Here is a 55,481-nt window from a genome sequence, read left to right on the forward strand (position 1 = left end):
CCCGCCTCGGCGGCGTCGGTATCGGCGAACTGGTCCCGTCGCGCTACGCGGTGGACATCGGTGACATTGAAGTGCTGGTGATCAGCGACGGCGTCCTCCCGATTACCGCGTCGACGCTGGCCACGAATGTGGAATCGAACGAACTGGCGGGTTGGCTCGACGACAACTTCCTGCCGCCCGAGGTGGTCGATTGGCCGCTCAATGTGGTCGTGGTCCGCAGCGGCGACCGGACGATCCTCGTCGACGCCGGACTGGGTCTGGAATTCCCTGATTTCCCGCGGGCCGGGCAGACTGTCCAGCGACTGGAAGCCGCAGGGGTCGACCTCAGCTCCGTGACCGACGTGGTGCTGACCCACCTGCACATGGATCATGTCGGCGGACTGCTCACCGAAGGACTGAAGCAGCGGCTACGCCCGGACCTGCGGGTGCACGCGGCGACGGCCGAGGCCGAGTTCTGGGCCGCCCCCGACTTCACCCAGACCGTCATGCCGCAACCGATTCCGGACGTGCTCCGACGCGTCGCCACCCAGTTCCTGGACGAATACCACGGCCAGTTGCGCACCTTCGAGAATGAGTACGAGGTTGCCCCGGGTGTGCTGATCAGCCGCACCGGTGGGCACACCCCCGGGCACAGCGTGGTCCGCCTCGAATCTCGCGGGGAGAAGCTGACTTTCGCCGGCGATGCGGTGTTCGCGCCCGGTTTCGACAACCCGGAGTGGCAGAACGGCTTTGAGCACGATCCCGCGGAGGCGGCGCGCGTCCGGATCCAGTTGCTGCGGGAATTGGCCGCAACCGGGGAGTCGCTGGTGGCAACCCACCTGCCGTTCCCATCCGTGTGTCACGTGGCTGTCGCCGGCGACGCCTTCCGGTGCGTGCCGGCCGCCTGGGATTACTGAGCGGTCATCCGGCCCGCGGCGGCTGGCTTTTCGACCCGCCGCCGCGCGGGTATTCGGGACCTCTATGAGTGGAACCACCCAGCGCGAACTCGGCGAGCACGACAGTCCCATCGAGGACGCGCTGGAGCAGGCCTTCAACCGGATGGTCGACGAGGGCACCCAGCGCCTGCACCGCACCTGGCGTGAGGTCCTGGTGACGGGGTTCTTCGGGGGCACCGAGGTGGCGATGGGAGTGCTCGCCTACCTTTCGGTCCTGCACGCCACCCACGACCATCTGCTCGCGGGCCTGGCGTTCTCCATCGGCTTCCTCGCCTTACTGCTGGGGCGCAGCGAATTGTTCACCGAGGGCTTCCTGGTGCCGGTCACCACCGTCGCGGCCAAGCGCGCCAGCGTGCGTCAGCTGCTGAAACTCTGGAGCGGCACGTTGACCGCCAATCTGGCGGGCGGATGGGTGCTGATGTGGCTGATCATGACGGGCTTTCCCAAACTGCATGACCAAGCCATGGAGTCAGCCGCGCATTACGCGTTGGCACCACTGTCGGTGGAGACGGTGACGTTGTCGTTGCTCGGCGGGATGGCGATCACTTTGATGACGCGCATGCAGCACGGCACCGATTCGATGTTCGGCAAGATCGCCGCCGCCGTCGCCGGCGCGTTCCTGCTCGCCGGTCTGCAGATGTTCCACTCGATCCTGGATTCGCTCTTGATCTTCGGCGCCCTGAGCACCGGCGAGGCACCCTTCGGCTACCTCGATTGGCTGTCGTGGTTCGGGTACACCATCGTGGGAAATGTCGTGGGTGGCCTGCTTCTGGTGACGCTGCTGCGGCTGCTGCGCAGCAAGGACCGCCTGCAGCAGGAACGAGCCGATGCGGACGCCGAGGCCGACTAGGTCCGGCGCGCCTCGAAATGGTTGCCCGCGACCTCGACGGCGAACCCGCGGCCCAAGAGCAATCGACTGAAGAACTCGGCACTGATCGAACTCTCCAGCCGCCCACCGTATTCACGGGAGAACACCCGACACTGCGGTAACCGGACCGGTGGCGGTCCGCCTGGTGAAGATGCGAACGAGATCGTCGTGCCGTCGGCGCACACCGTGGCGTACTGATACTCCAGCAGTGGCTCCCAACTGTCGCCCCTACGCACGCTCACTGAACCCTCCGGTTCGACACCGAACTCCGATCCGCGGCTGACAAAGGGAATGAGGTTGAACCACAACAGGAAGATGCCGGGAATGAGCAGGAACATCAGGGCATAGGCGTGGGTGTTCTCCAGTTCGGCGTCATACACCCGGAAGATCAGTTGGCCGAACTCCAGATCGCGGCGGTCAGGAACGCCAGCCAGGACGTCCAGCGCAGCGACCGCTGCCACCAGGTGAGCCGGCGCTCGGCGGTGCGTTCCGGTCGCGTGCGCGGCTGGTAACCCACACCTGCGGCACGCGGCTCGCCCGTACTCGCGCGAAGATCGTAGCTTGGAAGATCCTGTGAGATCGATACTCAGCAAAGTAATCAGGGAATGAGCGGTAGAAACCCGGGTCGCCGGAACACCTCCGCGGAATCACAGGATCTGGAAACCTGGACGCGCCAACGCACAGACCCGCAGTCCAGAACATCGGAGGACGATGTTGTCCGAGCCCGACAACCGGTCGAACCGTCAGATCGTGCTTCGCCGACGCCCCAAGGGGCTGGTCTCGACCGATGACACCGAACTGGTACGCGCTCCGGCACCCGAACTCGCCGACGGCGAGGCGCTGCTGCGAACCACCTACATCGGCATCGACGCCGCCGTGCGGACATGGCTCGACGGCCAGAAGGGGTATCTTCCCCCGGTCGAACTCGGCGACGTGATCCGTGCCGCGGGAATCGGCGAGGTCGTCGAAACACGTTGCGATGCTTACGCTGTGGGTGATCTGGTGACGACGCTGACCGGATTTCAGGACTACGTGGTGATCCGGGACGACCTGTTCAGCACACCCGTCGTCGGCTTCACCGACCACCTCGCCGTCATGTCGGTCTATGGCCCCACCGGCGCGACCGCCTACTTCGGCATGACCGGGGTCGGCAAGCCTCGCCCGGGAGAGACGGTGGTGGTGTCGGCCGCCGCGGGGGCCACCGGATCGGTTGCGGGTCAGATCGCCAAGATCGCGGGCGCCAGGGTGGTGGGGATCGCCGGCGGCGCGGAGAAATGCCGAGCGGTGGTGCAGGACTTCGGGTTCGACGCCTGCATCGACTACAAAGCCGACGATGTCCCCGCCGCACTGAAGGAGCACTGCCCCAGGGGCGTAGACGTCTACTTCGACAACGTCGGCGGTGAGGTCCTCAACGCCGTTCTCGGCAGGCTCGCCCCCAAGGCGCGGGTGGTGCTGTGCGGAGTGATCTCCAGTTACCTCACCGGCGAGCACCCGGGTCCGTCCAATTACGTCAATCTGCTCGCGAAGACGGCCACCATGCAGGGCTTCAACGCACTCGATGAATGGGCCCATTTCGACGAGGCCTTCGATGCGCTGCGGAGCTGGGAGCAGCAGGGATTGCTGACCCATCGCCAGACCGTCTATGACGGTCTGGAAGCGAGCGTCGACGCGCTCAACGGATTGTTCACCGGCTCCAACGTCGGCAAGATGCTCGTCAAGGTCAGCGAACCCAGCGCGAACTGACCCTCGGTCACGGCCACCATTCAACCAATTGCCAGACTTCGCAAGGATAATCGTCAGAAAGGCCCGGCGGTTCGGTCGTGCCGTACTGACGGGAGATGTATGTGGCGGCCATAGCGCGTCGTGTGACGCCGGTGTGGGCAATCGTGGTGGCGGTGCTCGCGCTGGCCCTCGCGCCGGTCGCCGTCTCACACGCGGACAACCTCCCCGGGGTGCCCGGATTCTCGCTGACCGGCACGTCCGGTGCGCCCATCCAGAACGGCGGCACGTATGGAATCGGGATGGTTGTCGTCGCGCATTTCGCGGCACCCGTCGCCGATCGTGGGGCGGCGGAACAACAATTGGCGGTGACCACCGATCCCCCTACCCCCGGCGCCTGGCACTGGATCAACGACACGACAGCGCACTGGCGACCGCCGCAGTACTACGCGCCGGGCACCATCGTCACCGTCGGGCAGGACGCGCCGACGACGTTCACCATCGGTGCGTCGCACGTGGCGATCGCCGATGACAGCACCAAACAGGTCAGCGTGTTCGACGGTGGCACCTTGGTCCGCACCATGCCGACATCCATGGGCCGCGGCGGCACCGAGACCGTCGGCAACACGAACTTGAGTTTCTGGACACAACCCGGCGTCTATACCGTCATGGACAAGAGCAACCCTGTCATCATGGATTCGTCCACGTACGGCCTGCCGATCAACTCGCACCTGGGCTACAAGGAGTCCATCCCCTATGCGGTGCGGATCAGCACCGACGGCGTGTACCTGCACGAACTGGACGCCACGGTGTGGGCGCAAGGGAAGACAGACACCAGTCACGGCTGCCTGAACCTCAACCACGACAACGCCCAGTGGTACTACAACTTCTCCGTACCGGGTGATGTCGTCGAAGTTCGCAACTCCGGCGGTAAACCGTTGCAGCTGTGGCAGAACGGCGATTGGAGCGTGCCGTGGGAGCAGTGGGCGTGAGCCCTAACGCAGGTCTGCGAGGTTCTGCACGGACCGGCGCACATCGGCCTTCAGCACCGCGGCCACCAGCGCGCCGACCGGTCCGCTGAGCAGGCCGCCGGACAGGTCGGCCACCAGGTGGAAGGTCGAGCCGGGCTGATCGTCGGCCACCGTCATCGCCAGCGCGATCTGGACCCCGCCGCGTCCCCGGCCCCGAAGCTGGATCCGGTGCGGCTCTTCATAATCGGTGACCTCCCAGTGAATGGTGTTGCGAAACCCCTTGACCTTGATCAACGACGACACCTTCGTGCCGGCTTCCACGACCTCCGGCGGCCGGCTCTGCCAACCGGCGAAGATGGTCAGCCACTCATCGAAACGTTGTAGGTCGGAGGCCAACTTCCAGGCCTGGTCCGGGTTGAGGTCCGAGGCGACCGATACGTCGACTTTTGCCATGGTGTTTCTGCACTTTCGTTGGGAAAGCCGCGGTGCCCCGCGGTATTCGCCACGGGGCACCTACGGTTGGTCCGATCAGTTGATTCCGACGACCTCTTGAGCAATCGCGGCCAGACGGGTCTGGGCCGCCGAGACGACGCGCTGACGATTCTTGTGCGCCTCTTCCCACGCCACGATGGTGCGGATGTCACTGGGCTCGACCAAGTCCTTGACGGCCGAAACGGCTTCCTGCACAGCCAGTTCGTCGTAGTCGGCGATGGGCAGCTCCGACGGATCGAGCGCACCACTGGCCGTACGCAGGGCGTGCAGCGCATCGGCGGTCTGGTCTGCCCCGTCGCCGCGGGTGATGTCTTCGGCCGCGGCCAGGGCCGCATCGCGGGATCCGGTCAGCACCCGGCCGGCCAACTCGCCGGCATGCGCACCCTTGTCGAGCAGTTCGTCGACGTTGGGCCGGATGTTGCGCAGGATCTCCAGCGCGCGGTCAAGGCTGCGGGTGGTCCAGATGCCCGGCAGGTTGGCCAGTTTCACGGCCACCCCGGCGGCCGCCTGAATCGGGGTACGCCGCAGCGCGGCCGGGCCGCCGAGCGCGTCCTCGGCCAGCACCGTCGTCAGCCACTCGACGGTGGCCGCGTGCGCGGTGATCAACCGATCTGCCAGGGCCACGATCTCCGGCTTCTTCGCCGCTACGGCCAGAGCCTTGATGTAGCGCGACCGGTCCAGCAGCTGATCCTCCAGCGCCAGGTCACCGAGCAGCGCCTCGTCGAACGGCTCGGCCTGTTCGGTCAAAGCCTTGACTGCCGCGGCGGCGCGGCCCAGGAACGGGCCGATGACGTCGGGGAAGCCCCCGAGGTCGCGGATTGCCTGCTCGATGGCGGTGGCCCGCTCGCGGGCATTGGCTGCATTCTGCGTGAGCTCGCGCTTCACGGCCTCGGTACGCGCCTGTGCGACCCGGGTTTCGGCGATCTGAATCTCGGTGTTGGTCAGGTCCAGGACTGTTCGCAACTGTGCGAGCAGTGTGGTGGTCTCAGCTGTAGCCATGATTTTTCGCCCCTTTGCGTTGACGGAGGTGTCGGCGCAAGTGCACCTTGCATGTCGGTTACCCGGGATCGTCGCCGCGGTATGCGCACAACGAGGATCTACGGCCATGACTTGCGTCACACGTGGCCGAGCCCGCACACGATTAGCAAGCCCGAGTCATGGGTACCGACAGCAGCATGACCACACCAGAGGACAAGGCCACCTCCCTGCCGGACGCACCCGAAGACGAGGTGCTGACCGTGGCCACCCCGGGCGCGCAGGCGCTGCCCCTTCCCGACGACCAGGTGGACAAACCCTCTGAGCAGTGATCGGGCCGGTTTCTACTGGACATCACCCTTACGCACCTCCACCTGGAAGTGCTTGTCACCCCAGGCGTCGGCGACCACGAACTGCACCCGTTTGGGCCGTCCGAACACATTCGTCGATACGACCGTCCCGGTCGAACCCGCCGGCACCAGCGGCACATCCATGCCCTCGATCTGCCTGTGGGCAGTCACCTCATCACCTTTTCGGCACGCCACAACAATCCCCCCTCGGTTTCCCCGGACCGATACCTGTCCATAGTGACCGAAGGCTGATCGGGTTCGCAATCGATTTCTGCGGCGGATGGGCCGAGCTCACGGCGAGAAACGTTCCACCAGAAGTTCTTTGAGTTCGCGACGATGTGCCGCCACCAGCGGAAGCGCCGCGCGTACCGCGAGGTCGCCGACGACACCGACCGGGGAATCGGCCCGCGCCGACGGTCGGGTGCTGAGCCCGGCTGTAGCGTGGCTCACGTGAATGCTTCCCGTCTGCCCGCCACCGTCGCACTTCTGACCGGTGCCACGTCCCTCATCTTGACGCTCGCCGCCTGCGGCTCGGACGCCGACACGTCCTCGAAGCCCTCCTCGAGCTCGCCGTCGATCGCCCAGGTCGGGTCCTCGATTCCGGAGGCGCCCCCGGCCACCGTCGGCTGCCCCACCACCGCACCCGCGAACGCCGGCATCCCCGAGTGGACCTACTCGGGTACCACCGGCAATGTCGCGGTCAGCGGATCCACGGACACGACCGCGCCGTATGTGAAGGTCGGCGGGCCGTTCAGCGTGACCGAGACGCAGGTGCACACCCTCAAAGCCGGCGATGGCCCCGTCGTGTCCCCGACTGCCACCGTGCTGGTCTGCTACATGGGGGTCAACGGGCGCGACGGCTCCGTGTTCGACAGCAGCTATGAACGCGGCACTCCTGCCGATTTCCCGCTCGACGGCGTGGTGCCCGGATTCCAGAAAGCCATCGCCGGCCAGAAGGTCGGATCCACCGTGGCCGTCGCGATGGCGTCGGCCGACGGCTACCCCAACGGCCAGCCTGCCGCCGGCATCCAGGCCGGGGACAGCCTCGTCTTCGCGATCAAGATCCTCGACGCCACCGCCTGATCACAGATCGATGACCACGCCGTCCCGGGGCACGGACACGCACAACAGCACGTTCCCCGGGGCCGGCGGGTCCAGCGGCTCGATCTCGTAGTCGACGTCGCCGGACAGCAGCGCCGTTTCGCAGTTGTGGCACACCCCCGTCCGGCAGGACCAGCGGGCCGGCACATCGCATGCCTCGGCGAATTCGAGCAGGCTCCCGTATTCGCCGCCCCACGGCGCCGAGACCGCACTGCGCGCGAACTGCACCATGGGGCCCGTGCCGACGGGCCCGGTCGGCACGTGCGGCGCCACCGTTCCGGTCGGCAGTATCCCGGGCGTGAGAGCGGCGTGCGCCCCGAAGATCTCGGAACTGACATGTGCCCGGGCGACGCCGCAGTCGACCAGCGCCTCGGTGACATCCTGCATGAACGCCGCGGGCCCGCACAGAAATGCCCGCGCGTCGACCGGTAGATCGAGCCGACGCAGCGCCTTCGCGGATAGACGGCCACCCTCGTCGTAGTCGACGCCGATTCGGTCAGATGGTGCCGGGGCGCTGAAGTACACCCGGGATGTGCTGTGCGGCAACGCTTCCAACAGCTGCCGCGCCTCGGCCGCGAAGGCCTGCTCGGCGCCACTGCGGGCACCGTGCAACCACCACACGGAACGCTCTGCGTTCCCACCGGCGATCGCATGCAGCATGGACAGCATCGGGGTGACGCCCACCCCGGCGGAGATCAGGACCACCGGGCCGCTGCCACCCTCATCGAGGACGAAAGTGCCCCGGGGTGCCGCGATCTCGAGTTCGTCGCCGACGGTGACGTGTTGGTGCACCCACCGGCTCACCGCGCCATGCGCTTCGCGTTTGACGCCGATGCGATAGACCCCCGAGGCGGGATCGTTGGACAGTGAGTAGTTCCGGATCGATGTACCGGTGCCGTCGGGTACCCGCAGGGCAATCGACTGTCCCGCTTGCCATCTGGGTAGTGGTACGGCGTCGGCCAGTGTGAACGACGTGACGTTGCGGTCTTGGCGATCGACCTCGACCACGCGAAGCGTGCGCCATCCCGACCACGCAGGCGGCCCGACCGCCTCACCGGTCAACCCGCGATTCCCCGACGCGGTGCCGTCGTCGTCGAGCAGCGCCTGAAGCGAGGATTTCCACCCAGGGCTCAACGCGTCGACGCGCAGCGCCCGCCGCAGCGCATCCGGTGCGTGGCCGGGCAGATAGAGCAGGGCGTCGACCTCCGCCACCGTCACACGTTCAGGGCCATCGGCGACCTTGACGATGTCGTCGCCGGCCTGGACCTGTCCTTCACGCAACACCCGGCAATAGAAGCCCGGCCGTCGGTGCGACACCAGGAGGGCGGCCATCCGCGGCTCGTCGAGGCGCAGCCCCAGCCGGTAGCACGTGACCCGCGGCTGGGTGACTTCGAAGAGCACGTCGCCTATTTCATAGCGGTCGCCGATGCACACCTCGTCGTCGGACAACCCGTCGACGGTGAGGTTCTCACCGAAGTCGCCGGGCTGCAGGTCACGACCCAACTCGTTGCTCCAGTGCCGGTACGAGTCGAGTTGATAGACCAGAACGGCACGGTTCTCGCCGCCATGCCCGCCCAGATCGCCCTGGCCGTCGCCATCGATGTTGAGCCGGCGAACCATCCGCGGGCCATCGACCGGAGCCTTCCACGCACCGGTGAAGACGATGCGGCCCTTCCAGGGCACCTGCGCCGGCATCCCGACGTTCACCGATACGAGTTTCGCCATCGCCGATCAGCGTAATTCCACCGAGTGGCTCCCGGCGTCGATCGTGTACCTTGGCGGGCATCGCGAAAAGCGATCGCGCAGCCGATCGTCGACACGGTGCCGAGTCCTTCATTCTCGTCCGCCCAGCGCCCCTTGATCAAGGAGTGCGCAATGTCGTTGTCGATCACCATCATCGGGGCCGGGCTCGGAGGTCTGGTGCTGGCCCGCACCCTGCACCGCCATGGCATCCATGCCACCATTCACGACGCCGAGGCCTCCGCTGCGGCACGCACCCAGGGCGGCCTGCTCGACATCCATCCGTCCACCGGGCAGGCGGCCCTGCGCGACGCCGGTCTGTCCGAGGCATTTCGGACCCTGATCCGCCCCGGGCACGATGCCAAACGCATCACCGACCGCGACGGCGCCGTCCTGTTCGACTGGCCGGGCAGCAGCCTCGGAACGCGGCCCGAGGTGGATCGTGGCGAACTGCGCGCTCTGCTGATCGCCTCCCTTCCGACCGGAACGGTCCACTGGGGACACAAGGCCACCGCCGTGCTCACCACCCCGGGTCGACGCCCTGAAGTGCGCTTCGCCGACGGGTCATCGCACGCCGCGGACATCGTGGTGGGCGCGGACGGCGCCTGGTCGAGAGTACGCCGGAGCATCTCCGGCGCCGAGCCGGTCTATGCGGGCACCTGCTTCATCGAGATCGGTTCTGCCGGTGGGCAAGTGCTGTCCTCTCAGGTCGCCGAGATCATCGGGCGCGGCACGCTCATGGCGGTGGCGCCCGGGCAGGGCATCTTGGCCCACCACAACGCCGACGGCACGCTCAGCGGCTACGTCGCCATCAACGCGCCGCTGGAGTCGATCACGTCCGTCGCCACCGGCGACCCGGCGGCCATGCGGGCGTTCCTGACCCGGCGCTTCGAACAGTGGGCCCCTGCGCTGAGGACGATGGTCACCGACAACATCAGCGATCCCCTGCTACGCCCGATCTACACGTTGCCCACTGCGCATCGCTGGAACCGGGTGCCCGGCGTGACGTTGATCGGCGATGCCGCCCATCTGATGTCGCCCTTCGCCGGCGAGGGCGCCAACCTCGCCATGTTCGACGGGGCGGCACTGGCCCGACAGATCGCCGCGCACCCCGACGACATCGACGGTGCGTTGGCTGCCTGCGAAACGGCGCTCTTCCCGCGTAGTGCGGAGGTCGCCGAGCGCAGTGCGGCGAACCTGCAGAGGTTCTTCGGTCCCGATGCGCCCCGAAGTACCGTCGACCTGTTCACCACCCTGCTCACGTGACCGTTCGCGCAGTGCTCGACGAGCCTCCGGCCAATCCTGTAGCATATTGCTACAAACTGCTTCACTCTGCTACAGGAGCCTACTGTGACTGACGTCGCCGACAAGCCGACCCGCGTCGCAGCCGATCTGTTCGACAGCGCTGCTGCGGAAGGCCGCCGCCAGAGCCGCTCCGCCAAGCAGCAACTCGACCACTGGGCCCGGGTGGGGCGCGCGGTGTCGGCACAGCAGACCGCACCACGGCGCCGCGTCGAAGCCGCCCTGGCGGGCACCCTGCCCCTGGCCGACCTGTCACAGGAAGAAGGCGTGGTGTTCAACGCCGAGATCACCGCGACCATCGAGGAGAAGCTGGCGCAGGCCGACTACGGCGTCACCCTGGCCGCACGCGGGGTCACGACGGTCGCCGTCGACGATGCGGGGCAACTCGTCGAGTACCGGCCCGACGGCACCGCCCTGGTGCTCGGGCCGGCCACCTGACCTGAGCAGCGGTGAAACGTCTCGACCTTGTGGTCGGTCCCAATGGCGCGGGTAAATCCACCTTCATCGAACTGACGCTCGCTCCCCTGCTTCCGGGCAGTGCCTTCGTCAATGCCGATGAGATCGCCAAACGGCGATGGCCGGCGGATCCGGCGGCGCACTCCTACACCGCCGCCCGCATCGCCGCGGACACCAGGGCTTCGCTGATCGCTCGGGGCGACTCGTTCATCGCCGAGACCGTGTTTTCCCACCCATCCAAGCTCGACCTGCTCGGCACGGCTGCTGCCGCCGGATACGTTGTCGCACTGCATATTCTGATCATTCCCGAGGAGCTGTCCGTGCACCGGGTGCGACTGCGTGTCGCCGCAGGCGGGCACAGCGTCCCCGAGGAGAAGATCCGTGAACGTCACCGGCGCCTGTGGGCCCTGGTGGCGCGCGCGGCGCGCATCGCCGAGAGCACCACCGTCTACGACAACTCCGCCGTGCGAGGGCCGCGGGTGGTGGCCCAGCTCAGTTCCGGAGTGCTGATCGGGCAACCGAACTGGCCGGCCTGGGCAGACGGGGAACTGACGCGGCTCTGGCCGCAGTGAGGCTAGGCGCGGTCATCGGTGCTCCTCTTTGAGCGAGTATTGGACTACATACGTGGTCGAAAATAGGGCCGCGGGTAAGGTGCTGTCAATGAAACGCGCGGAGGTGGTGCGCGACTACGGCGGGATTTCGGCAGCGGATCGCCGCGCCGACCGTCGCCGCAAGCTGTTGGCGGCAGGCCGGCAGATCTGGGGCGAATCCGGCCTCGCAGACGTCACCGTGCGCGGTGTCTGCTCGTCAGCCGGCCTGATCACGCGGTATTTCTACGAACAGTTCGACGGCCGCGACGCCCTGCTGTTCGCCGTCATCGACGAGGTGCGCGCCCAACTCCTCCAGGCGATGCTGGTCGCGGGCATCGGCGAGAGCGGCGACCTGCGCGACAAACTCCGCGCGGCGCTCACCGCGTTCCTGAACATCGTCGCCGACGACCCGCACCTGCACCGCATCGTCGCCAGCGACGTCACCGGTGTGCCCGGGTTGCTCGAACACCGGATGCAGTTACTAGACATGATCGTCGCGGCGATCATCGAGCAGGCCCCGTCGGTCCTGGGGGAACAGTTGCCCGATCCGGCCGTCCTGCGCCGCGGGGCGGTGTTCATGGTCGGCGGCGTCAACCAGATCATCGCCGAATGGCTGCGTGCCCCGTCCGACGCCGGCACCGAGACGGTCGACGAGCTCGCCACCGCCTGTGCCGACCTGTGCGTCGCCGTCGTCCGGCGCACCGTCAACAGCGACTGAATCCCGTACCGCCGGTTGTACTGTGCTGGCCTATGCGCACACACCGCAATCCCGACGGCGACTTCGGGCCGTGGCAGCGGGCGATCTTCGAGCTGAAACGGTTCGTCAGCCTGCGGATCGCCCCGAAGGGCACCCCGGTGACGCCGCCGGACGCGCCGTATCTGATCGTCCCGATCCTCGGCCAGTCCAACGCCCACGGCATGGGATTGCCGCTGGATGCCGCAGAAACGCCCCATCCGCTGGTGCACCAGTGGGCGAACTGCGGCCCGTCGAAGCACACCGCGATTCTCGGCGTGGACCCGCTGTTGCACGAAACCCCTTCGCGGCGAGTCGGTTTCGGTGTCACGTTCGGAAAGGCGCTCGCCGAGGCGACCGGTCGGGCGGTGCTGCTGGTGCCGTGTGCACGCGGGGACACCTCCTTTCACCCGAAAAACGGCTACACATGGGATATCGCCGACACCACGACCCGGCGCAATCTGTACCGGGGCGCGGTCACGTCGATCGACGCGGCGCTGGCCCGGTATCCGGGAAGCACAGTGGCCGTGGTGCTGTGGCATCAGGGTGAATCCGACGTCCCACTCATGCCGGCTCAGGGATATCAGGGCAAGCTCGACGCCCTGTTCGACGATCTGCGGGCCCGCTACGGCGCGGACACCCCGATCATCGTGGGCGGCATGGTGCCCGAGGAGATGGAGCTCAGCGGCAAGGACTACACCGGGATCGATGCCGTCCACCAGCAAACCCCCCGGCGAATCCCGTTGACCGCCTTCGTTCCCGGTGTACGCGACATGTGCAACGACCGCGTCGACCGGCACTACAGTGCCGCCGGAAGCCGCACCATGGGCAGCAACATATGGGAGGCGTATCGGCAGCTCGCCGGACGCGCACTGGACGGCTACCGGCGCTGACACATTCCGCGCCAGCCGATTTGGCGGAGCCCGATTTCTAAAGAGACGTTGTGGCTTCTGTGATAGGACTCTGGCGGTCCGGGGCATTTGGCGTCATCGTGTGTCAGCATGACTTCGTGACCTCCTGGCGCAAGTTTGCTGCGGTCGGTGTCGCGGCCGCAGCCACAGCGATAATGCAGAACGCGGCACTTCCGACCGCTCACGCTGTGGGCTGCCCCGACGCCGAGGTGATCTTCGCCCGCGGCACCACCGAGGACCCGGGTCCCGGCCCCACGGGTGCCGACTTCATCGACGCGCTGCGCGCGAAGGTTCCCGGCAAGACCGTCGGCACGTACGCGGTGGACTACCCGGCCACCCTCGACTTCGCCACTGCCGTCACCGGCATCTCCGACGCGCGGTCCCGCATCCTGAGCACCGCCGCCAGCTGCCCGGACACCAAGATGGTGCTCGGCGGGTTCTCCCAGGGCGCCGCGGTGATGGGCTTCGTCACCGCCAGCACCATCCCGGATGGGGTGGACCCCGCTACGGTGCCTGCACCGATGCCGGCCGACATCTCGAATCACGTTGCCGCAGTGACGTTGTTCGGCAAGCCGTCGCCCCGCTTCATGCGGGCCATCAGCGACCCCACCGTCACCGTGGGCCCGCAGTATCTCGCCAAGACCGTGGACCTGTGCGTCGACAACGACGTGGTGTGTGACCCGGCGGGCCGCAGTTTCTCCGCCCACAACACCTACTTCGATGCCGGAATGGTCGATCAGGCAGCCACATTCGCGGCCAACGCCCTGCAGACCGGCTGGGCCGCCGCCGCGCCCGCAACACCGGCCGCGCCGACGGCACCGACCACCCCGGCGCCGATCCCCGTCACGGCGCATCTGGGCAACACCCCGCTGGGCCCACCACCGGGACCCGTCGTCGCCGCTCCGCACGCCCCTGGGCTCGCCCCCGGTCCCACCGCGCCCAGCACTCCCGTCATGTAACAGCGCTGCGCGTCAGCCATCATTGATGGCATGGAGTCGACGCGCGTGGATCGGTGGCTGTGGGCGGTCCGGCTGACCAAGACCCGCCCGGACGCCGCCGAAGCCTGCCGTGCGGGTCATGTGCGCGTCAACGACAGAACGGCCAAACCGGCAACCACCGTCGTTCCGGGCGACACGGTCCGCGCCCGGATCAACGACACCACCCGCATCGTCGAAGTCGCTCGGGTCATCCAGAAGCGGGTCGGCGCCGCCGATGCCGTGACGTGCTACCTCGACCGGACACCTCCCCCACCACCGGCGGTCGCCGCACCGGTCGCGGTCCGTGATCGCGGTGCCGGCCGCCCGACGAAACGGGACCGGCGCGTCCTGGAGAAGTGGCGCGCGGGGCAACCCTAGGTGGTCACGCCGCCCGGGTATGGCTGGTGGGCCGGCCGTCGATGCCGGCGGCCAGCGGTAGCACCGCCGCTTTGCGACGGATCTCCCAGCGGTGCAATGCCACTCGGCATGGTTCCTCGACCAGTGCGTAACTCACCACGGCCATCGCCATGCCGAAGAACAAGGTCAGCGCGAGCACCACGAGGAAGCCCCCCGAGGACGACTGCCGGTTCAGCAACGGGAACACCATGCTCAGTGCCGCCAGATGCCAGATGAACAGCCCGTAGGACCATTCCCCCAGCCGCACCATCACCGGGCTGCCCAGCACCGCGTGTGGGGCGGATCGCCTGCCCAGCACCAACGGCGCCAGCAACGCCGCCGCGATGACGGCGCCCATCGCCGTCCGGAGCACGAACTGCTCGATGCTGGCATGCACCCCCACCTCGGGAATCGCCATCGGCGTCGCGGACAGCACGTAGGCGGTAAACGCGATGCCGATCATCAGTGCCGGACGGCGCGCGAGCCGGTGGGCGCGGCCCTCGGGACGGCAGGTCCACTCCGCGAGCAGCATCCCGACGGCGAACCACGAGGCGTACGCCGGCGCCCAGTTCAGCGGATTGGCGTCATACGGCGCGGGGATGGGCAGGTAGCCCCAGCCGAGGCTGGCCACCGCCACCGCGGCGATCACCGGGACGCGGGCCCGGACGGGGAGCTTGGCCGCCCCCAACGCCAGCAGTGGCAGCGCGAGATAGAACGTCACCTCGACCGACAGGCTCCACATCTGTGTCAGGCCGGCGACGAGTGTCTGCGGTATGTAGACCTGCGTGAGGGTCAGGTTGGCCAGCCACACAGCGCGGTCCGCGAAGTGCACATCGGGTAGCACCAGCAGGATGACGACGACCGCGAGCAGATACGCGGGCATGATGCGGACCAGCCGCGACCGGAGGTACGGGCCGGCAGCGGGCGACGGCCGCAACCCGCGGGCCGCGGCGGCGTGCCCGCGCCAGAGCAGGAATCCCGACAGTGCGAAGAAGACAGCCACGGCGAGGTCGAGGCGGATCAGCAGATGCCCGATCGGCCCGTGGAACTGCCCGGTCTGGACTGCCACATGGGTGACCACCACCGCGATGGCCGCGGCGGCACGCAAGCCTTGCAGAGCCGGCAGGAACGGCTGCGTCCCGACGGCGGGCTCCGGAAGCGAATCCCCCACGAGCATCAGTGTGCCCGACGGGCGCTACCCTCGGTATGCGGCGATCTGGATCAGGTTTCCGCAGGTGTCGTCGAACACCGCCGTCGTGACGGCGCCCATGTCCGTAGGCGGCTGGATGAAGCGCACCCCGAGCCCGGCCAGCCGCGCGTACTCGGCTTCCACGTCGTCCACCGCAAAAGACGTGAATGGGATGCCGTCGGCCACCAGGGCCCGCTTGAACGGACCGGCCGCCGGATGCTCATCGGGTTCGAGAACGATCTCGGTGCCGTCGGGGTCTTCCGCCGAGACGACGGTGATCCAGCGATGCACGCCCATCGGCACGTCGTGCTTCGGCACGAATCCCAGCACCTCGGTGTAGAACCGCAGGGCCTTGTCCTGGTCGTCGACAAGCACGCTGGTCAGGTTGATCCGCACGCGAATTCCTCTCGGATGACGGCGATGAAGGTGTCGACGTCGGCTTCGGTGGTGTCCCATGCCGCCATCCACCGCACTTCGCCGCGCGCCCGATCCCAGTCATAGAACCGCACCCGTTCCCGGATCCGGTCGGCTGTGGTCGTGGGCAGCGTGGCGAACACCGCGTTCGCCGCGGTGTCCTGGGTGAAGGCCAGACCGGTCAGGGAGCCGTCGGCGATGCCGGATGCGAGGGCGGTCCGCAGCCTGGCCGCCATGGCGTTGGCGTGCCGCGCGCTGCGGATACCCAGGTCGTCGTCGAACAACGCCAACAGTTGCGCCGCGGCGAAGCGCATCTTGCTGGACAGCTGCATTGTCAGCTTGCGCAGATACACCAGCCCGGCGGCGCGCGCCGGGTCCAGCACCACCACGGCCTCGGCACCCAGCAGGCCGTTCTTCGTCCCGCCCAGGCTGAGGATGTCGACACCCGCGTCGGTGGTGAATTCGCGCAGCGGCACATCGAGCGCGGCCCCCGCGTTCCACAGCCGGGAGCCGTCCATGTGCACCGCCATCCCGCGGTCGTGGGCGAAGTCGGCGATGGCCCCCACCTCGTCCACGGTGTACACCGTGCCCCTCTCGGTGGCCTGGGTGATGCTCACCGCCAGCGGCTGCGCGCGGTGTTCATCCCCCCAGCCCCACGCCTCGCGGGCGGCCAGCGCGGGGGTGAGCTTGCCGTCCGGCGCCGGCACCGTGAGCAGTTTGATGCCGGTCATCCGTTCGGGGGCACCGGCCTCGTCGGTGTTGATATGCGCGGTCGACGCCGTGATCACCGCACCCCAGCGCGGCAGCACACTGGTCAGCGCGACCACATTGGCGCCGGTGCCGTTGAACACCGGGAACACCTCGGCTTGCGCCCCGAACTGGTCCCGGACCACATCCTGTAGGCGCGCGGTGTACACGTCACCGCCGTAGGCGACCTGGTGGCCCCCATTGGCGGCGGCGATCGCCCCGAGCGCCTCGGGGTGCACCCCCGCGTAGTTGTCGCTGGCGAATCCGCGCCATTCCGGATCGTGCAGTCGGGTTACCGGCACACCCGTTACGGCGTCGGAGGCGCGGGCGGGACGTTCGGCGGTGCGCCCGGATCGGTGACCCAGGCGGGCGGATTGGGATCGGTGAGCGCGACATATCCCGGCGGCAGCGGCGGTCCGCCACCCGGCGCACCGGCCGGCGCCTGCGACACGGGCAGAGCGGGCGTCGACGAATTCGGGTCGGTCAGCGAGGTGTAGCCGGGCGGCAACTTGGGTGCGGGACCCGCTCCGGGAGGCGCACCGTTCGTGGCGGCGACCTCATCCGGTGCCATCGTCAATTCCTCCACGGGGTTCCCGCTGTGGAAGGTGTGCCAGATGTCGCGGAGATAGCCCAGCTGGCCCGGCGTCTGACTCTGTCCCCCGTACTGCTGATTGGCGACCTCGGGTACCGGCGGGGCACCGGCCGGTGGCAGCGGCTGCGCACCGGTGGGTTCGTTGGCGACGAGCACGGGCTGGCCGGGGGCCGGCGCGGCGGGCGCACCGGGCGTGGGCACGGGCAGCAGCGGATCGGGTTCGGCGGCGGCCTGCCCGGCGCCGGCGAGCGCGCCGCCGAGGATGAGTCCGCCGACGACAGCTGCCTTCGCCGACTGGGAGATCCGGTCAAACATGGGCACTGGTTGTCCTCTCCTAGACACGTGCGCGCAATCTTCCCCGCCCGGCCGCGTCCGCGTCAACGCGAACACACAGGCGTGATCGGCAACCCGCCGGCCGAAGACAGGTACGGCAGTACCTATAACGACTGCCTCACCTGGACCGACACTGGGTCAACGGTGCCGAAGGAGGAGTGATGACCGGGTGCAAGCTCCTGGCTGCGGTGGCCGGTGTGCTCGGGTTGGCCGCCTGGCCTGTGCCGGCGCCGGTCTCGGCCAACCCCGCCACGCCGATGGCGGTGATCGAGGCGGCCGCGGCGCAACTGTGCGGGGCAATCGACCTCGATCCGACCGAGTCCGGTGTGCGGGCGGGCATGCAGGGCCTGTACAAGCGTGGACTCGACGACCTCGACGGCGCTCTGGTCCTGCTGACCGCGGTGCACCACGTCTGCCCGGCACACGCACACCTGGTCGCCACGAGCCTGTCGCAGGATCCGGCGGGCCGGGCACTCGCCCGACACTGGTGACGCCTCAGTTCTGGCGGGGCAACAACTCCCGGGCGAAGCCGTCCAGGAAGTCGTCGTGATGCCAGGCGTCGAGCGGGCGGACGACGAATTTCGTCAGTCCCGCGGCGATGTATTCATCGAGGCGGCGGTGTAGCGCCGACCAGTCCGGCGCGACCAGGTCGGCCGGGTCGAGGTCGGGGCGTCGTGCCCTGATGGCGGCCGCCACCGCGTCGGGGAGTTCGCCGTCGCCGACGGCGAGGTTGATTCCGTAGTGGTCGGGCTCGATGGCCCGGCCGGCCTGCTCGGCGGCGTCGGCGATGGCCACCCGCGCCCGGCCCGCCTCCTGCGGTGTCAAGAAGCTGCCCAGCCAGCCGTCGGCCAGGGTGCCGATCCGGCGATAGGCGGCCGGGGATGAACCCCCCACCCAGATATCGAGCGGCACAGCCGGTTTCGGATCTATCACCGCATTGCGGACCTGGTGGAACTCACCGGCGAACGTCACGTCGTCCTGTCGGAGCACGGTTCGCAACAGGATCAACGCCTCGTCGAACACCGCGGCACGGCGACCGTCGGGCACCGGGAACAGATCCCGCTCGGCCGGCAACGCCGAGCGCAGACCGAACACCGGCAGCACCCGCTTGGGGGCCAGCGCCGCCAGCGAGGCGAGCTCCTTGGCGACCAGCACCGGATGGCGGCCCGGCAGCACGGCCACCGAGGTGCCGACCTTGAGCCGCTGCGTGCGCGCCAGCGCGAAGGTCATGCCCACAACCGGGTCGACGGCGCGTGAATACACCAGCTCGGAGAACCAGAGCGAGTCGATGCCCACGCCCTCAAGGTGGTCGACGACCGCCGGTAACTGCTCGGGGCCGACATCGGCGCCCAATCCCACTCCGAAGCGAATCTTCATAGCCGGCTCAACGCGGCGCGCGCGGGTTTTGTGCCGGGTGCCAGTTATGCGCACGCCCCCAACAAAATGTTTAACGACTCCAGATTGGAGTCAATAGTGGTGATGTGGCTTCGAAGGCGGATTACGCGGACCAACTCCGCGCCGCCCGACTCCGCGTGACCCAACCGCGCATCACAGTTCTGGCCGAGGTTCGCAGCCATCCGCATGCGGACACCGAGACCATCTTCCTGGCGGTGCGCGAGGTGTTGCCCGAAGTGTCCCGCCAAACGGTCTACGACGTGCTGAATGCCCTGACGTCGGTGGGCCTGCTGCGCCGCATCCAGCCGTTGGGCTCGGTGGCCCGCTATGAGACGCGGGTCGGCGACAATCATCACCACGTGGTGTGCCGCAACTGCGGCACCATCGCCGACATCGACTGTGCCGTCGGCGCGGCACCGTGCCTGACTCCCTCCGACCTGGACGGCGCCTTCGAGGGTTTCGTCCTGGACGAGGCGGAAGTCATCTACTGGGGCACCTGCCCCCGATGTTCGGCCCCAATTTCCCGATCGCAACCGTGATCACAGCCCCATCACCAACCGGAAGGAAATGTTGTGTCATCCGAGACCACCACGCATGGCAGCGAGAGCGAGAACCCGGCCATCCCCTCGCCGACACCCAAGTCACACGGCCCGCTGAGCAACCAGGACTGGTGGCCCGAGCAGATCGACGTGTCGCGGCTGCACCCGCACGCACCCGCCTCCAACCCTCTCGGCGAAACATTCGACTACGCAGCAGAATTCGCCAAGCTAGACGTCGACGCCCTGAAAACCGACCTGCTCTCGGTCATCACCACCTCGCAGGACTGGTGGCCCGCAGACTACGGCAGCTACGCCGGCCTGTTCATCCGGCTGAGCTGGCACGCCGCCGGTACCTACCGCACCTTCGACGGACGCGGCGGCGGCGGGCAGGGGCTGCAGCGCTTCGCCCCCCTGAACAGCTGGCCCGACAACGCCAACCTGGACAAGGCCCGCCGGCTCCTGTGGCCGGTGAAGCAGAAGTACGGCAACAAGATCTCCTGGGCCGACCTGCTGGTGCTGGCAGGCAACGTCGCGCTGGAGTCGGCCGGGTTCACCACCTTCGGTTTCGGTTTCGGCCGGCCGGACGTGTGGGAGCCCGAAGAGGTGCTCTTCGGTGAGGAGGACACCTGGCTGGGTACCGACAAGCGCTACTCCGGCGAGCGGGAACTCGCCGAGGGCTACGGTGCGACCACCATGGGCCTCATCTATGTCAATCCCGAAGGCCCCGAAGGCAAGCCGGACCCGCTGGCCGCCGCACACGACATCCGCGAGACGTTCGGCCGGATGGCGATGAACGACGAGGAGACTGCGGCCCTGATCGTGGGCGGTCACACGCTGGGCAAGACCCACGGCGCGAGTGCCGATGCTGTCGGCCCCGAGCCCGAGGGCGCACCGATCGAGCAGCAGGGCCTGGGCTGGAAGTGCCCGTTCGGTGCGGGTAACGCCGGCGACACCATCACCAGCGGCCTGGAGGTGGTGTGGACGCCTACGCCCACCAAATGGAGCAACTCGTTCCTGGAGATCCTTTACGGCTACGAGTGGGAGCTGACCAAGAGCCCGGCCGGCGCCTGGCAGTTCCAGGCCAAAGATGCCGAGGCGATCATCCCCGATCCGTTCGGCGGACCGAACCGGTTGCCGTCGCTGCTCGTCACCGACGTCTCGCTGCGAGTCGACCCGGTGTACGGGCAGATCACCCGGCGCTGGCTGGATCATCCCGAAGAGCTCAACGAGGCGTTCGCCAAGGCCTGGTACAAACTGCTGCACCGCGACCTCGGCCCGATCACCCGCTACCTGGGCCCGTGGGTGGCCGAACCGCAGTTGTGGCAGGACCCGGTCCCCGCTGCCGAGGGTGCGCTCATCGGCGACGCCGACGCGGCGACCTTGAAGGCCAAGATCCTGGACGCCGGGATCTCGGTGCCGCAGTTGGTGAAGACGGCGTGGGCTTCGGCCGCGAGCTTCCGTCGCACCGACAAGCGTGGCGGGGCCAACGGCGCCCGCCTGCGTCTGGAGCCGCAGAAGAGCTGGGAGGCCAACGAGCCGGCGGAGCTCGACAAGGTGCTGCCGGTCCTGGAAAATATCCAGCAGGACTTCAACGCCGCCGGGGGCACGAAAGTGTCGCTGGCCGACGTCATCGTGCTCGCCGGCAATGCCGCGATCGAGAAGGCCGCCAAAGACGCCGGGGTTTCGGTCACGGTGCCGTTCACCGCGGGCCGCACCGACGCCACGCAGGAGAACACCGACGTGGAGTCGTTCGCCGTGCTGGAACCGCGCGCCGACGGTTTCCGTAACTACGTGCGGTCCGGCGAGAAGACGCCGCTGGAGCAGCTCCTCCTGGAGCGGGCGTATCTGCTGGGTGTGACCGGCCCCGAGTTGACGGTGCTCGTCGGTGGCCTGCGGGCGCTGGGTGCCAACCACGGTGGCAGCAAGCACGGTGTGTTCACCGACCGGCCCGGGACGTTGACGAACGACTTCTTCGTCAACCTGCTGGACATCGGCACCGAATGGAAGCCGGCAGAGTCGCAGGAGAACGTGTACGAGGGTCGCGACCGCGCCTCCGGCGAACTGAAGTGGACCGCGACAGCGAATGACCTTGTGTTCGGCTCACATTCGGTGTTGCGCGCGGTATCCGAGGTGTACGCCCAGGCCGACGGCGCCGAACGGTTCGTCAACGACTTCGTCGCCGCGTGGGTGAAGGTGACCGACAGCGACCGGTTCGACGTCACGAAGTAGCGAGATTTGTGCACGTTTAMCGGCGGAAGTCGCCGGTAAACGTGCACAAATCACTGAGGTAGGCGGGCTCCCGTGACCGCGTCGAATAGGTGCTCCCGGCCCGGTCGCACGTCGACGCGCACCGACACACCCGGTGCGGGCAAGGTCGGCCAATACGCCACCGCCGATGCCTCGACGACCGCAGTGAGCCGGTGTCCCCCAGCCTTCACCATCACCACGTAACGCGGACCCAGCAGCTCGACCAACTCGACGCGCGCGGCGCCGCCCGGGTCCGGTGTCACGATGAGATCCTCGGGCCGCACACCGAAGATCACCGGGCCGTCGACATCCCGAACCAGCGGCCACGCGACACCGTCGGCGGTGAAGACGCCGCCCCCAACCGCACCGTCTATGAGGTTGGTGCTGGGTGAACCGATGAAGTCGGCGACGAAGGTGTTCGCCGGCGTGCGGTAGAGCGCCTCGGGTGTTCCTTGTTGGGCGATCCGGCCGGCGTCGAGGACCACCAACTGATCCGCGATCGTCATCGCCTCTTCCTGATCGTGGGTCACATACAGCGACGTGATACCGAGATCCTGCTGCAGTCGCCGGATCTCGGAGCGCAGCTCGACGCGCAGCTTGGCATCCAGGTTGCTCAGCGGCTCATCGAACAGGAACACCGATGGGGTGCGCACCAGCGCCCGGGCGATCGCCACCCGCTGCTGCTGGCCACCGGACAGCTGACGAGGCTTGCGCGACAACAGATCCTCGATGCCGACGCGGGCGGCCGCGGTGCGGGCCTGTTTCGCCGCGTCGTCCTTGCCGACGCCCGCATTGCGCAGCGGGAAGGCGATATTGCCTGCCACGGTCAGATGTGGGTACAAGGCGTAGTTCTGGAACACCATGGCCACATCACGGTCGCGGGGCGCGGCGCGGGTGACGTCGCGACCGTCGATGCGCACGGTTCCACTGTCGGCCGACTCGAGCCCGGCCGCGATGCGCAGGGTGGTGGACTTTCCGCAGCCGGACGGGCCGACCAGCACGGTCAGCGACCCGTCCGCCAGCACCAGATCGAGTCCGTCGACGACCGCTGTGCCCCCGTAGGTCTTGGTGATGCCGCTCAATTCGACGGTCGTCATTTCGTGGCACCGGCGGTGAGACCGCCGACCAGGAACCGTTGCGCGGCGAGCGCCAACACATAGACGGGCAGGATTCCGAGCAGACCGGCCGCGGCCTGTTGACCGAACTGGACGTTGCGATCCCCTTGGAACAGCGACAAACCGACGGTCAACGTCTGGCTCTCTTTCGTGACAGCGAGATATACGGCGAACAGAAAGTCGTTGTAGCTCAAGAAGAAAACCACCAGCAACGCAGCGACGATCCCCGGCCACAGCAACGGCAGGACCGCCTTGCGGAAGGCGCCCGCCACGCTGAGACCGTCGATCACGGCCGCCTCGTCGATCTCGACGGGGATCCGGCGTACGAACCCGTCGAGCAACCAGGCGGCGACGGGCACGTTGGCCACGCCGTTGACGATCACGAGCCCGAGCACGTGGTTTGTCAACCCGAAATCACGCAGCAGGAAGAACAGCGGGATGATCGCCACCACCGGTGGCGCGCAGTAGGCGGCCAGCAGCGCAGTCAGCAGCCTTTCACCGCGCACCCTCCGTGCGGTGAAATATGCTGCGGGCGTAGCGATCACGACTGCCAGCGCGGCAGCGCCCGCAGCCGAGATCCACGAGTTCTGCAACATCGAGCCCAACGGTATGGTGTCGAACACCGAGATGAAGTTGTCCCACGTCCACTCCCGGGGGAGCAAGCTGGAGTTCAGCACGTCACCGGGCGGGCGCAACGACAATGAGACGAGGTAGCCGATCGGCAGCAGCGCGAGTGCGACGGCCACGACGAGGCCGGCCCACACCATCCAGCGGGCTCTCATGACTGGTCGGCTTCGACCGAGCGAGCCCGCAGCGTGGTGAGCACCGTGGCCACGGCCCCGACGACAAACGCGAACACCAGTGTTTGCGCGGCAGCGGTACCCATGTCGAAGCTGCCGCGTAAGCCGGTCTGATAGATGACGTAGGGAGTCAGTGTGGTGGCAAACCCTGGCCCACCGGAGGTGATCACGACGATCAGATCGAACACCTTGTACCCGATCACCAACTCCAGCACCAGTACCGCCAGCGCGGTCGGTGCGATCGCAGGCCACGTCACCGTCGTGAAAGTGCGCCACGGTCCGGCACCGTCGATGCGCGCCGACTCCACCAGTTCCTGACGCACCACACCGAGGGCTGCGAACAGAATCAGGACGGCAAACGGGGTCCACTGCCAGACCTGGATCACCAGTAGCACCACGAAAGCGCCAGTGCCCGAACCCAATGGGTTGAATCCACCCAGCCCTACCGCGGCGAACACATCGGCCAAGCCGCCACCGACCGGCGCGAGCAACAGTTTCCAGGACACCCCGATCAACACCGGTGCCGTCACCAATGGCAGCAGCAACAAGACGCCGACGGCGCCGAACCTTGTCCCACGGGTGCGCAACAGCAGCGCCAGCGCCAGACCGAGCCCGGTGGTCAGCACCGACGAGGCAACGGCGAACAGCGTGGATCGCCAGAGCGAAGGGGTGAAAGCCGGTGCAGCGAAGGCACTTCGGATGTTGTCCAGACCACTGAACACCCGCAGTGGATGTGCCAAGGACGAGTCGGTGAGTGCCAGCCCCACGAGGTACACCGTCGGGTAGACCAGGAACAAGACCAGTCCGGCGATGGCCGGCGCCGCCAGCCAGAGCGGGACCCGTCGCGTCATGTCGCGGCGTTCTCCCAGCTCTTCTGGGCGTTTTCCAGGGATTGTTCGACGGTCTGGGTGCCTGCGATGGCGAGCGCCAGCTGGTCGACCAGGTCCTGTAGCAGCTTGGGTGCGCCTTTCTCTTTGGGCCATACCAACGGATTGCCGTTCAGTCCTTCGCGAATGGGCTCGACCGCCTTGGTGACCACCTTGGCGTAACCGTCGGAGTCGAGCACCTCGCCGCGCACCGGGTCGATACCGGCGCCGGCGGTCGAGGACACTTTCAGGTTCTGTGGTGTCGCAGTGGCCCAGTTCAGGAATGCCGCCGCCGCGTCCTGATGCTTCGACGCGGTCGAGATGCCGAGCCCGAACCCTGCGTCCAGCGCAGCCCGCGGGGTGGTGTTCGCACCACCCACCGGCAGCGACACCGCCCCCCACCGGCCGGCGATCTTCGACGCCGACGGATCCTCGGCGCGCAGCGCCATATCCGTCCAGGTGTCCAGCAGAGCGCCCTGGCCGGTGAGGAAGGCCGTGTTGGCCTGATCGAAACCGACCTGTAACGGCGTGGGGAGCGCGACCGGGGCGACGTCGACCAGATGCTTGAGCGCTGCTACCGAGGCGTCCGAGGTCAGCGTGGGCTTGCCACTGTTGTCGACGAGTTCGCCGCCGTACCCGGTCAATCGGTTGATATAGGAGCAGCCCAGGATCATCGGGACCTGCTGGCCGGAGACGATGGCACCGTAGGCCGCGCCGCGGGAGTCCTTGGTGATCTTGGCGGCGACGGTGTCATAGTCGTCCCAGGTGCGGGGCGGCTCAAGCTTGTGCCGCTCCAGCAACTCCGCGTTGTAGAACAGGATGTGGACATCGCCGTCGTACGGCAGGCCGTAGCGTTTGCCGTCGAGCAGGGTGTACGGGTCGTAGATGGATTTGAGATAGCCGTCCACCCCGATCGCGGACTTGTTGGCGTCGATCCAGTCCGTCAGATCGACCAGCGCTCCGGCGTCCACCAAGTCGCCCAGACCGAAATAGAAGTAGTCAAATACATCGAATTCGCCTGTGCCGCTTTGCACATCGAGGATCTGCTTGCTGGTGAGCTGATCATAGGGCGCCGCCGTCACATCAATCGTGCCACCGGTTTCCTGCTTCCAGGCCGGGGCCAGCACGTCACGGAAGGAGGTCACATGGGGTTGGTTGACCAGCAGTTTGAGAGTGATCCCTTCGAACTTGCCCGACACTGCCGTGTTGGACGCCAGGGCATTCCCGCCGCTCGAGGATCCACATGCAGTCAGCGCTGGGCTGAGCAAGGCCGCTCCCCCAGCCAGTCCTAACAGATGCAGAGCACGGCGGCGCGAAAAGGCGGAAGACATCACGTCGTGCGACAGTACGAAGCGGACCGGCGTCCGCACGAGACAAAAACTCAGGACGATCTTGAACGGACGTCCGCGATACGCCGCTACGCTGCCTTCCATGACGGACACGATCGATGCACACCGACGGCCCCTGGGGTTCGCGGTGCTGGGTGGGCCCACCACCGTCGTCGACATCGCCGGCCTACGCATCGTCATCGACCCGACGTTCGATCCGGCCGGCGAGCACGGCTACCTCACCAAGACCGCCGGTCCCGCCGTGCACGCAGCACAACTGGGCCCCGTGGATGTGGTGCTGGTCAGCCATGACGAGCATCCCGACAACTTCGACACCGCCGGACGTGCGTTCGCCCACACCGTGCCCCTTGTGCTGACCCACCCGAGAGCGGCGCATCGGTTGGGGCCGCCGGCGCATGGACTGGAACCCTGGGAGACGATCGAACTGCCGGGCGGCACCGGCCACGCCGTCGTCGTGCAGGCGGTTCCCGCCGTGCACGGACCGACCGACGGCGCGCGCAACGAGTCCGGGCATGTCAACTGTGAGGTAACGGGGTTCGTGTTGTCGGGCGCCGGGATTCCCACCGTCTATCTCAGTGGCGACAACGCCTCACTGGGCGCCGTCCGTGCCATCAGGGACAGGGTCGGCCCGGTAGATGTGGCCGTTCTGTTCGCCGGTGCGGCCCGGGTGAGGACCAAGGAGCGCAATCGCCCGCTGACACTCACCGGCCAGCGCGCCGCGGCCGCTGCGGAGGTGCTGGGCGCCGGACTCGTCGTTCCCGCCCATCTGGACAGCTGGGCGCATTTCAGCGAGGGGCTCGACGAGTTCGTCACGGCGTTCGACGAAGCAGGCCTGACCCACCTGGTCGCCGATGTCCCGCACGGGCAGTGGATCGTGCCGGATTCAGCGGCTGTGTGAGTCGAAGAACTGCCACGACGCCTCGGAGGCGTCGAACCCGTGGCTGGCCAGTCCGACCGCTTGCGCGGACAGCACCTCGGGGGCTCCGGGCCAGGTGTGCCCACCGGCATTGACGCGCATGAACAAGACCTCACCGCCGGGAGCGCACGGCGCGTAGTCGATCCGGTCGGTTTGCGTGCCGTCACCGCTGGGGGCCAGCGGCGCCTGCGCGGGCGTATCGGCACACCCGTTGAGTTGACGCCACCGCTGCACCATTGCGGGGGCGGACACGATGTCGCTGACGCCGCCGCGGCCGGTCATCGGGCCGCCGTCGAAGGGCACGATCGGGTCGGCGGTCCCGTAGGTCGCCATGACAGCGACGGGCCGCGACGGTGCGCAACCCACATTCGAGCCGAGCGTGCCGGCCACCGGCGCGATGGCGGCGAACAGGTCGGCGCGGTCGCAGGCCAACCGGTTCGCCATGAACGCACCGGCCGACAGTCCGGTGACGAACACACGGCCAGGACTGATGCCGTGGTCGGCCACCAACTTCGACACCAGCGCCGTGATGAAGCCGACGTCGTCGACGCCTTGACGGTCTGGTACGGAGGCGCCGCGCCCGTCGGCCCAGCTCAGATCGATGCCATCGGGATACACGACGGCGAAACCGTGGGCATCGGCCACGGCGTTGTAGTGCGTGAGCGCGGCCTGTTCACGGCCCGTCACCCCGGCGGCATGCAGATTCACCACCAGCGCGGACGGTTGGGCCGTCCCTGCCGGTAGATGCAACTCATACGTCCGGGCCAGGCCGCCGAAGTCGATCGCCGCTGCGCGGAGCGGAACGGCCCCTGCGGTGGCCGCGCCTGCGGTGCCCAGGAGGCAGGTCAGCGCGGCAAATATCGAGCCGGCTTTCGTCAGGACGCTAAACATCCGCGCACCGTAGAGCGGCCAGGCGAACATCTGCCGAACGGCAGGTGACGGGGGTCAGCCACAGCGAGAGCACAGAGGACTCCGGCCGGGCGCTCAGAATGGGCGACACCAATCCTGTCTACCAAAATTCGCCGCACCGACGTCGGGCCCTCGGCCAAGATCGCAGGGTGACACTTCCCGCCCTGACCGTTCCGGCTCTGCTGGAGCACCGCGCCCGCCAAACCGGGGCGCACACCTACGTTGCCACCCCCACCGGCAGGCTGACCTACGCCGAGGCCGACGAGCGGTCGGCGGAACTGGCATGCCGGCTGCTCGCCGCGGGGGTCGGCAAGGGCAGTCGGGTCGGGTTGTTCTTCCCCAACGGTGTGGAGTGGGTCCTCTGGTGGCTGGCGCTGTCCCGGATCGGGGCTCTGGTGATCCCGATGAGCACCCTCTACACCCCCGCAGAGATCGCGAAAGTGTTGCGGCTGGCCGATATCGGGCTCCTGGTGGCGCCGGCCAACGTGCTGGGCATCGACGTGGCCGAACGCTTCGAGGCGGCGCTGCCGGGGCTGGCGGACCAATCGGCCCCAGCGCTGGCGCTACCCGCGACGCCCTACCTGCGCCGCATCCTGCTGACCGAGGACACCGACCGGGCCTGGGCCGGCGCCTGCGACGCTTCGCCGGCCGTGCCCGTCGATGTGCTCACCGCCGCGCAGGCCGAGGTCTCCCCCGCCGACCTGGCGATCATGGTGCACACCTCGGGCTCCACCGCCGATCCCAAAGGCGTACTGCACACCCACGGCACGCTGGTGCGCCAAACCTCGACGTGGCCGGCCGCGATCCGTGCGGTCACCGGGTCCGACGGCCCCGCCCGGATCCTGTGTGCCATGCCGTTCTTCTGGGTCGGCGGACTGCTCGCCGCCATGGGCGCGCTGCACGAACAGATCACCCTGCTGGTCATGCCCCGGCTCGACGCCGCGACGGCCCTCGATCTGATCGAGGCCGAACGGGCCACCGGGATCGTCGGCTGGCCGGCTTTCACCCAGCGTCTGCGCGAGCATCCGTCCTTCGGCGCCCGTGATCTGTCCAGCGTGCCGATGCTGCGCGACGGTCCGCTGGATATCGCGATGACCGATGTACCCGACGGTTTCCCGGTGCACCGCACCATGTCCGAGACCGCCGGGGGTTTCGTGTACACCGACATCGCGATCGTCGACGACGCGGGCCGCCCGGTTGCCGACGGAACGGTCGGTGAACTACTGGTGCGCGGCCTCGGCGTGATGTCGGGATACAACAAGCGTGAGCGTGCCGAGGTTTTCGATGCCGACGGTTGGTACCACACCGGCGACAAGGTGTACCGCAACACGGGTGACCCGCGGCTGTTCTATGTCGGGCGCACCACCGACCTGATCAAGGCGGGCGGGGCCAACGTGTCCCCGCTCGAGGTCGAGGCGGCCATCGCCGGGCTGGCCGGCGTCGCGCAGTGTGTGGTGGTCGGCCTCGACCACCCCGAGCGAGGCGAGGAGGTGTGCGCCGTGATCGTGCCTGCCGATCCGGGCATCGATGTCGCCGCGGTGGACGCGTATGCCCGCGCGCAGCTGTCCTCCTACAAGGTGCCGACGCGCTGGGTGGTGACCGGCTCCGAGCGGATACCCACCCTGGCGAGTGGCAAATTCGACCGAAAGACGTTGCGCTCCATGATCATCGACGGCTCACTGAGCTGACCCGTCGAGCAGGTCCCGGAAGCGCGACGCCGGACACACCTGCGCACCGGCCACCCTGACCCGTTCGGTGAGCGCCCCGTCGGAGGTGACGACGGTGATCTCGCCGGGTCGAGGGTCGGCGTGCAGCAGCCGGATGATCTCGTCGTCGGCCGAATTCGCTGCGGCAGCCGGCGCGTGGGCGATCTCGATCGACACCGACCTGATCGGCGGCAAGGGCGGCCGTTCCAGCACGACGGTGACCCGCCGCCCGTCGCGGGCCCAGTCCTCGAGCTTTCCGACCAGCGCCATGATGGCGCCGGGACGGTCCCTCCACCAGCCGTCCGGGCGTGATCCGATGACGTTCATCGCGTCGACGATCCAGCGCACGGCCACGACGTTAGTAGAGTCCGGATATGGACTCCGTGGAGCAGCGGCTGCATGACCTCAAGCTGCTGCGCCGGGTCCGGGACCGGATGGACCGTGAGTATGCCCAGCCGCTGAACGTCGAGGCGCTGGCCCGGGGCGTGAACATGTCGGCGGGCCACCTGTCCCGACAGTTCAAGCTTGCGTTCGGTGAAGCGCCCTACTCGTATCTGATGACCCGGCGTATCGAACGCGCGATGGCGCTGCTGCGCCGCGGCGACCTGACGGTCACCGAGGTCTGTTTCGCGGTCGGCTGCTCGTCGCTGGGCACGTTCAGCACGCGGTTCACCGAACTGGTCGGCGTGCCACCGAGCGTCTACCGCGACCAGACGGCGGCGGTCGACGAAGGCCTCCCGTCGTGCATGGAGAAGAACGTGACCAAACCGATCAGGAATCGAGAAGCCCCGGCCGTCGGCCTGCACCTAGCGTGACTCCCATGGCGAACACCGATATCACCATCCTCAACACCTTCCTTCCGCACGAGGATCCCGAGCAGTCGCTGGCGTTCTACCGCGACATCCTGGGGTTCGAGGTCCGTCTCGACGTCGGCGGCGGCATGATGCGCTGGATCACCGTCGGCCCGCCGAATCAGCCGGGCACCTCGATCGTGCTGCACCCGCCGAGTGCCGACCCGGGTGCCACCGACGAGGAACGGCGCACCATCGCGGAGATGATGGCCAAGGGCACCTACGCGATCATCGTGTTGGCGACCGCCGATCTGGATGCGACCTTCGAGCGACTGCAGGCCACCGACGCCGACATCGTCCAAGAACCGACCGAGCAGCCCTACGGGGTGCGTGACTGCGCCGTCCGTGACCCGGCGGGAACCATGGTCCGGATCCAGGAACTGCGCTGATGGCCGAGGCCGACAGCCACGACCGGATCCGGGTCACCGGTGCGCGGGAGAACAATCTCAAAGACGTCAGCATCGAACTGCCCAAGCGTCGCCTGACGGTGTTCACCGGGGTCTCCGGCTCGGGCAAGAGCTCACTGGTGTTCGACACCATCGCGGCCGAATCGCAGCGGCTGATCAACGAGACCTACAGCGCGTTCGTCCAGGGGTTCATGCCCACGCTGGCCCGTCCGGACGTCGACGTGTTGGAGGGGCTGACCACCGCGATCATCGTCGACCAACAGCGCCTGGGCGCCGATCCCCGCTCGACGGTGGGCACCGCCACAGACACCGGCGCGATGTTGCGCATCCTGTTCAGCCGGCTGGGCACCCCGCATGTCGGTTCGCCGCAGGCATTTTCGTTCAACGTGGCCTCCATCAGCGGCGCCGGCGCGGTGAAGATGGAACGCGGCGGAAAGACCGTCAAGGAGCGCCGCGAGTTCAGCGTCACCGGCGGGATGTGCCCGCGTTGTGAGGGCCGCGGCGCGGTCAACGACATCGCCCTGAGCGCGCTGTACGACGACAGCTTGTCCCTCAACGACGGCGCGCTGAGCATCCCCGGCTACAGCATGGACGGCTGGTACGGCCGGATCTTCCGGGGGTGCGGCTTCTTCGACCCGGACAAGCCGATCCGCAAGTTCACCAAGAAGGAACTCGACGCGCTGCTACACAAGGAGGCCACCAAGATTCAGGTCGACGGGATCAACCTGACCTACGCCGGCCTGATCCCGACCATCCAGAAGTCCTTCCTGTCCAAGGACATCGACGCGATGCAGCCGCACATCCGGGCATTCGTCGAGCGCGCGGTCACCTTCACCGTGTGCCCGGACTGCGACGGCACCCGACTCTCGGAGCTGGCCCGCTCATCGAAGATCAAGGGCCACAACATCGCCGAGGTCAGTGCGATGCAGATCAGCGATCTCGCCGAATGGGTCTCCGGGGTCAAGGACCGATCCGTGGCGCCGCTGCTGACCGCGCTGCGCCACACCCTGGACTCGTTCGTCGAGATCGGCCTCGGATACCTATCCCTGGACCGACCGGCGGGCACCCTGTCGGGTGGAGAAGCTCAGCGGGTCAAGATGATTCGTCAGCTTGGCTCGTCGCTGACCGATGTCACCTATGTATTCGACGAGCCCACCGTGGGCCTGCACCCACACGACATCGCCCGGATGAACGACCTGCTGCTGCGGCTGCGCGACAAGGGCAACACCGTTCTGGTGGTCGAGCACAAGCCGGAGGCGATCGCGATCGCCGACCACGTCGTCGACCTCGGCCCGGGGGCGGGTGCCGGCGGCGGCGAGGTGGTGTTCGAGGGCACCGTCGCCCGGCTCCGCAAGAGCGGCACCTTGACCGGACGGCACCTCGACGACCGCGCCGCATTGAAGGACGACGTACGCGAATCCACCGGGAGCCTGGAGATCCGCGGAGCCGACACCCACAATCTGGCCGACGTGGACGTCGACATCCCGCTCGGCGTGCTGGTGGTGCTTACCGGTGTCGCCGGGTCGGGGAAGAGCTCGCTGATCCACGGTTCGGTGGCAGGCCGCGACGGTGTGGTGGCCGTCGACCAGTCCCCGATCCGCGGTTCCCGGCGCAGCAATCCGGCGACGTACACGGGCCTGCTGGAGCCGATCCGCAAGGCCTTCGCGAAGGCCAACAACGTGAAACCGGCTCTGTTCAGCGCCAATTCCGACGGTGCCTGCCCGACGTGCAAGGGCGCCGGGGTGATCTACACCGACCTGGCGATCATGGCCGGGGTGGCCACCACGTGCGAGGAGTGCGAGGGCAGGCGGTTCGATTCGTCGGTGCTGGAGTACACGTTCGGGGGCCGCAACATCAGCGAGGTGCTCACCATGCCGGTGACCGAGGCGCTGGAGTTCTTCGGTACCGATGATGCGAGCGTTCCTGCGGCGCAGAAAATCCTGGAACGCCTCTCCGATGTCGGACTGGGTTACGTGACGCTGGGCCAGCCGCTGACCACGCTGTCCGGCGGGGAGCGCCAACGGTTGAAGCTGGCCGGCCACCTCAGTGAAAAGGCCGACGTGTACGTGCTGGACGAACCGACGTCGGGTCTGCACCTGGCCGATGTCGAACAGTTGTTGGCCCTGCTGGACCGGATCGTCGATTCGGGGAGGTCCGTCATCGTCGTCGAACATCACCAGGCGGTGATGGCCCACGCGGACTGGATCATCGACCTCGGGCCCGGTGCGGGCCATGACGGCGGGCGGGTGGTGTTCGAGGGAACACCGCGGGCATTGGCCGACAAGCCGGGCACGCTCACCGGCGAGCATCTGGCGGCCTACGTCGGCGGCTGACCGCATTGCCGAACTTGACACCTGTCAAGTATTGTGGACGGATGCTCGCACAGGATGTCCTGACCATCGTGCCCACCACCACCGCCGAGGCACTCGAGGTGTTCGACGCCGCCCCCGCCGTCGAGCCGGAGTTCATGCTCGGCACCTGGCGGGGCGCCGAGTTGCCCACCGGGCATCCGCTGGACGGCCTGCTGGCCGCCAGCGGCTGGTGGGGCAAGCAGTTCCTGGGCGCCGAAAAGGTGCATCCGCTGCTGTTCCCCACCGCCGACGGCAACGCACTGTGGGCGATGAACCCGCTGCTGGCGTTCGGCGGCCTCGGACCGGCGACCAAAGTGCCCGGCGTCAAGAACCTTTCGTTCAAACGGCCCATCGCCACGCTGCGGCCCGTGCTGCGAACGTCTGCCCCGAAGGCCCGGCTGCGCACCACCCGCTATCGCGAGACCGACACCGCGACCATGATCTACGACCAGTTGCCGATCAACGACGTGTTCCGCAAGCTGTCCGAGGACGAGGTGATCGGGGCGATGGACCTGCGCGGTATCCCCCGGCCCTACTTCTTCCTGCTGCGCCGCGACGCGTCGCTGCCCGTTCTGTCGTGACCTGTGGAGCCGCACCCGCACTCATTGCGGCTGCCGCTCCACAAATCGCGGATCATCGGACCGCGACGACGAAGTAGCCGCGCGGCACCCCGGGCACATCCATCGGGACCACCGGTGTGAACCAGCGGCCCCATTCATTGCCCGGCACCGCGATGTCGGTGACGACGGCCGCCCAGTCGTGCCGCTCGGCGAGCTCGCCGGGGGCATCCGAGCCGAACAGCCACGGCGAACCTTGCGCCGCCATCGATTCCAGCAAACCGGCCATCACCGGTGAGTCCAGCAGGGTCTGCCCCACCACGTCGTAAAGCAGCACCGACCCGGGCGCCGACAACGCGTCGACCCGGGCGAACAGGGCCCGGACCTCGGGTTCATCGAGGTACTGCAGCAGCCCTTCGATCAACCACACCGACGGCACCGCAGGGTCGAATCCCGACCGGGTCAGGGCGGACGGCCAGTCCTCGGCCAGGTCCACCCCCACCGCCACCCTGCGGCTGCGCGGGACGTCGTCGGCCAGCAGGCCGTTCTTCGCCTCGATCACCGCGGGCTGATCCAGCTCATACACGGTGACGCCGTCGTCCCAGTCCAGCCGGTACGCGCGCGAATCCATCCCGGCCGCCAGGATGACGACCTGGTGCACCGTGGCGGTGGCATGGAGGAGCGCCTCGTCCCAGAACCGGGTCCGCACCACGATCTGGACGGTCGACTGCTCACCAGATGCCGCGATCGCCGCGTCCAGATGCCGCATCCCGGCCTCGCCCGCCAGCTTCTCGGCGAACGGATCGGTGAAAAGCCCGTCCGCACGCAGCGATTCCCGGGCCCGGATGGCCGCTACCAGTAGTCCGGTGCCGGCGACCGCTTCTCGTGTCTTGTGCATGGCTTCATCCTGACGCGTTGCGGCCGGCGCGGATTGGATATTTTTGCCCCAGTTCGACATGACTGGGCAGCCAGGACCGCCGTTCGGTGTATTGCGACGGCGTCAGCCCCGTGAACTCGCGGAAGTCCCTGACAAAATGGGCCTGGTCGAAATAGCCGAGATCGGCCGCGATCCGCGCGCCCCGGCCGGGTGCACCGTCGAGCCTGCGCAGCGCGCCCTGCAGGCGCCGCACCCGTTGATAAGCCTTGGGGCCCAGTCCCACCTCGGCACGGAAACGCTCGGACAACCGTCGCGCCGACCAGCCAACCTCCGCGCGCACCTGCGAGATCCGCACCGACGGGTCGCATTCGACGGACCGGAGCACCGACAGGATCTCCGCACTCGGCGTGCGGTCGGGTATCTGCCTGCGCGCCAAGAGAAAAGACTCGACCAGGGCGATCCGGTGGGTCGCCGACGGCGCAGCCAGGAGTTGTTCGTGTAGCAGCACAGCGGGTCTGCCCCACACCTCGGCGAGACCGACGCAGGCATTCTCCAAGGCCCCCATCCCGGCGCCCAGGAACCCGAGCGCGCCGGCGGGCTTGAAATGCACGGTCATCACGGTCTGCGCCGCGTCGATACCGGTGATGTAGGAGGCGGTTCCGGCACCGGCGATGAATGCGGACGGCACATCGAGGCGGGTGCGCCCGTCACCGGAGAAGAAGTCGACGTGCGCGCGACCACTCACGTCGATGACGACGGTGGCCGCACCGCGCGGCAGCGCCCTGCTGCGGTGCGGCTCGCCTGCTGCACGCTCCCAGTAGCCGTAGTAGTCGACGAAATCCGACAGCGCCGGTCCGGGAAAGTACAGCCGCGGGCCGGTCGCCTCCATGGCGTCACCCTACGGAATCAGCGATTGGTGCACGATCCGTCACGCCAGGCGTGACAGATCGTGCACAAATCGCGGGGTTCGAAACGTCTCAGGCGATGACGCGCACCAGGTAGGGCGTCATGCTCGCCGTCCGCACCGGCGACACCGTCACCACCGGGCTGGTGGCCTCCAGCATCTGCCCATTGCCCAGGAACAGCGCCACACTCTGGCTGCCGTCCGGGCCGGAGAAGATCAGGTCGCCGGGCAGCGCTTGCGAGGGCAGCACCTTCTGGCCCATCTTGTACTGCTCGCCGGAGGACCGGGGCAGCTTGATGCCGACACCGGCGAACGCGTAGACGATCAGGCCGGAGGCGTCGAACCCGACGACGTTGGCGGTCGGGTCGGCCACCGGAGCGGCGACCGGGGCCGCGGCCGGCGCGGCCAGTCCCGGAAAGTTCAGACCGGGCACCAGCCCTGGGGCACCCGCGGCCACCTGCGGCGTGCCGAAGCCGACCGCCGGATCAGCCGACAGTGGCGTGACCGCTTGCGGCACACCGAGACTCGGCCCGTTGGCGTTGCCGCCACCGTAGGTGTAGGGAACCCCGCGCTGGGCGAGGGCCCGCGCGATGACGAAATCGACCGCCTGCTGGTTACGAGCGGGCCGGGCGAACGGATCCGCCGCGGCTATACCGGGGGTGGCCAGCAACATTGCCAAGCCGATGAACAAGGCACAGATGCGCTTCATCCGAACCTCAACTCTCTGCATCACGCGGGATCCTGTACGACCGCGAAATTGACGGCCGCTACCGACATTTCTACCGGCTTTTAAGGCAGCACCCCAAACTCAGTGCGGCACAACGCTGATGAGATGCAATACCGTGACAGAAAAGTGACCGGTCACATGAAAAAGCGCCGGTCCACTGCGGGTGGGCCGGCGCTTTTCGAAAAAGGTGGGTGACTACTTCACCGCGGCGAGGGCGGCGTCGTAGTTCGGCTCCTGCACGATCTCGGGGACGAGTTCGGTGTAGGCGACGTTGCCGTCGGCGCCGATCACGACGACGGCGCGGCCGAGCAGACCGGACATCGGGCCGTCGGTCAAAGTGATGCCGTAATCCTCACCGAAGCTGTCCCGGAAGGCCGAGGCGCTGGTGACGTTCTCGATGCCCTCGGCACCGCAGAAGCGGGACTGCGCGAACGGCAGGTCCTTGGACACGTTGACCACGGTGGCGCCGGTCTCGGCGGCCCGCTGGTTGAACGTGCGCACGCTGGCAGCGCAGATCCCCGTGTCGATCGACGGGAAGATGTTCAGCACCACGGCCTTGCCGCTGAACTGATCGCTGCTGACGGACCCCAGATCGGTGCCGGTCAGGGAAAAAGCCGGGGCAGCAGCGCCCACAGCAGGAAGCTCGCCGACGGTGTGGATGGGATTGCCCTTGAGGGTTATCTGTGCCATGCCGACCAGTCTGTCAAAGACGCGGTGCGGTGTGCAGGCCAGGGCTGCGATTGCCGGTGCGGACCACCCCCGCTGGCAGGATGGAGCGGTGATCGTCCTTCCCGACGCCGTGGCCGCCATGGCATCGCGGGGACCACGATGGCAGTCCTGGGTCGACGGGCTGCCCTCGCTCGTGGCGACGCAGCTGGCCGCCTGGAGCCTGTCCCCCGACGGCGCCGCGGCGCACGGGTTCTGCTCGATCGTGCTGCCGGTGCGCACCGAAGACGGCGCCACCGCCGCGCTGAAGGTCGCCTTCCCCGATGACGAGTCCGAACACGAGCACCTGGCCCTGCGCCGCTGGGGCGGCGACGGTGCGGTCCGGCTGTTGGCCGCCGATCCGCACCACCGGGCAATGCTCTTGGAGCGGGCGCACGCGCGAAACCTCAACGAGCTGTGGGATATCGAGGCATGCGAGGTGGTGGCCGGCCTGTACGGGCGCATCCATGTCGCCGCACTGCCGCAGCTTCGGCCGCTCACCGGATTCATCCGGAACTGGACGGCAGGGCTGAGCGCACTGCCCCGCAGCGCGGCGATCCCGCGGCGGCTGGTCGAGCAGGCGATCAGCCTGGGCACCGATCTGGCCGAGGACCCCGCCAGTACCGGCACCCTGATCCACGGCGACCTGCACTACGAGAACGTCCTGGCCGCCGACCGCGAGCCGTGGCTGGTGATCGACCCGAAACCGATGAACGGCGACCCGCACTACGAGATCGCACCCATGCTGTGGAACCGGTGGGATGAGCTGGCCGGGTACATCCGCGAGGGTATCCGACGGCGGTTCCACACCTTGGTCGACGCGGCCGGCCTCGACGCCGACCGGGCCCGCGCCTGGGTGACGGTGCGGATGATGCACAACGCCATGTGGGAACTGACCGAACACGCCACACCCGACCCGCATTGGCTGACCACATGTGTGGCGATCGCCAAGGCGGTGCAGGACTAACCAGGGCTAACCGATCAGTACCGGGAGCGACGAGATGCCGCGCAGCGTGACATTCGGCTTGTAGACGGGTTCCCCACCGAGGCGCGCGTCCGGGAATCTCGAGGTGACCGCCGACAGGGCGATCGACGCCTCCATACGGACCAGGGCGGCCCCCAGGCAGAAGTGCGTACCGTGACCGAAACCCAAGTGCCGGATGACTTTCCGGTCCGGGTCGAATTCGTCGGGCCGGTCGTTGGCGGCGGGGTCACGGTGCGCGGCCGCCAGCAGCACGATCATGGTGTCGCCCTTGGGCACCGTGAGGTCCGGCAGCACGATGTCCTCGGCGGCGATGCGGCCAAGGAGCTGAGCCGGTGGATCGAACCGCAACGTCTCCTCCACGACGCGGCCGGCCCGGTGCCGATCGGCGCCCAGTGCCGTCCACTGCGTGCGGTCGCGCAGCATCAGCAGGATCGCGGTCGTGATGAGGCTGACCGTCGATTCGTGGCCGGCGATCAGCAACAGGTTGCAGGTGGAGATGATCTCGTCCTCGGAGAGTTGATCGCCGGATTCCTCGACGGCGATCAGGGCCGAGATGAGGTCATCTCCCGGATTGCTCCGGCGCCGCTGGATCAGATCCCGGAAATAGGACCGCAGCCACTTCCCCGCCTCGATGCGTTCGTGGAAGCCTTCGGGCTTACCCGTGGCGGCCAGGAACGGATCCACCGTCTGGCCGAGCAGCGTCGAGGCGTGGCCGAACTGCGGCTCGTCCTCGACCGGCACACCGAGCAGCCGGCAGATCACCGCCACCGCCAGCGGATAGGCCAGCCCGGTGACGGCGTCGAATTCGCCGTCGCGCTGCGCGGTGTCCAGCAGTCCGTCGACCACCGCGGTGATCTCGGCCTGCATCGCACTGATCACCCGTGGCGCAAACGCCTTGACCACCAGTTTGCGCAGCCGGGTGTGGTCGGGCGGATCCAGGAACAGGAACGCCGGGGTGCGCTTCTTGTCGACCAGCCCAGCCAGCCCGAACGGCCGCGGCTGTTTTCCCTCGGCGATCTGGCGCTGCGCGATGGTCGACTTGTTCCGGTCGCTGGCCGACGCGGGATGCCGCAGCACGGCGTCGCAATGCGCGTAGGTGGTCAGCACCATCAGGTTGGCTTCGGGGAGGTGCAGCGCCCCGTGTTCACGTAGCTGCCGGTACACCGGGTAGGGGTCCACCCGGTTCGCCGGTGCCAACGCCTGCGCGAGCAGTTGCGGGGCCGACGTGGTGGTCATGTCCCTATTGTGCAATCGCCGACCCGATCACTTCGCGCCACCTGTGTATCCGGGCGGGATCGGACACCGTGTAGAGCTCCAGGAACTCCGCCGCCGGGGCGGGCGGCATGGGCGCGACCGGGAGGGTGCCGTCGACCGGAATCAGCGACCGGGCCTCGGCGACCAGGTCCCCGGTGCGCAACAAGCGGGTGCCCAGCGCGCCGGCGAACGGCAGCTCCGGCAACGCTCCGGCCAGCGCCAGGCCCGCCGCGACCCCGATACTGGTCAGGGCGTCGGAGGCCACCACACACGGCAGCCCGGACAACTCGGCGATCCGCAGCGCCCGGCGCGCCCCACCGAGGCGGCCGCAGCGCAGGACGGCGATATCGGCGGCCTCCCGCATCGTTCGCACAGCGGCGTCGGCGTCGGCCGCGATCGGGACCGCCGCCCTCGCCCGTACCCAGGCGATCTGCGCCAGATCCGGACAGGGCCGAGCGACGAACTCGAGGACCCCGGCGGCCTCCTCCAGCGCGGCGATCGCGGTCACCGCGTACGCGGGCTCCCACCTGCCCCCGGCGTCGCAACGGATGACGCCGGTCGAACCCAACGCGTCGCGCACCGCGGCCACCCGCGCGACATCGTCGGCGAGGGAGCCGGCGGGATCGCCGACCTCCACGTCGGCGGTGCCGCAGCCGGCCGCCCGGACGATCTCCCGAGCGCGGGCGGCGGCCACGGCCGGCACGCTCGCGGCGACCGGGACCCGTCCCCGCACCGGATCGGGCCAGCCGATGGTGCCCGGCTCCGTGGCAGCCGTCAGCCAACGAGCCAGCTCCGGTCCGTCGGCGCCGGGGGGCGGGCTGAATTCGCCCCAGCCTTGCGGCCCCTCGACGAGCATTCCCTCCACCGTCGTCGGCCCACCCAGTGGATCGCGGACCGGGAGCGCGAACACGCGCGCGTCGTCGAAGTCGATCAGAGTCTGCACAAGCAAGCGACGCTAGCTGATCACGTACAGCGGCACGATCATCTCCGCCGGTGTGAGAGACCCGTGGTGCCCGACCAGACTCGACTGGAGAGGCTCGGCACCCGACCGGGTGATCGCGCGGTTTCCCGTCGGCACCACCACGACATCGCCGATACGCGGCGCCACCTCGGGCTCGACGGTCGGGCCGAACCAGCCCTCACCGGTCACCTCGAGACGGGTGAGCACCGTGAAGTCGGCGCCCAACCGGTCCCGCCAGGCCGCGGCGACGTCCGGCCCTGCCCCCTGCTCGGTGTAGACGTGCCGGGCGCGGGGTTCGCCGCCGAGCCCGCGAACCCCGTTCTGCAGCAACGGTTCCCGGTCGAAGTCGACCGGCGACTCGACCTGCACCATGCCGTGATCTGCGGTGACGACCAGCGCGGCATCGGCGGGCAGCCGCTCGGCGATCGCCCGGACCGTGAGATCGATGTGGGCCAGTTCGAGCGCCCAGGCCTCCGATCCCGGCCCACGGACGTGCCCGGTCATGTCCAGATCACCGTGATACGCGTACACCAGCGTGCGGTCGCCGCCACCGAGGGCGGTGAGCACACCATCCACCAGGTCACCGGCGGAGAAGGTCGGCCGGAACTCTCCGCCCCGCAGCGCCGCGCGGGTCAACCCCGAACCGGCCTGATACATCGGCGCGACCTGGGTGACCGTGACCCCGTCGGCGGCCGCCCGCTCGAACACCGTCGTCACCCGCTGAAACTGTTCCGGCACAATCTCTTTCAGGAGATCAACCTTCGGGCCCTGGCCCATCAGCCGCCATTTCAACGGGTTCATCATCCGCTCATGGCCCGGCACCGCCAGCAGGTAGCCGACGATGCCGTGCTCGCCAGAGGGCACCCCGGTGCCCAGTGACGCCAGGCTCGCGGCGGTGGTGCTGGGGAACCCCGCGGTCAGGGTGCGGTTCGCGATACCGTCCAGGAACGGCGCGGCATCGCGCCGGGCCGCCACCAATTCGGCGCCCATACCGTCGACCAGCAGTACCGCCACGCGCCGGACGCCGTCCAGCCCCAGTCCGACCCGGTCACGCTCCCCGGGGACGCCGAGCACACCGAGGACGGAGGGCAGGAGGTCCGCCAGAGCGCCATCGCCATAGCGCGGGGTGATGAACATGAGGTCAGGGTAGGCGGCAGGTGTCCGACCCGGGAGCACCTGAGCGCGCCGCTACCATGGCCGCTGAGCGAGGATTTGGGAGCAACTGTATGAACATCAGCGCCATCCACGGCCGGTCTGCGACTCTGCTGGGCGTCCTGGCCACGGCGGTGGCGCTGTTCCCCGGCGCCGGGGCCGCGACAGCCGAGCCATGTGCCGATGTCGATGTGACCTTCGCCCGCGGGACGACCGAACGGCCCGGACTGGGCGCGGTCGGGCAGGCCTTCGTCGACGAGGTACGGGCCCGTGCGGGTACCAAGACCGTCAGCGACTACGCCGTGAACTACCCGGCCAGCAATGACTTCCCCACCGCCTCCGACGGCGTCGTCGACGCCATGAACCACATCAACGAGATGGCCGCGAACTGCCCGAAGACCAAGTTGGTGCTGGGCGGCAGCTCGCAGGGGGCGGCCGTCATCGGGTACGTCACCGGGCCCGCCATCCCGCCCGGCTACATCGTGCCCGAGGCACTCAACGGCCCGATGTCGGCGCCGACCGCCGGTCACATCGCCGCGGTGGCCCTCTTCGGTACGCCCTCGGACGGCGTGGTCAGCACGCTGGGCGCACCGCCGGTGGTGATCGGTCCGCTGGTCGCGGACAAGACGATCGACATCTGCCTGCCCGGCGACGTGATCTGCGCGGGCGACGGCGGGATCAGCCTGGTGCACGGCAACTACGCCCACACGGAGGCACCGGCCCAGGCGGCGGACTTCGTCGCGCAGCGGGTTTTCTAGGACCTCACCACGGTCCCCACCCGCCCGGCTCGTCACCGGGGGTGGACGAGTTGCGCCCCGTCGTCGGCGGGGTGGGCGCGACAGCACTGATCGGTGTGCGGGTGACCGGCGTGCGCGTGACCCCGATCTCGGGCTTGCGCTGCCGCGACGGCTCGGGGCGCCTCGGCTCGTAGGTCGGCTGCCCGGTCAGGGCAGGAACATCCTGAGCCGGGACCGGGTCGGGCACCGCAGGCGGCGCCGGCGGCGCTGTGCTGACGGCCACCGGTGCGCTCGTCGCCGTGGTGGGTGTGGGTACCGGCGTCCGGGGATCCGGGATGGGTGCCGGGTCCCGCATCACCAGGAACGCCACCGGCACCGCGACGGCGAGCGCGACCAGCGCCGCGATGGCGGCACGCCGGCCGTGGCGCGGTTTCGGGCGCCGGGGCTGGAAGGACCACTCGAAGGCAGCGGCGGCCTCGGGTGCCGCGTGCCGCGGACCGGCCGTGGACGAGACGATGCCGAATGCCCGCGCGGACCCTCGTGTGCGGGCGTGCCGCCCGTAGCCGTCAGGCTCACCCGGCGGGTAGCCGAAGTCCGCATCTCGGCGAGCGGTCTGCTCGATCACCGGCTAATGCTAAGTGAACGGGGCCGTAGCCGGAAAAAGACTGGTCGGATGGGCGCGGACCGGCCTCACGGCGCAGCGCGAGCGAACGTTGCCTCACGGCTTGAGGCGTTCGGCACCGAAGAGCACGGCCGACCACGCCGACAGGCCGATCGCCATGGTCCATACGACGGCGAGGGCGGCCCCGGCACCCACATCGGCATGCCCGAGCAGGCCGGCCCGCTCCACCTGAACCAGCCAGAAGACAGGGTTGATCAAACTCGCCTGATCCCACGGGGCGGGCAACTGATCGACCGAGTAGAACACCCCGCCCAGGAAGCCGAGGGGCAGCACGACCACCGACTCCATCGCATACAGATGGTCCAGCGAGGAGGCGAGGCTGCCGGCGATCACGCCGACCTGCGCGGCAACCAACAGCACGCCGATGGTGCCCGCAGCGAACAGCAGTGGGTCAGCGATGCCATGAATGTGACTGAGCGGCAGGGCAATCACCAGCACACCGGCACCGACGATGACGCCGCGCACCACCCCACCGGCGACCAGCGCCGCGTTGATCTCCCACCACCGGAGCGGACTGGCGAACACATCGTGGATGTAGCGGTCGCGCCGAGCCTCGAACAGGCTGGTCGTCCCGTTGATGAATCCGACGGTCACGATCGCCTGGGCGAACAGGCCGGGCACAATGAACTGCCCGTAGGGAACGCCGCCGATGGCGCTGACATGCTGGTTGAGCACGGTGCCGAAAACGATGACGAAAAGCGATGTCGACAACACCGGGCCGACGATCGTGTACTGCCAGATGTTGAGGAACCGCAACACTTCCCGCTCGATCAGCCACAGCAGTGGCGAGCGGTCGGTCTCGAATTTCTGCGCGGTCACTTTCCCCGTCGCTCCGGTGGCGGCGCTCACGGTGTCGCCCGCACGATGACGCGGTCGTACACCTCGGCGATATCGCGTGCGGCGTACCGATCGCGCAGCGCGACCGCGGACCCGCGATCCACGATCTGCCCCTGCGCGATCAAGGCGATCTCATCGCAGAGGGTCTCCGCCTCCTGCAGGTAGTGCGTGGTCAACAGGATGGTGGTGCCCGCGACGTTGAGTTCCTTGAGCAGCCGCCAGATCTCGGTGCGCAGTTCGACATCGACACCGGCGGTGGGCTCGTCGAGGATAAGCAACCGGGGCCGGTGCATCAGCGCGCGCGCCAGCACCAGCCTGCGCTGCATCCCGCCCGAGAGTTCGTAGGCGCGGTTGTCGGCTTTGGCCGCCAAGCCGAACCGTTCGAGCAGTTCGTCGGCCCGCAGCGTCGCGTCGCGGCGGCCGATCCCGTGGTAGCCGCCGTGGTACACCAACAGTTGACGCACCGACAGGAAGCGGTCGAAGTTGATCTCCTGTTCGGCCAACCCGATGAGCCGCCGCGCGACGCGGGTGCGGTGCTCGTGCCCGAACACCGTCAGTTCACCCGCCGACGGCCGCACGATGTTGCACACCGCGCCGATCAGGGTCGTCTTACCGGCCCCGTTGGGGCCCAACAGCCCGAAGAACGCGCCCGCGGGCAACTCCAGATCGAGGCCGGCCACCGCGACGTGCCCACCGCGGTAGACCTTGCGCAAACCCTTGATGGACAGGGCTGCCTCCGGTTCACCCACGGGCGAACTGATTGTCCGGCACCGCAAGTCCGTAATGTTCGCGCAGCGTCGTGCCGCGGTACTCCTCACGGAAGAGTCCCTTGCGCCGCAGGATCGGCAGCACGTGTGCGACGAACGTCTCCAGGCCCGACGGCAGGGCGGGGGCCATGATGTTGAAGCCGTCCGCCGCACCGCCCTCGAACCAGGCGATGATGGTGTCGGCGGCCTGCTCTGGTGTCCCGATGAAGGTGAAGTGCCCGCGTCCGCCGCCGAGGCGGGACAGGATCTGGCGCACCGTCAGGTTCTCGCGCTGCGCCATCTCGATGATCAGGTCCGTACGACTCTGCGTGCCTTGGAGTTTCGGTCGGGCCAGGATGAAGTCGGGCAGCGGCCGGTCCAGCTCGAACGCCGACGGGTCGGTCTCGAAATTCCAGGCCAGTTGCGACAACCCGTACTCCGGGACCCGCAGATCGTCGAACTGCTGGGCGAGCGCACGGGCCTCGGCCTCGGTCGAGCCGAGGAACGGCACGATGCCCGGCAGCACGAGAATGCTCTCCGGCTCGCGGCCCACGGACCGCGCCCGCGATTTGATGTCGGCGTAGAAGTCGGCGGCGCGCTCATAGGTTTGGTGCGCGGTGAAGATGGCCTCGGCGTGCCTGGCGGCGAAGCTCCGGCCGTCCTCCGACGACCCGGCCTGTACGAGCACCGGATGCCCTTGTGGCGGTCGTTCGACGTTGAGCGGGCCGGCAACCCGGAAATGGTCTCCGCGGTAGTCGATCTGGTGCAGCCGGTTCGGGTCGGCATACCGGCCGGCCGCCTTGTCGCCCAGGATGGCGTCGCTCTGCCAGCTGTCCCAGAGCGCCTTTGCGGCCTGCAGGAACTCATCGGCCCTGGCGTAACGCTGCGCGTGACTGGGCCGCTCGTCGAGCCCGAAGTTCGCGGCTTCGTCCGCGCCGGCGGAGGTGACGATGTTCCAGCCGGCCCGGCCCCCGCTGACGTGGTCGACGGAGGCCAGCCGGCGGGCCAGGTTGTAGGGCTCGTTGTAGGTGGACGAGACCGTGGCGATCAACCCGATCCGGGTGGTGTGCTGGGCGAGCGCGGTGAGCAGGGTCAGCGGCTCGAGTTGGCCGGGCGGCCGGAACTCGCCGGTGCCGGTCAGAGCGGGCCCGTCGGCCAGGAAAACCGCGTCGAATTTGGCGTCCTCGGCTATCTTGGCCAGCGAGATCCAGTGCGCCAGATCGAAATCGGCGCGCGGATTGCTCTCCGGCAGACGCCACGCGGCCTCATGGTGACCGGCCTCCATGACGAAGGCATTGAGGCGCAGCTCCCGGTTCCTCGGGGGCTGGAGCGAAGTGACTCGGGGGGCATGTCCAGGGATGCTCATGACGTCTTGCTGCTGTCGAAGTCGACGGGCAGCAGGTTGTCGGTCAGTCCGGTGACGTCGACCTTCTTGGTGATCTCCCCCGCCTCGAAGAACGCGTCGCTGAGATCCTGTTCGGCCTTGATGTCGGCGGGTTGGACCGCGTTGATGGTGAAGGGATAGGCATCCACGGTGGTACGGGCGTCCTCGAGGGACACGCCGGTTTCCTTGGCGATCGCCTTGGCGTACTCATCGGGATGCAGTTGGGCCCAGGTGAAGATCTTCGCGATACGGGTCAGCACGTCGGCGAGCGCGGCCCGCCGGCCAGGATCGTTCAGCGATTTCTCGGTGGCCACGTAGTAGTTGTTCACCTGGTCGATCGGCGGGAGGCCCTTGGCGATGATGCGGGCGCCGTCCTTGACCGCGATCGCCGACGGCGGGTTCCAGATGGACCACGCATCCACCTTTCCGGTGTTGAACGCGGTGGCCCCGGCGGCCGGACTCAGATACACCAGGTCGACATCCTTGGGTGTCAGTCCGACGCTCTTGAGCGCGAGCAGAGCCAACCCGTGCGCCGAACTCCCTTGTGGGATGGCGATCTTTTTGCCCTTGAGGTCGTCCAGCGTCTGGATCGGGGAATCCTTGGGCACGATGATGTTCTCGGCGGCCTTCGTCGGATCGGCGCCGTGCTGGGTGGCGACGATCTTGAAGCCGAACTGCTTGGCGGCACCGGTGATCGGCGGGACCGTACCGACGTAACCCAGGTCGATGTCCCCGGTGGCCGTGGCCTGGACCAGCGGCGGTCCGTAGTCGAACCGCGCGAACTTGACCTTGTACGGTGCATCGTCGAAAGCCCCCGTGACCCTGGCCAATTCCTCGCTGCCGTCGCCACCGTTGTCCCCGAGCGTGAACGTGTACTGGCTCCACTCCGGGTGACTGGTGGTGCCCGACTTGCTCAGCGGAGCGTCGACATCCTTCGACGAGGATCCGCACGCGGTGCCCGTGCTCGCCACGGCGAGTAGCACCGCGGCGGCCGCGATCCGGAAAGACTTGGTGGACATGAACTTCTCCTGGGGATGGGTAGGAAAGGGGAACGGTCAGTGCTGGCTGGCGAGGCCGAGGTCGGTCAGCAGCGCCGCCCGCAGGGCTTCGCGGTCCCCGGCCGACAGCGACACCCGGTGCTCATTGCCGATCCGGCCGCCACTCATCACCACGATGCGGTCCGCGAGGGCGATGGCCTCGTCGACGTCGTGGGTGACCAGCAGCATGGATGCCTGGTGCACCCGCCGCAGCTCGCGCACCAGGTCGTGCATCGTGACCCGGGTGATGGCATCCAGCGCGGCGAACGGCTCGTCGAGCAACACCAGCTCCGGTTCGCAGACCAACGCCCGCGCCAACGCGACACGCTGGGCTTCGCCGCCGGAAAGCTCTTTGGGCCAGGCCTTTTCGCGACCAGCGAGGTTCACCTCGCGCAGCGCCCGGCGGGCCCGCTCGTCGGCGTCCGCCCCGTGCAGGCCGAGGGCGACATTGCGCAGCACGCGCTGCCAGGGCAACAGCCGGTCGCCCTGGAACACGACCGCACGCCGGGCGGGCACCTCGATCCGGCCACCGTCGGGCCGGTCCAGCCCGGCGAGCAACCGCAACAGTGTGCTCTTGCCACAGCCGGACGGTCCGAGCAGCACGACCAGTTCCTGGCTGTCGATGTGCAGATCGAGGTGATCCAGCACCACCCGGTCCCCGAAAGTGCGGACCACCTGCTCCACGAGTACGCCGGTCTGACGGCGCGGCGCGGTCAGGGTCGGGCCGCTCACACCGCCTCGAAACTGGGCCGCCACCGCAGGAGCACCCGTTCCAGCGTGCGGACCACCTGGTCGGCGACCAGGCCGAGCAACGAGTAGATCACCAGCCCGACGAAGACCTTGTTGGTCTGCAGATAGGTCTGCGCCTGCGTGATCAGGAAACCCAGCCCGGCATCGGCGTTGACCGTTTCCGCCGCGACCAGCCCCAGGATGCTATAGGCAAGCGAGAATCGCAGCCCGACAAGGAAACCCGGGAGTGATCCGGGGAGCAGGACGCGGGTCACCAACCGCCAGAGGCCGGCTCCGGTGGTCTGGGTCATCTCGATCAGCCGTTGGTCGACTCCACGGATGGCCGCGAACAGGTTGAGGTACATGGGCACACCGGCACCGAACGCGATCAGCAGGACCTTGGTCAGCTCGTCGATACCGAACCACACGACGAACAGCGGCAACACCGCGAGCAGCGGAATGGTGTTGAGAATCTGTGCCACGCCGTTGAACACGTATTCACCGCTGCGCAGCAGCCCTCCGAGCACCCCCGTGACGATGCCGACTGCCAGCCCGATGGCCAGACCGAGCCCCGCCCGTTGCAGTGAGATCGCCAGGTCAGGTCCGAGGACGCCGTCGCGCCACAGTTCGGCGGTGGCACGCACGATATCGCTCGGGGCCGGTGCGTAGGCAGGCGCCAGAACACCTGCCCTGGAGAGGATCTCCCATGCGACGAGGATGAGTACCGGTGTGGTGTAGATGCCCAGTGGCCAGTGCAGTGTCCGGCGCAGGCTTCCCACCGTGGTCCGGGGCCCACTGTCCCTTGGCACGAAGACATCACGCGGGCGGGCCGGGCCGGCCGCCGCGGAGCGCAGATCCGGAACGGCCGGCGCTGCGGTCGCACTGACAATGCTCATGACTTGTCACGATGACGGGTCGGGTTCCGTTGCGGGAGGCATCAAATCGGTCCGATTCTTTCGCGGGCACTAATCTGGGGCCATGTCCCATGTGCTGACGGTCAACATCGCCGAGCCCCGCACCAGCCCCGACGACGGACGGTTGCAGACCGGCATCGACAAACGACCGACCGCCGCCGACATCGAGGTGCGCTCCCCCGGGCCGATGCAGGGCGGATTGGGCAGCGGCCTGGTCGGCGACCTGATCGGCAACGACGCCTTCCACGGCGGGGACGATCAAGCCGTGTACGCCTACGCGCGGGAGGATCTCGATGCGTGGGAGGGCAAGCTGGACCGCCGCATCGCCAACGGTGTGTTCGGCGAGAACCTCACCACCAGTGGGGTGGACGTGACGAACGCCGTGGTGGGCGAACGGTGGCGGGTCGGCTCTGGCGGTCTGGAATTGGAGGTGTCGCGGCCCCGGATACCGTGCCGGACGTTCGCGCTGTGGTTGGAGGTCAACGGGTGGGTCAAGACCTTCACCACGACCGCGGTGCCGGGCGCCTATCTGCGCGTGGTGACGCCGGGCACGGTGCGCGCCGGGGACCGGGTCGAGGTCGTCGCGCGCCCCGACCACGACATCACCGTCGGACTGGTGTTCCGCGCCCTCACGCTGGAGGCCGGACTCTTGCCGTCGGTGCTGGCGGCCGATGCGCTACCCGAGGACATCAAGGAGAAAGCGCGCCGCCGGGCCGGGTGACTAACCGGCGAAACCGGTGTGCGTCCGGATCAGTGGCAGCGTCGCGACCGTGGCGAAGCCGGGCTCGGCCGCGCACACGGCCGGCACGGCGTTGAGCACCTGCATCGCGGTGGCGATGTTGGCGGCCTGCACGTGCTCGGCGATGCTCGCCCTTCTGGAGAAGCTGGCCAGCGCCATGAAGTGCACCCGCATGGACGGGTCGCCCTCCATGGTCAGGGTCCAGCCGTGCTCGGGTGTGGGCCAGTGGTCGGGATATTCGTTGCCGACGGTCCACAGCGTCTCGATCTCGACGCGGGCCGCACCGTCGCGCCGACCGGTCCAGCGCCAGCGCTGTCCCGCGGTGCTGCCCGCCGCGAGGAACCGATCGAAGATCTGATGATCCTGTTGGGCGGCAATGGCTTCCACGTCGACGGTGACCTCGTCGATGCCCGCCTTGAACGTGTCGGCGAGTAGCCAGACCTGCTCGGTGAACATCGACGTCTGGTCGGCCAGGAATCCGCCGTCGTCGGGGCGGATCCGTTCTGGCGGCGCGCCGAAACCCATGTTGCCGAAGGAGATGTCGGTGCTGTCGTAGAGCGTCATATCGGCGCGCTCCTGCAACGTCACCTTCTCCAGGGTTCGGCTCATTCCCGACAGTGCCAGCGGCAGCGCTCCGGAGAGGTTGCCCGGATTGATGCCACTGCCGTGCAGCGTGGTCCCACCTTCGCGGCACGCGGCGAGCAGCCGGTCACGGTCGGCAGCGGGCAGGCGGGGCGGATAGAACAGGAACACCGTGGTGGCGACGTTCTTCCCACTGGCCAACAGGGCGCAGACCTCATCGAGGTCGCCGACGAGCGGGGTGTAGATGACACAGTCGGCATCCAGAGCGAGGATCGCGGCGGTATCCGTGGTGGCGGTCACGCCGACCGGCGGCCTGCCGATCAGCTCCCCCGCGTCCCGGCCGTCCTTGGCCTCGGAGTACACCCGCACGCCGACCAGTTCGAGGTCCTCGCGATGGTCGACGATGGTCGACAGCATCTCCTTGCCGATGGACCCCGTACCCCACACGACGACCCGGCAGATCTTGTCACTCACGGATGGACCGTAAGGCTTTCGGTAGTGCTATGGTTCAAATCCGGAAACGGACCGGATCAAGGTGTGGCGGGCAACTGGTCCCCGACCAGTGACGCGATCCGGTCGGCCAGGTAGGTGTGCCCGGCATCGGTGGGATGCACACCGTCGGAAGCGATCAGGTCCGGGCGCCCGACGAACCACCGCTCGGCGATCGGGTCGATGAAGACCGCGCCCGCGGCGCGGGCGGCGTTGCCCACGGCGTCGCGGATCTGCAGCACGTTGTCGGGCACATCGGCGGTCGGCCACGGTGGGCCGATGACGAGCAGCTTGGCGGCCGGTGCCGTGCGCCGGGCGGCATCGAAAGCACCCCACGCCATCCCGGTGAGTGCCATCGGGTCGACGGGTTGATCATTGCGGGATCCGAAGAAGACCACCAGGGCATCGTCGGGCCGGACCGCCCGCGCGGTGAGGTCGCCGAATACGCTGCCATGATCGCCCCGGACCCCGTACCCGGCGCGGCCTTCGGATGCCACATCCGCGGCCACCGGCTTGCCCTGCTTGGCCAGCTCCTGCCAGGCGCGCGCCGGCCACCCCTTGCCGCCGATCCCGCCGAACTTGGTCCCGGTGGTGTACGAGTCGCCGATCACCGCGATATGCGTGAGCGGCGCATCGCGGCTGACGGTCATCACCTCGACGGGGCGAGTGCTGACCAGCCCGGCCGACACGGCCAGCGACATCACGAGCACGGCAACGCGGTACAACGAATTCCCCTCCGACGGTCCGAGTTCAACACCGCCGACAGCCTACTGGTTGCTCTCAGTTGGTTTGCCGCGCAGGGTGTTTCGCACGAAAAGATACACAGCGAACCCTCAGGCGGACAGCTTCCGGTCATCCCTGCCCACCGACTGTACGGCTGGGGTGGCATCCCTGACGTCGACCATCCGGCGCATCCACCGCCGGGCGGGTTCCTCGACGAAGTGGTAAAGCGCCGCCGCGCCCGCGAAGGCGACGGCAAACACACCGAGCAGGAGCCAGATGCCGCCGGGGCCGGCGAGGGTGAGCTCGAACTGCAGCACTGCCCAGTTCCACGCGGTGTGCACGATCTCATGCACCATGTACAGGCTGAACGAGATCTGCCCGCCATAGGTCAACACCCGCAGGGACAACAGGCTCGGCAGCGTGCCCGTGCCGATCGCAAGAGTCACCACCAACGGCACGAAGAACAGATCCAGGACGCCGCCACTGTCGATCACATCCGGAATCGGGTGGGCGTCCAACCAGTAGAGGGCGCCGACGATCGCCGCTACCAGGGCGACGCCCGCCAGGCCGGCAAGGGTGCGGGTGCGGTCGGACGGGTTGAGTCTGCGCACCGCCGCGCACGCGATGGCACCGGCGGTGAACTGCATCAGGATGCGCGGCAGCCAGCTCCACGGTGTGTAGAAGTGCCCGGTGGCGAGCAGGAACATCACCGGGGGCAGCGTCACCGCGAAGGCCAGCCAGAGCAGCGTGCGCGCCCGGGTGGCCCTGGCCAGCCGGAAGATGATCAGGATCAGCCCGCCGAACATCAGATAGGCCAGCCATTCCGCGCTGATAGACCAGGCGGGCCCATCCCAGCTGGATGCGTCGAAGAAGGGCTGGAACCACAGCTGCACCAGGAACAGCTGGCGGATATAGCTCACGGCGGTGAGGGTGTGGACGTTCTCTGACGGGATGTGCCCGACGTAGAGCGTGAAGATGATCCACAGCGCCGCCAGGTGCAGGGTCACCAGGTACACCGGCCACACGCGGGCCAGCCGCATCCACAGGAAATGGAGCGTGGCCCGGGCTGACCAGTTCTTGCCCATCTTGTCGATGTATGTCCAGGTCAGGACGAATCCGCTGAGGATGAAGAACAGGTCGACACCTTGGGCGCCACAGTTGAGGATCGGCGCCAGCGCCGTGCTGAGTCCTGGGGCGGCCTCGTGCAGCAACGGCCGGAAGTGGAAGAGGACCACCCAGACGGCGGCGAAGATGCGGAGACCGGTGAGGGCCTTGATCTCTCCGCTGCGCACAACACTCTTTCCGTGGCCGATTCCGTTGGAAGAATATCAGCGCATCGGGTCAGCAGCCGCGAGGTGAACGCTGCGCGATTCCTGTCAACCGCGCAGTGAACGAATCAAGGAGCCGGTGCGGGCGCCGGGCCCGGAGCCGGTCCCGTCCCCTGCGGCGGCGTGACGGGTGCGGCCGGATCGTCGGGATGGGTGGCGTTGTACTGCGCCGCGTTGCGATTGAGGCCGTCCAGGTACGCCTTGAGTTTCAGGCCCTGCAGTACCGGCGGCAGTCCCGGCCCGGGCAGGGGCTGGTCGGTCAGCTGCCAGGTCTGGCAGCCGGTCGTCTTGAACGTGCCGTCGGCGGCGTCGATCTGGACGACCTGCGCTTCGTGGGTGAAGGCGCGGTCGATGGTGCTGCCCTGCTGCCCGTCCGGCGCGGCGGCGACGCGCCGCCAGGAGCAGGTGCCCTCGCCCACCGGACCGGCCGAGGCGTACACGCCGGGCGCGATGTCTTTGCCCACCGCAAATGCGCCGTCGTGATCGATCACGGTCTTCGGGGCGGCGGGCGCCGGAGCGGGCGCCGGTGGGGCGGGATCGGCCAAGGCTGCCGAGGCACCACCGAAGCCCACGACGGAGAGCGCCGCGAAGGCAGCGGGAAACGCCAGCAGTTTCGACCTCATACCTGCCAGGGTAGGCCCGCGCGACGGCTGCCCGACAGTGCGCGGACGCACCTTACAAGACGCTGAGGTCACCTGAGCCGGTTCGGGCGCCGCACGCGGGCGCGCACTGCGCGGCTGCGGCGCGACTCGGCTGCGCGCCTAACGTGCAGGTGAGACCGCCCGCGACGGCGTCTGCGCGGGGGTCGGTGCCGCTCGCTCACACGCGCGTCGACGTTGCAAAATATGTACGGCACGTCACTCTGTTATCTAAGCTAAGCTCTCGGTTACATAAGCTAACCTGTGGCGATCATAAGACGCCTGGTGAACGCGTCTAAGCCACTGTGACGGGGGAAATCGGTACTCGATGAACGTGCTCAAGCGCATCTGGATCCCACTCGTCATCGTGGTCGTGGTCGCGGTTGCCACGTTCACCGTGATGCGGGTGCGCACTTTTTTCGGCACCGGCCCCGGTTATGTCTCCACCGAGAACAGTGCCGGTGACGACACCGAGCCGTTCGATCCCAAGGTCGTCAAGTACGAGATCTGGGGCACGGGTTCCACGGCCAACATCAACTACATGGACCTCGACGCCAAACCGCAGCGCGCCGACAACGCGTCGCTGCCCTGGACGCTGACGCTGAGCACCACGGCGCCGTCGGTGTTCCCCACCATCTCTGCCCAAGGTGACGGCTCCAGCCTGTCGTGCCGGATCACCGTCGACGACGAGGTCAAGGACGAGCGGACCGTCGACGGCGTCGGCGCCCACACCTATTGCCTGGTGAAATCGGCATGAGCGCCTCCCTCAACGAACCGCCCACCGACGCGATCCCGGCGCAGAAGGTGCCGAACAAGTCCGTCATCCCGCGGACCATCCGGGTGCTGGCGGTGCCGATCATCCTCGGCTGGATCGCGATCATGGTGGTGCTGAACGCGATCGTCCCCCAGCTCGAAGAGGTGGGAAAGCTGCGGTCGGTGTCGATGAGTCCCGACAGCGCCCCGTCGATGATCGCGATGAAGCGGGTCGGCAAGGTGTTCGACGAGTTCAAGTCGAACAGCTCGGCCATGGTGGTGTTGGAGAGCGACCACCAGCTCGGCGACGCCGAGCACAAGTTCTACGACGAGATGATCCAGAAGCTGGAAGCCGACACCAAACATGTCGAGCACATCCAGGATTTCTGGGGCGATCCGCTGACGGCGGCCGGTGCGCAGAGCTCGGACGGCAAGGCCACCTACGTCCAGGTGTATCTGGCCGGTAACCAGGGTGAGTCGCTGGCCAACGAGTCGGTCGAGGCCACCCAGAAGATCATCGACGGCATGACCCCGCCGCCGGGGTTGAAGGTGTTCGTCACCGGCCCGTCAGCGCTGGCAGCCGACCAGCACATCGCCGGTGACCGCAGCATGAAGATCATCACCGCGCTGACGTTCGGCGTCATCATCGTGATGCTGCTGATCATCTACCGGTCACTGGTGACCGTGTTCCTGGTGCTGGCCATGGTCGCCGTCGAACTGGGCATCACCCGCGGATTCATCGCATTCCTGGGCTACCACAACATCATCGGGCTCTCGACGTTCGCGACGAACCTGTTGGTGACGCTGGCGATCGCCGCGTCGACCGACTATGCGATCTTCCTGATCGGCCGCTATCAGGAGGCCCGCAGCGTCGGTGAGGACCGGGAGACCGCGTACTACACGATGTATCACGGCACTGCGCACGTGATTCTGGGCTCGGGTCTGACCATCGCCGGTGCCACCTTCTGTCTGCACTTCACCAAACTCCCCTATTTCGTGTCCCTCGGTATCCCGCTGGCAATCGGCATGGTGGTCGCGGTGTTCGCCGCGCTCACGCTGGGGCCGGCCGTCGTCACGGTGGCATCGAAGTTCGGCAAGACGCTGGAGCCCAAGCGCGCGATGCGCACGCGGGGCTGGCGCAAGATCGGCGCGATCATCGTGCGGTGGCCCGGCCCGGTGCTGGTGGGCACGCTCGCGCTGTCGATGGTGGGTCTGCTGACGCTGCCCGGATATCGGACGAGCTACAACGACCGCGATTACCTGCCCGGCGACATCCCGGCCAATGTCGGTTACGCCGCCGCGGACCGCCATTTCAATCAGGCCCGGATGAACCCGGAGTTGCTGCTCATCGAGAGCGACCACGATCTGCGCAACTCGGCGGACTTCCTGGTGATCGACAAGATCGCCAAAGCCATCTTCAAGGTGCCCGGGATCGGGCGCGTGCAGGCCATCACCCGGCCGCAGGGCACGCCGATCGAGCACACCTCGATCCCGTTCCAGATCAGCATGCAGGGCACGTCTCAGAAGATGAATGAGAAGTACCAGCAGGACATGATGGCCAACATGCTCAAGCAGGCCGACGACATGCAGTCGACCATCGACAGCATGACGAAGATGTCCAACATCACCGTCCAGATGGCGGCCACCACGCATTCGATGGTCGGCAAGATGAAGAACATGACCGTCGATGTGGCCGAATTGCGGGACCACATCGCCGATTTCGATGATTTCTTCCGGCCCATCCGTAACTACCTGTACTGGGAACCGCACTGCTACGACATCCCGTCGTGCTGGGCCAT

At 67.9% G+C, this 55,481-nt stretch carries 61 protein-coding genes and 1 pseudogene (1 of these 62 cut by a window edge); 27 read left to right on the forward strand and 35 right to left on the reverse strand.

The window, feature by feature from the left end; genetic code table 11:
• Both AC1DY7_RS20230 and AC1DY7_RS20235 read left to right on the forward strand, forming a co-directional pair.
• Positions 1–896 carry the 3' portion of an MBL fold metallo-hydrolase gene (locus AC1DY7_RS20230; protein WP_477495484.1) on the forward strand. 19 nt of this gene lie to the left of the window's left edge, so 896 of the gene's 915 nt are visible here — the last part of the coding sequence; its start codon lies beyond the left edge, outside the window; its stop codon occupies positions 894–896.
• A 64-nt stretch (positions 897–960) separates the two neighbouring features.
• On the forward strand, positions 961–1,785 hold the full coding sequence (locus AC1DY7_RS20235; RefSeq protein WP_477495485.1) for a formate/nitrite transporter family protein: 825 nt from the start codon (positions 961–963) through the stop codon (positions 1,783–1,785).
• Here the strand turns inward: AC1DY7_RS20235 and AC1DY7_RS20240 are convergent.
• Positions 1,782–2,264: a hypothetical protein gene (locus tag AC1DY7_RS20240; protein ID WP_477495486.1), complete on the reverse strand. Its 483-nt coding sequence runs from the start codon at positions 2,262–2,264 to the stop codon at positions 1,782–1,784. The genes AC1DY7_RS20235 and AC1DY7_RS20240 overlap by 4 nt on opposite strands.
• Before the next feature lie 250 nt (positions 2,265–2,514).
• Here AC1DY7_RS20240 and AC1DY7_RS20245 point away from each other — a divergent pair, with 250 nt between their 5' ends.
• Together AC1DY7_RS20245 and AC1DY7_RS20250 are read left to right on the forward strand one after the other, a co-directional pair.
• Positions 2,515–3,546, forward strand: a complete 1,032-nt coding sequence (locus AC1DY7_RS20245) for an NADP-dependent oxidoreductase (RefSeq protein WP_477495487.1) — start codon at positions 2,515–2,517, stop codon at positions 3,544–3,546.
• A gap of 224 nt (positions 3,547–3,770) precedes the next feature.
• Positions 3,771–4,514, forward strand: a pseudogene (locus tag AC1DY7_RS20250) (L,D-transpeptidase); the annotation flags it as partial.
• Positions 4,515–4,517: 3 nt separating this feature from the next.
• On the opposite strand, the gene AC1DY7_RS20255 reads toward AC1DY7_RS20250, so the two are convergent.
• Together AC1DY7_RS20255 and AC1DY7_RS20260 are read right to left on the reverse strand one after the other, a co-directional pair.
• Positions 4,518–4,946 carry a type II toxin-antitoxin system Rv0910 family toxin gene (locus AC1DY7_RS20255; RefSeq protein ID WP_477495488.1) on the reverse strand — a complete coding sequence of 143 codons (429 nt, stop codon included), beginning with the start codon at positions 4,944–4,946 and terminating at the stop codon, positions 4,518–4,520.
• A 75-nt stretch (positions 4,947–5,021) separates the two neighbouring features.
• Positions 5,022–5,984, reverse strand: a complete 963-nt coding sequence (locus AC1DY7_RS20260) for a ferritin-like domain-containing protein (RefSeq protein WP_477495489.1) — start codon at positions 5,982–5,984, stop codon at positions 5,022–5,024.
• Between the two features lie 176 nt (positions 5,985–6,160).
• Here AC1DY7_RS20260 and AC1DY7_RS20265 point away from each other — a divergent pair, with 176 nt between their 5' ends.
• Positions 6,161–6,292 carry a hypothetical protein gene (locus tag AC1DY7_RS20265; protein ID WP_477495490.1) on the forward strand — a complete coding sequence of 44 codons (132 nt, stop codon included), beginning with the start codon at positions 6,161–6,163 and terminating at the stop codon, positions 6,290–6,292.
• Positions 6,293–6,304: 12 nt separating this feature from the next.
• Here the strand turns inward: AC1DY7_RS20265 and AC1DY7_RS20270 are convergent, their stop codons facing one another.
• Positions 6,305–6,481: a hypothetical protein gene (locus AC1DY7_RS20270; protein WP_477495491.1), complete on the reverse strand. Its 177-nt coding sequence runs from the start codon at positions 6,479–6,481 to the stop codon at positions 6,305–6,307.
• 120 nt (positions 6,482–6,601) lie between these two features.
• Positions 6,602–6,760: a hypothetical protein gene (locus AC1DY7_RS20275; RefSeq protein ID WP_477495492.1), complete on the reverse strand. Its 159-nt coding sequence runs from the start codon at positions 6,758–6,760 to the stop codon at positions 6,602–6,604.
• Here AC1DY7_RS20275 and AC1DY7_RS20280 point away from each other — a divergent pair, their 5' ends adjacent.
• A complete protein-coding gene (locus AC1DY7_RS20280) occupies positions 6,761–7,393 on the forward strand; it encodes an FKBP-type peptidyl-prolyl cis-trans isomerase (protein ID WP_477495493.1) in 633 nt (210 codons plus the stop codon).
• On the opposite strand, the gene AC1DY7_RS20285 is transcribed toward AC1DY7_RS20280, so the two are convergent.
• The gene (locus tag AC1DY7_RS20285) at positions 7,394–9,136 is read right to left on the reverse strand and encodes an MOSC domain-containing protein (protein ID WP_477495494.1); all 1,743 of its coding nucleotides are present in this window, start codon (positions 9,134–9,136) and stop codon (positions 7,394–7,396) included.
• A gap of 150 nt (positions 9,137–9,286) precedes the next feature.
• Between AC1DY7_RS20285 and AC1DY7_RS20290 the strand changes: the two genes are divergently transcribed.
• From AC1DY7_RS20290 to AC1DY7_RS20320, 7 genes are all read left to right on the forward strand, one after another.
• Positions 9,287–10,417, forward strand: a complete 1,131-nt coding sequence (locus AC1DY7_RS20290) for an FAD-dependent oxidoreductase (RefSeq protein ID WP_477495495.1) — start codon at positions 9,287–9,289, stop codon at positions 10,415–10,417.
• An 84-nt stretch (positions 10,418–10,501) separates the two neighbouring features.
• On the forward strand, positions 10,502–10,891 hold the full coding sequence (locus AC1DY7_RS20295; protein ID WP_477495496.1) for a TA system antitoxin ParD family protein: 390 nt from the start codon (positions 10,502–10,504) through the stop codon (positions 10,889–10,891).
• 11 nt (positions 10,892–10,902) lie between these two features.
• Positions 10,903–11,481, forward strand: a complete 579-nt coding sequence (locus tag AC1DY7_RS20300; RefSeq protein ID WP_477495497.1) for an ATPase — start codon at positions 10,903–10,905, stop codon at positions 11,479–11,481.
• A gap of 88 nt (positions 11,482–11,569) precedes the next feature.
• Positions 11,570–12,217, forward strand: a complete 648-nt coding sequence (locus AC1DY7_RS20305; protein ID WP_477495498.1) for a TetR/AcrR family transcriptional regulator — start codon at positions 11,570–11,572, stop codon at positions 12,215–12,217.
• 32 nt (positions 12,218–12,249) lie between these two features.
• Positions 12,250–13,125, forward strand: a complete 876-nt coding sequence (locus AC1DY7_RS20310; RefSeq protein ID WP_477495499.1) for a sialate O-acetylesterase — start codon at positions 12,250–12,252, stop codon at positions 13,123–13,125.
• A gap of 116 nt (positions 13,126–13,241) precedes the next feature.
• Positions 13,242–14,102, forward strand: coding sequence for a cutinase family protein (locus AC1DY7_RS20315; protein ID WP_477495500.1), 861 nt, complete (start codon positions 13,242–13,244; stop codon positions 14,100–14,102).
• 30 nt (positions 14,103–14,132) lie between these two features.
• Positions 14,133–14,498 carry an RNA-binding S4 domain-containing protein gene (locus AC1DY7_RS20320; protein ID WP_477495501.1) on the forward strand — a complete coding sequence of 122 codons (366 nt, stop codon included), beginning with the start codon at positions 14,133–14,135 and terminating at the stop codon, positions 14,496–14,498.
• Positions 14,499–14,502: 4 nt separating this feature from the next.
• On the opposite strand, the gene AC1DY7_RS20325 is transcribed toward AC1DY7_RS20320, so the two are convergent.
• From AC1DY7_RS20325 to AC1DY7_RS20340, 4 genes are read right to left on the reverse strand one after another with little or no spacing between them, the layout of a single operon-like run.
• Positions 14,503–15,687: an acyltransferase family protein gene (locus tag AC1DY7_RS20325; RefSeq protein WP_477495502.1), complete on the reverse strand. Its 1,185-nt coding sequence runs from the start codon at positions 15,685–15,687 to the stop codon at positions 14,503–14,505.
• Positions 15,688–15,711: 24 nt separating this feature from the next.
• A complete protein-coding gene (locus AC1DY7_RS20330; RefSeq protein WP_477495503.1) occupies positions 15,712–16,101 on the reverse strand; it encodes a VOC family protein in 390 nt (129 codons plus the stop codon).
• A complete protein-coding gene (locus tag AC1DY7_RS20335; protein WP_477495504.1) occupies positions 16,086–17,168 on the reverse strand; it encodes a threonine aldolase family protein in 1,083 nt (360 codons plus the stop codon). Before AC1DY7_RS20335 ends, AC1DY7_RS20330 begins: the two co-directional genes overlap by 16 nt.
• A 5-nt stretch (positions 17,169–17,173) precedes the next feature.
• Positions 17,174–17,773 carry a hypothetical protein gene (locus tag AC1DY7_RS20340; protein WP_477495505.1) on the reverse strand — a complete coding sequence of 200 codons (600 nt, stop codon included), beginning with the start codon at positions 17,771–17,773 and terminating at the stop codon, positions 17,174–17,176.
• Between the two features lie 179 nt (positions 17,774–17,952).
• On the opposite strand from AC1DY7_RS20340, the gene AC1DY7_RS20345 reads away from it, so the two are divergent.
• Positions 17,953–18,282: a hypothetical protein gene (locus AC1DY7_RS20345; protein ID WP_477495506.1), complete on the forward strand. Its 330-nt coding sequence runs from the start codon at positions 17,953–17,955 to the stop codon at positions 18,280–18,282.
• Between the two features lie 4 nt (positions 18,283–18,286).
• On the opposite strand, the gene AC1DY7_RS20350 is transcribed toward AC1DY7_RS20345, so the two are convergent.
• On the reverse strand, positions 18,287–19,168 hold the full coding sequence (locus AC1DY7_RS20350; protein ID WP_477495507.1) for a TIGR03854 family LLM class F420-dependent oxidoreductase: 882 nt from the start codon (positions 19,166–19,168) through the stop codon (positions 18,287–18,289).
• A gap of 104 nt (positions 19,169–19,272) precedes the next feature.
• On the opposite strand from AC1DY7_RS20350, the gene AC1DY7_RS20355 reads away from it, so the two are divergent.
• Both AC1DY7_RS20355 and katG read left to right on the forward strand, forming a co-directional pair.
• A complete protein-coding gene (locus tag AC1DY7_RS20355) occupies positions 19,273–19,725 on the forward strand; it encodes a Fur family transcriptional regulator (protein WP_477495508.1) in 453 nt (150 codons plus the stop codon).
• Between the two features lie 33 nt (positions 19,726–19,758).
• On the forward strand, positions 19,759–21,954 hold the full coding sequence (gene katG, locus AC1DY7_RS20360) for a catalase/peroxidase HPI (protein ID WP_477495509.1): 2,196 nt from the start codon (positions 19,759–19,761) through the stop codon (positions 21,952–21,954).
• Positions 21,955–22,004: 50 nt separating this feature from the next.
• On the opposite strand, the gene AC1DY7_RS20365 is transcribed toward katG, so the two are convergent.
• The 4 genes from AC1DY7_RS20365 to AC1DY7_RS20380 are packed head-to-tail and all read right to left on the reverse strand — an operon-like array spanning position 22,005 to position 25,898.
• A complete protein-coding gene (locus tag AC1DY7_RS20365; protein WP_477495510.1) occupies positions 22,005–23,069 on the reverse strand; it encodes an ABC transporter ATP-binding protein in 1,065 nt (354 codons plus the stop codon).
• Positions 23,066–23,869 carry a carbohydrate ABC transporter permease gene (locus AC1DY7_RS20370; protein WP_477495511.1) on the reverse strand — a complete coding sequence of 268 codons (804 nt, stop codon included), beginning with the start codon at positions 23,867–23,869 and terminating at the stop codon, positions 23,066–23,068. Before AC1DY7_RS20370 ends, AC1DY7_RS20365 begins: the two co-directional genes overlap by 4 nt.
• Complete coding sequence (locus AC1DY7_RS20375) at positions 23,866–24,738, reverse strand: carbohydrate ABC transporter permease (RefSeq protein WP_477495512.1); 873 nt, start codon at positions 24,736–24,738, stop codon at positions 23,866–23,868. Before AC1DY7_RS20375 ends, AC1DY7_RS20370 begins: the two co-directional genes overlap by 4 nt.
• Entirely contained in the window at positions 24,735–25,898 is a 1,164-nt protein-coding gene (locus AC1DY7_RS20380; RefSeq protein ID WP_477495513.1) for an ABC transporter substrate-binding protein, read from the reverse strand. Before AC1DY7_RS20380 ends, AC1DY7_RS20375 begins: the two co-directional genes overlap by 4 nt.
• A 298-nt stretch (positions 25,899–26,196) precedes the next feature.
• Between AC1DY7_RS20380 and AC1DY7_RS20385 the strand changes: the two genes are divergently transcribed.
• The gene (locus tag AC1DY7_RS20385) at positions 26,197–27,000 is read left to right on the forward strand and encodes an MBL fold metallo-hydrolase (RefSeq protein WP_477495560.1); all 804 of its coding nucleotides are present in this window, start codon (positions 26,197–26,199) and stop codon (positions 26,998–27,000) included.
• On the opposite strand, the gene AC1DY7_RS20390 is transcribed toward AC1DY7_RS20385, so the two are convergent.
• The gene (locus tag AC1DY7_RS20390) at positions 26,986–27,909 is read right to left on the reverse strand and encodes an extracellular catalytic domain type 1 short-chain-length polyhydroxyalkanoate depolymerase (RefSeq protein ID WP_477495514.1); all 924 of its coding nucleotides are present in this window, start codon (positions 27,907–27,909) and stop codon (positions 26,986–26,988) included. The genes AC1DY7_RS20385 and AC1DY7_RS20390 overlap by 15 nt on opposite strands.
• 167 nt (positions 27,910–28,076) lie before the next feature.
• Here AC1DY7_RS20390 and AC1DY7_RS20395 point away from each other — a divergent pair, with 167 nt between their 5' ends.
• Complete coding sequence (locus tag AC1DY7_RS20395) at positions 28,077–29,615, forward strand: class I adenylate-forming enzyme family protein (RefSeq protein ID WP_477495515.1); 1,539 nt, start codon at positions 28,077–28,079, stop codon at positions 29,613–29,615.
• Here AC1DY7_RS20395 and AC1DY7_RS20400 read toward each other — a convergent pair.
• Positions 29,604–29,981 (reverse strand): PIN domain-containing protein, encoded by a 378-nt coding sequence (locus AC1DY7_RS20400; RefSeq protein WP_477495516.1) that lies wholly within the window; start codon positions 29,979–29,981, stop codon positions 29,604–29,606. The genes AC1DY7_RS20395 and AC1DY7_RS20400 overlap by 12 nt on opposite strands.
• A 26-nt stretch (positions 29,982–30,007) precedes the next feature.
• Between AC1DY7_RS20400 and AC1DY7_RS20405 the strand changes: the two genes are divergently transcribed.
• The 4 genes from AC1DY7_RS20405 to AC1DY7_RS20420 are packed head-to-tail and all read left to right on the forward strand — an operon-like array spanning position 30,008 to position 33,823.
• A complete protein-coding gene (locus tag AC1DY7_RS20405) occupies positions 30,008–30,448 on the forward strand; it encodes a helix-turn-helix transcriptional regulator (protein ID WP_477495517.1) in 441 nt (146 codons plus the stop codon).
• A 5-nt stretch (positions 30,449–30,453) separates the two neighbouring features.
• Positions 30,454–30,873, forward strand: a complete 420-nt coding sequence (locus AC1DY7_RS20410) for a VOC family protein (RefSeq protein ID WP_477495518.1) — start codon at positions 30,454–30,456, stop codon at positions 30,871–30,873.
• A complete protein-coding gene (locus AC1DY7_RS20415; RefSeq protein ID WP_477495519.1) occupies positions 30,873–33,224 on the forward strand; it encodes an ATP-binding cassette domain-containing protein in 2,352 nt (783 codons plus the stop codon). The genes AC1DY7_RS20410 and AC1DY7_RS20415 overlap by 1 nt, the downstream gene beginning before the upstream one ends.
• 41 nt (positions 33,225–33,265) lie before the next feature.
• Positions 33,266–33,823, forward strand: coding sequence for a DUF4334 domain-containing protein (locus AC1DY7_RS20420; protein WP_477495520.1), 558 nt, complete (start codon positions 33,266–33,268; stop codon positions 33,821–33,823).
• 52 nt (positions 33,824–33,875) lie between these two features.
• Here AC1DY7_RS20420 and AC1DY7_RS20425 read toward each other — a convergent pair whose 3' ends face one another.
• From AC1DY7_RS20425 to tpx, 4 genes are all read right to left on the reverse strand, one after another.
• Positions 33,876–34,697: an SAM-dependent methyltransferase gene (locus AC1DY7_RS20425; RefSeq protein WP_477495521.1), complete on the reverse strand. Its 822-nt coding sequence runs from the start codon at positions 34,695–34,697 to the stop codon at positions 33,876–33,878.
• A gap of 4 nt (positions 34,698–34,701) precedes the next feature.
• Complete coding sequence (locus AC1DY7_RS20430; RefSeq protein WP_477495522.1) at positions 34,702–35,565, reverse strand: helix-turn-helix domain-containing protein; 864 nt, start codon at positions 35,563–35,565, stop codon at positions 34,702–34,704.
• Between the two features lie 88 nt (positions 35,566–35,653).
• Positions 35,654–36,289, reverse strand: coding sequence for an NlpC/P60 family peptidoglycan-binding protein RipD (gene ripD / locus AC1DY7_RS20435; RefSeq protein ID WP_477495523.1), 636 nt, complete (start codon positions 36,287–36,289; stop codon positions 35,654–35,656).
• 213 nt (positions 36,290–36,502) lie between these two features.
• Complete coding sequence (tpx, locus tag AC1DY7_RS20440; RefSeq protein WP_477495524.1) at positions 36,503–36,997, reverse strand: thiol peroxidase; 495 nt, start codon at positions 36,995–36,997, stop codon at positions 36,503–36,505.
• 88 nt (positions 36,998–37,085) lie between these two features.
• Here tpx and AC1DY7_RS20445 point away from each other — a divergent pair, with 88 nt between their 5' ends.
• The gene (locus AC1DY7_RS20445; protein ID WP_477495561.1) at positions 37,086–37,979 is read left to right on the forward strand and encodes an aminoglycoside phosphotransferase family protein; all 894 of its coding nucleotides are present in this window, start codon (positions 37,086–37,088) and stop codon (positions 37,977–37,979) included.
• Between the two features lie 6 nt (positions 37,980–37,985).
• On the opposite strand, the gene AC1DY7_RS20450 is transcribed toward AC1DY7_RS20445, so the two are convergent.
• Genes AC1DY7_RS20450 through AC1DY7_RS20460 form a run of 3 tightly spaced genes read right to left on the reverse strand, consistent with a single transcriptional unit; the run spans position 37,986 to position 41,349 of the window.
• Positions 37,986–39,233 (reverse strand): cytochrome P450, encoded by a 1,248-nt coding sequence (locus tag AC1DY7_RS20450; RefSeq protein WP_477495525.1) that lies wholly within the window; start codon positions 39,231–39,233, stop codon positions 37,986–37,988.
• A gap of 4 nt (positions 39,234–39,237) precedes the next feature.
• Complete coding sequence (locus AC1DY7_RS20455; RefSeq protein ID WP_477495526.1) at positions 39,238–40,194, reverse strand: enolase C-terminal domain-like protein; 957 nt, start codon at positions 40,192–40,194, stop codon at positions 39,238–39,240.
• Positions 40,195–40,206: 12 nt separating this feature from the next.
• Entirely contained in the window at positions 40,207–41,349 is a 1,143-nt protein-coding gene (locus tag AC1DY7_RS20460; RefSeq protein WP_477495527.1) for an alkaline phosphatase family protein, read from the reverse strand.
• 89 nt (positions 41,350–41,438) lie between these two features.
• Here AC1DY7_RS20460 and AC1DY7_RS20465 point away from each other — a divergent pair, with 89 nt between their 5' ends.
• Complete coding sequence (locus AC1DY7_RS20465) at positions 41,439–42,122, forward strand: cutinase family protein (RefSeq protein ID WP_477495528.1); 684 nt, start codon at positions 41,439–41,441, stop codon at positions 42,120–42,122.
• 4 nt (positions 42,123–42,126) lie between these two features.
• Here the strand turns inward: AC1DY7_RS20465 and AC1DY7_RS20470 are convergent, their stop codons facing one another.
• The 7 genes from AC1DY7_RS20470 to AC1DY7_RS20500 all read right to left on the reverse strand — a co-directional run bounded on the left by AC1DY7_RS20470 (position 42,127) and on the right by AC1DY7_RS20500 (position 48,412).
• Positions 42,127–42,726 (reverse strand): hypothetical protein, encoded by a 600-nt coding sequence (locus AC1DY7_RS20470; RefSeq protein ID WP_477495529.1) that lies wholly within the window; start codon positions 42,724–42,726, stop codon positions 42,127–42,129.
• A 93-nt stretch (positions 42,727–42,819) separates the two neighbouring features.
• Positions 42,820–43,632 carry an ABC transporter permease gene (locus AC1DY7_RS20475; protein WP_477495530.1) on the reverse strand — a complete coding sequence of 271 codons (813 nt, stop codon included), beginning with the start codon at positions 43,630–43,632 and terminating at the stop codon, positions 42,820–42,822.
• Positions 43,629–44,369, reverse strand: a complete 741-nt coding sequence (locus AC1DY7_RS20480; protein WP_477495531.1) for an ABC transporter ATP-binding protein — start codon at positions 44,367–44,369, stop codon at positions 43,629–43,631. Before AC1DY7_RS20480 ends, AC1DY7_RS20475 begins: the two co-directional genes overlap by 4 nt.
• Entirely contained in the window at positions 44,362–45,732 is a 1,371-nt protein-coding gene (locus tag AC1DY7_RS20485) for an LLM class flavin-dependent oxidoreductase (RefSeq protein ID WP_477495532.1), read from the reverse strand. Before AC1DY7_RS20485 ends, AC1DY7_RS20480 begins: the two co-directional genes overlap by 8 nt.
• Positions 45,729–46,769, reverse strand: a complete 1,041-nt coding sequence (locus AC1DY7_RS20490) for an ABC transporter substrate-binding protein (RefSeq protein ID WP_477495533.1) — start codon at positions 46,767–46,769, stop codon at positions 45,729–45,731. Before AC1DY7_RS20490 ends, AC1DY7_RS20485 begins: the two co-directional genes overlap by 4 nt.
• Before the next feature lie 36 nt (positions 46,770–46,805).
• A complete protein-coding gene (locus tag AC1DY7_RS20495; protein WP_477495534.1) occupies positions 46,806–47,519 on the reverse strand; it encodes an ABC transporter ATP-binding protein in 714 nt (237 codons plus the stop codon).
• Positions 47,516–48,412 (reverse strand): ABC transporter permease, encoded by an 897-nt coding sequence (locus AC1DY7_RS20500; protein ID WP_477495535.1) that lies wholly within the window; start codon positions 48,410–48,412, stop codon positions 47,516–47,518. Before AC1DY7_RS20500 ends, AC1DY7_RS20495 begins: the two co-directional genes overlap by 4 nt.
• A gap of 82 nt (positions 48,413–48,494) precedes the next feature.
• On the opposite strand from AC1DY7_RS20500, the gene AC1DY7_RS20505 reads away from it, so the two are divergent.
• The gene (locus tag AC1DY7_RS20505; RefSeq protein ID WP_477495536.1) at positions 48,495–49,151 is read left to right on the forward strand and encodes an MOSC domain-containing protein; all 657 of its coding nucleotides are present in this window, start codon (positions 48,495–48,497) and stop codon (positions 49,149–49,151) included.
• Here the strand turns inward: AC1DY7_RS20505 and AC1DY7_RS20510 are convergent, their stop codons facing one another.
• The 4 genes from AC1DY7_RS20510 to AC1DY7_RS20525 all read right to left on the reverse strand — a co-directional run bounded on the left by AC1DY7_RS20510 (position 49,152) and on the right by AC1DY7_RS20525 (position 52,914).
• Positions 49,152–50,225 carry an NAD(P)H-dependent amine dehydrogenase family protein gene (locus AC1DY7_RS20510; protein ID WP_477495537.1) on the reverse strand — a complete coding sequence of 358 codons (1,074 nt, stop codon included), beginning with the start codon at positions 50,223–50,225 and terminating at the stop codon, positions 49,152–49,154.
• 56 nt (positions 50,226–50,281) lie between these two features.
• Positions 50,282–50,965, reverse strand: coding sequence for an Rv0518 family GDSL lipase (locus AC1DY7_RS20515; RefSeq protein ID WP_477495538.1), 684 nt, complete (start codon positions 50,963–50,965; stop codon positions 50,282–50,284).
• Positions 50,966–51,073: 108 nt separating this feature from the next.
• Positions 51,074–52,255 (reverse strand): acyltransferase family protein, encoded by a 1,182-nt coding sequence (locus AC1DY7_RS20520; protein WP_477495539.1) that lies wholly within the window; start codon positions 52,253–52,255, stop codon positions 51,074–51,076.
• Positions 52,256–52,359: 104 nt separating this feature from the next.
• Positions 52,360–52,914 (reverse strand): hypothetical protein, encoded by a 555-nt coding sequence (locus AC1DY7_RS20525; RefSeq protein WP_477495540.1) that lies wholly within the window; start codon positions 52,912–52,914, stop codon positions 52,360–52,362.
• Positions 52,915–53,257: 343 nt separating this feature from the next.
• Between AC1DY7_RS20525 and AC1DY7_RS20530 the strand changes: the two genes are divergently transcribed.
• Positions 53,258–53,686 carry an MmpS family transport accessory protein gene (locus AC1DY7_RS20530; RefSeq protein ID WP_477495541.1) on the forward strand — a complete coding sequence of 143 codons (429 nt, stop codon included), beginning with the start codon at positions 53,258–53,260 and terminating at the stop codon, positions 53,684–53,686.
• Positions 53,683–55,481, forward strand: a 1,799-nt coding sequence (locus AC1DY7_RS20535) for an MMPL/RND family transporter (RefSeq protein WP_477495542.1), incomplete at its 3' end; no start/stop codon positions are given. The genes AC1DY7_RS20530 and AC1DY7_RS20535, both read left to right, overlap by 4 nt.

Source organism: Mycobacterium sp. P2_H7, from assembly GCF_056403275.1.

Excerpts from the sequence above, each read along its gene's own strand:
- AC1DY7_RS20450 (WP_477495525.1), bottom strand. The coding sequence starts at position 39,233 with ATGACCACCACGTCGGCCCCGCAACTGCTCGCGCAGGCGTTGGCACCG.
- AC1DY7_RS20525 (WP_477495540.1), bottom strand. The coding sequence starts at position 52,914 with ATGAGGTCGAAACTGCTGGCGTTTCCCGCTGCCTTCGCGGCGCTCTCC.
- AC1DY7_RS20255 (WP_477495488.1), bottom strand. The coding sequence starts at position 4,946 with ATGGCAAAAGTCGACGTATCGGTCGCCTCGGACCTCAACCCGGACCAG.
- AC1DY7_RS20285 (WP_477495494.1), bottom strand. The coding sequence starts at position 9,136 with ATGGCGAAACTCGTATCGGTGAACGTCGGGATGCCGGCGCAGGTGCCC.
- AC1DY7_RS20460 (WP_477495527.1), bottom strand. The coding sequence starts at position 41,349 with ATGTTCATCACCCCGCGCTATGGCGATGGCGCTCTGGCGGACCTCCTG.
- tpx (WP_477495524.1), bottom strand. The coding sequence starts at position 36,997 with ATGGCACAGATAACCCTCAAGGGCAATCCCATCCACACCGTCGGCGAG.
- AC1DY7_RS20305 (WP_477495498.1), top strand. The coding sequence starts at position 11,570 with ATGAAACGCGCGGAGGTGGTGCGCGACTACGGCGGGATTTCGGCAGCG.
- AC1DY7_RS20465 (WP_477495528.1), top strand. The coding sequence starts at position 41,439 with ATGAACATCAGCGCCATCCACGGCCGGTCTGCGACTCTGCTGGGCGTC.
- AC1DY7_RS20505 (WP_477495536.1), top strand. The coding sequence starts at position 48,495 with ATGTCCCATGTGCTGACGGTCAACATCGCCGAGCCCCGCACCAGCCCC.
- AC1DY7_RS20500 (WP_477495535.1), bottom strand. The coding sequence starts at position 48,412 with ATGAGCATTGTCAGTGCGACCGCAGCGCCGGCCGTTCCGGATCTGCGC.
- AC1DY7_RS20310 (WP_477495499.1), top strand. The coding sequence starts at position 12,250 with ATGCGCACACACCGCAATCCCGACGGCGACTTCGGGCCGTGGCAGCGG.
- AC1DY7_RS20265 (WP_477495490.1), top strand. The coding sequence starts at position 6,161 with ATGACCACACCAGAGGACAAGGCCACCTCCCTGCCGGACGCACCCGAA.
- AC1DY7_RS20530 (WP_477495541.1), top strand. The coding sequence starts at position 53,258 with ATGAACGTGCTCAAGCGCATCTGGATCCCACTCGTCATCGTGGTCGTG.
- AC1DY7_RS20490 (WP_477495533.1), bottom strand. The coding sequence starts at position 46,769 with ATGTCCACCAAGTCTTTCCGGATCGCGGCCGCCGCGGTGCTACTCGCC.
- AC1DY7_RS20420 (WP_477495520.1), top strand. The coding sequence starts at position 33,266 with ATGCTCGCACAGGATGTCCTGACCATCGTGCCCACCACCACCGCCGAG.
- AC1DY7_RS20425 (WP_477495521.1), bottom strand. The coding sequence starts at position 34,697 with ATGCACAAGACACGAGAAGCGGTCGCCGGCACCGGACTACTGGTAGCG.
- AC1DY7_RS20320 (WP_477495501.1), top strand. The coding sequence starts at position 14,133 with ATGGAGTCGACGCGCGTGGATCGGTGGCTGTGGGCGGTCCGGCTGACC.
- AC1DY7_RS20485 (WP_477495532.1), bottom strand. The coding sequence starts at position 45,732 with ATGAGCATCCCTGGACATGCCCCCCGAGTCACTTCGCTCCAGCCCCCG.
- AC1DY7_RS20390 (WP_477495514.1), bottom strand. The coding sequence starts at position 27,909 with ATGTTTAGCGTCCTGACGAAAGCCGGCTCGATATTTGCCGCGCTGACC.
- AC1DY7_RS20410 (WP_477495518.1), top strand. The coding sequence starts at position 30,454 with ATGGCGAACACCGATATCACCATCCTCAACACCTTCCTTCCGCACGAG.
- AC1DY7_RS20430 (WP_477495522.1), bottom strand. The coding sequence starts at position 35,565 with ATGGAGGCGACCGGCCCGCGGCTGTACTTTCCCGGACCGGCGCTGTCG.
- ripD (WP_477495523.1), bottom strand. The coding sequence starts at position 36,289 with ATGAAGCGCATCTGTGCCTTGTTCATCGGCTTGGCAATGTTGCTGGCC.
- AC1DY7_RS20340 (WP_477495505.1), bottom strand. The coding sequence starts at position 17,773 with ATGTTTGACCGGATCTCCCAGTCGGCGAAGGCAGCTGTCGTCGGCGGA.
- AC1DY7_RS20365 (WP_477495510.1), bottom strand. The coding sequence starts at position 23,069 with ATGACGACCGTCGAATTGAGCGGCATCACCAAGACCTACGGGGGCACA.
- AC1DY7_RS20260 (WP_477495489.1), bottom strand. The coding sequence starts at position 5,984 with ATGGCTACAGCTGAGACCACCACACTGCTCGCACAGTTGCGAACAGTC.
- AC1DY7_RS20375 (WP_477495512.1), bottom strand. The coding sequence starts at position 24,738 with ATGACGCGACGGGTCCCGCTCTGGCTGGCGGCGCCGGCCATCGCCGGA.
- AC1DY7_RS20370 (WP_477495511.1), bottom strand. The coding sequence starts at position 23,869 with ATGAGAGCCCGCTGGATGGTGTGGGCCGGCCTCGTCGTGGCCGTCGCA.
- AC1DY7_RS20350 (WP_477495507.1), bottom strand. The coding sequence starts at position 19,168 with ATGAAGATTCGCTTCGGAGTGGGATTGGGCGCCGATGTCGGCCCCGAG.
- AC1DY7_RS20415 (WP_477495519.1), top strand. The coding sequence starts at position 30,873 with ATGGCCGAGGCCGACAGCCACGACCGGATCCGGGTCACCGGTGCGCGG.
- AC1DY7_RS20235 (WP_477495485.1), top strand. The coding sequence starts at position 961 with ATGAGTGGAACCACCCAGCGCGAACTCGGCGAGCACGACAGTCCCATC.
- AC1DY7_RS20290 (WP_477495495.1), top strand. The coding sequence starts at position 9,287 with ATGTCGTTGTCGATCACCATCATCGGGGCCGGGCTCGGAGGTCTGGTG.
- AC1DY7_RS20245 (WP_477495487.1), top strand. The coding sequence starts at position 2,515 with ATGTTGTCCGAGCCCGACAACCGGTCGAACCGTCAGATCGTGCTTCGC.
- AC1DY7_RS20345 (WP_477495506.1), top strand. The coding sequence starts at position 17,953 with ATGACCGGGTGCAAGCTCCTGGCTGCGGTGGCCGGTGTGCTCGGGTTG.
- AC1DY7_RS20405 (WP_477495517.1), top strand. The coding sequence starts at position 30,008 with ATGGACTCCGTGGAGCAGCGGCTGCATGACCTCAAGCTGCTGCGCCGG.